This is a genomic window from Nonomuraea sp. NPDC048881 (assembly GCF_040649795.1).
Taxonomy (GTDB): domain Bacteria; phylum Actinomycetota; class Actinomycetes; order Streptosporangiales; family Streptosporangiaceae; genus Nonomuraea.
Genome location: NZ_JBEZGC010000034.1, coordinates 1 through 56,487 on the forward strand (window position 1 = coordinate 1; position 56,487 = coordinate 56,487).

45 protein-coding genes are annotated in these 56,487 nt (G+C 72.7%); 20 read left to right on the forward strand and 25 right to left on the reverse strand.

Going from position 1 to position 56,487, the window contains the following annotated elements:
• Positions 1-135: 135 nt before the first annotated feature.
• Genes mshC through AB0C33_RS49455 form a run of 5 tightly spaced genes read right to left on the reverse strand, consistent with a single transcriptional unit; the run spans position 136 to position 4,043 of the window.
• Positions 136-1,353: a cysteine--1-D-myo-inosityl 2-amino-2-deoxy-alpha-D-glucopyranoside ligase gene (gene mshC / locus AB0C33_RS49435; protein ID WP_358302267.1), complete on the reverse strand. Its 1,218-nt coding sequence runs from the start codon at positions 1,351-1,353 to the stop codon at positions 136-138.
• A complete protein-coding gene (locus AB0C33_RS49440) occupies positions 1,350-2,006 on the reverse strand; it encodes an NRDE family protein (RefSeq protein ID WP_358302270.1) in 657 nt (218 codons plus the stop codon). The genes mshC and AB0C33_RS49440 overlap by 4 nt, the downstream gene beginning before the upstream one ends.
• A gap of 31 nt (positions 2,007-2,037) precedes the next feature.
• Positions 2,038-2,802: an SCO1664 family protein gene (locus AB0C33_RS49445; protein ID WP_352327876.1), complete on the reverse strand. Its 765-nt coding sequence runs from the start codon at positions 2,800-2,802 to the stop codon at positions 2,038-2,040.
• The gene (locus AB0C33_RS49450) at positions 2,799-3,347 is read right to left on the reverse strand and encodes a DUF3090 domain-containing protein (RefSeq protein ID WP_352363409.1); all 549 of its coding nucleotides are present in this window, start codon (positions 3,345-3,347) and stop codon (positions 2,799-2,801) included. The genes AB0C33_RS49445 and AB0C33_RS49450 overlap by 4 nt, the downstream gene beginning before the upstream one ends.
• Before the next feature lie 9 nt (positions 3,348-3,356).
• Complete coding sequence (locus AB0C33_RS49455; protein ID WP_358302273.1) at positions 3,357-4,043, reverse strand: histidine phosphatase family protein; 687 nt, start codon at positions 4,041-4,043, stop codon at positions 3,357-3,359.
• A gap of 146 nt (positions 4,044-4,189) precedes the next feature.
• Here AB0C33_RS49455 and AB0C33_RS49460 point away from each other — a divergent pair, with 146 nt between their 5' ends.
• A complete protein-coding gene (locus AB0C33_RS49460) occupies positions 4,190-5,137 on the forward strand; it encodes an aldo/keto reductase (protein WP_358302276.1) in 948 nt (315 codons plus the stop codon).
• Between the two features lie 127 nt (positions 5,138-5,264).
• Complete coding sequence (locus tag AB0C33_RS49465; protein WP_358302279.1) at positions 5,265-6,140, forward strand: hypothetical protein; 876 nt, start codon at positions 5,265-5,267, stop codon at positions 6,138-6,140.
• Between the two features lie 7 nt (positions 6,141-6,147).
• Here the strand turns inward: AB0C33_RS49465 and fabI are convergent, their stop codons facing one another.
• A complete protein-coding gene (fabI, locus tag AB0C33_RS49470; protein WP_352327881.1) occupies positions 6,148-6,912 on the reverse strand; it encodes an enoyl-ACP reductase FabI in 765 nt (254 codons plus the stop codon).
• Between the two features lies 1 nt (position 6,913).
• Positions 6,914-7,609 carry a beta-ketoacyl-ACP reductase gene (locus AB0C33_RS49475; protein ID WP_358008091.1) on the reverse strand — a complete coding sequence of 232 codons (696 nt, stop codon included), beginning with the start codon at positions 7,607-7,609 and terminating at the stop codon, positions 6,914-6,916.
• A gap of 77 nt (positions 7,610-7,686) precedes the next feature.
• Between AB0C33_RS49475 and AB0C33_RS49480 the strand changes: the two genes are divergently transcribed.
• Together AB0C33_RS49480 and AB0C33_RS49485 are read left to right on the forward strand one after the other, a co-directional pair.
• Positions 7,687-9,180, forward strand: coding sequence for a TldD/PmbA family protein (locus tag AB0C33_RS49480; protein WP_352327883.1), 1,494 nt, complete (start codon positions 7,687-7,689; stop codon positions 9,178-9,180).
• 14 nt (positions 9,181-9,194) lie between these two features.
• The gene (locus AB0C33_RS49485; RefSeq protein ID WP_358302371.1) at positions 9,195-10,553 is read left to right on the forward strand and encodes a metallopeptidase TldD-related protein; all 1,359 of its coding nucleotides are present in this window, start codon (positions 9,195-9,197) and stop codon (positions 10,551-10,553) included.
• 191 nt (positions 10,554-10,744) lie between these two features.
• Here AB0C33_RS49485 and AB0C33_RS49490 read toward each other — a convergent pair whose 3' ends face one another.
• Positions 10,745-10,957, reverse strand: coding sequence for a dodecin (locus tag AB0C33_RS49490; RefSeq protein ID WP_125642491.1), 213 nt, complete (start codon positions 10,955-10,957; stop codon positions 10,745-10,747).
• 99 nt (positions 10,958-11,056) lie between these two features.
• On the opposite strand from AB0C33_RS49490, the gene AB0C33_RS49495 reads away from it, so the two are divergent.
• Positions 11,057-11,371 (forward strand): DUF3099 domain-containing protein, encoded by a 315-nt coding sequence (locus AB0C33_RS49495; RefSeq protein WP_357977208.1) that lies wholly within the window; start codon positions 11,057-11,059, stop codon positions 11,369-11,371.
• Between the two features lie 314 nt (positions 11,372-11,685).
• Here the strand turns inward: AB0C33_RS49495 and AB0C33_RS49500 are convergent, their stop codons facing one another.
• The 3 genes from AB0C33_RS49500 to AB0C33_RS49510 form a co-directional block, all read right to left on the reverse strand.
• Positions 11,686-12,477, reverse strand: a complete 792-nt coding sequence (locus AB0C33_RS49500) for an NTP transferase domain-containing protein (protein WP_358302282.1) — start codon at positions 12,475-12,477, stop codon at positions 11,686-11,688.
• 2 nt (positions 12,478-12,479) lie between these two features.
• Positions 12,480-13,469 carry a GTP 3',8-cyclase MoaA gene (moaA, locus tag AB0C33_RS49505; RefSeq protein ID WP_358302285.1) on the reverse strand — a complete coding sequence of 330 codons (990 nt, stop codon included), beginning with the start codon at positions 13,467-13,469 and terminating at the stop codon, positions 12,480-12,482.
• A 139-nt stretch (positions 13,470-13,608) separates the two neighbouring features.
• Positions 13,609-13,974, reverse strand: coding sequence for a helix-turn-helix domain-containing protein (locus tag AB0C33_RS49510; RefSeq protein WP_358302288.1), 366 nt, complete (start codon positions 13,972-13,974; stop codon positions 13,609-13,611).
• Between the two features lie 112 nt (positions 13,975-14,086).
• Here AB0C33_RS49510 and AB0C33_RS49515 point away from each other — a divergent pair, with 112 nt between their 5' ends.
• On the forward strand, positions 14,087-14,740 hold the full coding sequence (locus AB0C33_RS49515; RefSeq protein ID WP_358302291.1) for an NAD(P)H-binding protein: 654 nt from the start codon (positions 14,087-14,089) through the stop codon (positions 14,738-14,740).
• Between the two features lie 96 nt (positions 14,741-14,836).
• Here the strand turns inward: AB0C33_RS49515 and AB0C33_RS49520 are convergent, their stop codons facing one another.
• The 3 genes from AB0C33_RS49520 to AB0C33_RS49530 all read right to left on the reverse strand — a co-directional run bounded on the left by AB0C33_RS49520 (position 14,837) and on the right by AB0C33_RS49530 (position 18,601).
• On the reverse strand, positions 14,837-15,337 hold the full coding sequence (locus tag AB0C33_RS49520; RefSeq protein WP_358302293.1) for a hypothetical protein: 501 nt from the start codon (positions 15,335-15,337) through the stop codon (positions 14,837-14,839).
• 153 nt (positions 15,338-15,490) lie between these two features.
• Positions 15,491-16,675 carry a hypothetical protein gene (locus AB0C33_RS49525; protein WP_358302295.1) on the reverse strand — a complete coding sequence of 395 codons (1,185 nt, stop codon included), beginning with the start codon at positions 16,673-16,675 and terminating at the stop codon, positions 15,491-15,493.
• Positions 16,676-16,756: 81 nt separating this feature from the next.
• A complete protein-coding gene (locus AB0C33_RS49530) occupies positions 16,757-18,601 on the reverse strand; it encodes a long-chain fatty acid--CoA ligase (RefSeq protein ID WP_358302298.1) in 1,845 nt (614 codons plus the stop codon).
• Between the two features lie 148 nt (positions 18,602-18,749).
• Between AB0C33_RS49530 and AB0C33_RS49535 the strand changes: the two genes are divergently transcribed.
• Positions 18,750-20,240 carry an oligopeptide:H+ symporter gene (locus AB0C33_RS49535; protein ID WP_358302301.1) on the forward strand — a complete coding sequence of 497 codons (1,491 nt, stop codon included), beginning with the start codon at positions 18,750-18,752 and terminating at the stop codon, positions 20,238-20,240.
• A gap of 11 nt (positions 20,241-20,251) precedes the next feature.
• Positions 20,252-20,866, forward strand: a complete 615-nt coding sequence (locus AB0C33_RS49540; protein WP_352363435.1) for a trimeric intracellular cation channel family protein — start codon at positions 20,252-20,254, stop codon at positions 20,864-20,866.
• A gap of 49 nt (positions 20,867-20,915) precedes the next feature.
• On the opposite strand, the gene AB0C33_RS49545 is transcribed toward AB0C33_RS49540, so the two are convergent.
• Positions 20,916-22,346, reverse strand: coding sequence for a PLP-dependent aminotransferase family protein (locus AB0C33_RS49545; protein ID WP_358302305.1), 1,431 nt, complete (start codon positions 22,344-22,346; stop codon positions 20,916-20,918).
• 63 nt (positions 22,347-22,409) lie between these two features.
• Here AB0C33_RS49545 and AB0C33_RS49550 point away from each other — a divergent pair, with 63 nt between their 5' ends.
• From AB0C33_RS49550 to AB0C33_RS49560, 3 genes are all read left to right on the forward strand, one after another.
• Positions 22,410-23,012, forward strand: a complete 603-nt coding sequence (locus AB0C33_RS49550; RefSeq protein ID WP_358302308.1) for a hypothetical protein — start codon at positions 22,410-22,412, stop codon at positions 23,010-23,012.
• Positions 23,013-23,088: 76 nt separating this feature from the next.
• Complete coding sequence (locus AB0C33_RS49555; RefSeq protein WP_358302311.1) at positions 23,089-24,849, forward strand: glycoside hydrolase family 15 protein; 1,761 nt, start codon at positions 23,089-23,091, stop codon at positions 24,847-24,849.
• A gap of 90 nt (positions 24,850-24,939) precedes the next feature.
• A complete protein-coding gene (locus tag AB0C33_RS49560) occupies positions 24,940-26,121 on the forward strand; it encodes an NAD(P)/FAD-dependent oxidoreductase (protein WP_358302314.1) in 1,182 nt (393 codons plus the stop codon).
• An 88-nt stretch (positions 26,122-26,209) separates the two neighbouring features.
• Here AB0C33_RS49560 and AB0C33_RS49565 read toward each other — a convergent pair whose 3' ends face one another.
• Positions 26,210-27,082 (reverse strand): UbiA family prenyltransferase, encoded by an 873-nt coding sequence (locus tag AB0C33_RS49565; RefSeq protein ID WP_358302317.1) that lies wholly within the window; start codon positions 27,080-27,082, stop codon positions 26,210-26,212.
• 126 nt (positions 27,083-27,208) lie between these two features.
• Between AB0C33_RS49565 and AB0C33_RS49570 the strand changes: the two genes are divergently transcribed.
• From AB0C33_RS49570 to AB0C33_RS49585, 4 genes are all read left to right on the forward strand, one after another.
• On the forward strand, positions 27,209-28,273 hold the full coding sequence (locus AB0C33_RS49570) for a type III polyketide synthase (protein ID WP_358302319.1): 1,065 nt from the start codon (positions 27,209-27,211) through the stop codon (positions 28,271-28,273).
• Positions 28,274-28,309: 36 nt separating this feature from the next.
• The gene (locus AB0C33_RS49575) at positions 28,310-28,831 is read left to right on the forward strand and encodes an isoprenylcysteine carboxylmethyltransferase family protein (RefSeq protein WP_358302322.1); all 522 of its coding nucleotides are present in this window, start codon (positions 28,310-28,312) and stop codon (positions 28,829-28,831) included.
• Between the two features lie 4 nt (positions 28,832-28,835).
• On the forward strand, positions 28,836-29,849 hold the full coding sequence (locus AB0C33_RS49580) for an NAD(P)/FAD-dependent oxidoreductase (RefSeq protein ID WP_358302325.1): 1,014 nt from the start codon (positions 28,836-28,838) through the stop codon (positions 29,847-29,849).
• 66 nt (positions 29,850-29,915) lie between these two features.
• Complete coding sequence (locus AB0C33_RS49585; RefSeq protein WP_358302328.1) at positions 29,916-30,770, forward strand: dioxygenase; 855 nt, start codon at positions 29,916-29,918, stop codon at positions 30,768-30,770.
• On the opposite strand, the gene AB0C33_RS49590 is transcribed toward AB0C33_RS49585, so the two are convergent.
• Positions 30,733-31,344: a helix-turn-helix domain-containing protein gene (locus AB0C33_RS49590; RefSeq protein ID WP_358302331.1), complete on the reverse strand. Its 612-nt coding sequence runs from the start codon at positions 31,342-31,344 to the stop codon at positions 30,733-30,735. The genes AB0C33_RS49585 and AB0C33_RS49590 overlap by 38 nt on opposite strands.
• 99 nt (positions 31,345-31,443) lie before the next feature.
• On the opposite strand from AB0C33_RS49590, the gene AB0C33_RS49595 reads away from it, so the two are divergent.
• Positions 31,444-32,406, forward strand: a complete 963-nt coding sequence (locus AB0C33_RS49595; protein ID WP_358302334.1) for an NADP-dependent oxidoreductase — start codon at positions 31,444-31,446, stop codon at positions 32,404-32,406.
• Between the two features lie 61 nt (positions 32,407-32,467).
• Here the strand turns inward: AB0C33_RS49595 and AB0C33_RS49600 are convergent, their stop codons facing one another.
• Positions 32,468-34,057, reverse strand: a complete 1,590-nt coding sequence (locus tag AB0C33_RS49600; RefSeq protein ID WP_358302336.1) for a lectin — start codon at positions 34,055-34,057, stop codon at positions 32,468-32,470.
• A 236-nt stretch (positions 34,058-34,293) separates the two neighbouring features.
• On the opposite strand from AB0C33_RS49600, the gene AB0C33_RS49605 reads away from it, so the two are divergent.
• Positions 34,294-34,989: a hypothetical protein gene (locus AB0C33_RS49605; protein WP_358302339.1), complete on the forward strand. Its 696-nt coding sequence runs from the start codon at positions 34,294-34,296 to the stop codon at positions 34,987-34,989.
• Positions 34,990-35,049: 60 nt separating this feature from the next.
• Here the strand turns inward: AB0C33_RS49605 and AB0C33_RS49610 are convergent, their stop codons facing one another.
• The gene (locus AB0C33_RS49610) at positions 35,050-36,651 is read right to left on the reverse strand and encodes a protein kinase (RefSeq protein ID WP_358302342.1); all 1,602 of its coding nucleotides are present in this window, start codon (positions 36,649-36,651) and stop codon (positions 35,050-35,052) included.
• A gap of 202 nt (positions 36,652-36,853) precedes the next feature.
• Between AB0C33_RS49610 and AB0C33_RS49615 the strand changes: the two genes are divergently transcribed.
• On the forward strand, positions 36,854-37,846 hold the full coding sequence (locus AB0C33_RS49615; RefSeq protein ID WP_358302345.1) for an NAD(P)-dependent oxidoreductase: 993 nt from the start codon (positions 36,854-36,856) through the stop codon (positions 37,844-37,846).
• A gap of 55 nt (positions 37,847-37,901) precedes the next feature.
• On the opposite strand, the gene AB0C33_RS49620 is transcribed toward AB0C33_RS49615, so the two are convergent.
• The 6 genes from AB0C33_RS49620 to AB0C33_RS49645 all read right to left on the reverse strand — a co-directional run bounded on the left by AB0C33_RS49620 (position 37,902) and on the right by AB0C33_RS49645 (position 55,318).
• Positions 37,902-39,074, reverse strand: a complete 1,173-nt coding sequence (locus AB0C33_RS49620) for a helix-turn-helix transcriptional regulator (RefSeq protein ID WP_358302347.1) — start codon at positions 39,072-39,074, stop codon at positions 37,902-37,904.
• A gap of 55 nt (positions 39,075-39,129) precedes the next feature.
• Positions 39,130-41,565, reverse strand: a complete 2,436-nt coding sequence (locus AB0C33_RS49625) for a S8 family serine peptidase (protein ID WP_358302350.1) — start codon at positions 41,563-41,565, stop codon at positions 39,130-39,132.
• A gap of 77 nt (positions 41,566-41,642) precedes the next feature.
• A complete protein-coding gene (locus tag AB0C33_RS49630) occupies positions 41,643-43,316 on the reverse strand; it encodes an AfsR/SARP family transcriptional regulator (RefSeq protein ID WP_358302353.1) in 1,674 nt (557 codons plus the stop codon).
• Between the two features lie 233 nt (positions 43,317-43,549).
• Positions 43,550-43,975, reverse strand: coding sequence for a hypothetical protein (locus tag AB0C33_RS49635; protein WP_358302356.1), 426 nt, complete (start codon positions 43,973-43,975; stop codon positions 43,550-43,552).
• Positions 43,962-50,810 carry an RHS repeat-associated core domain-containing protein gene (locus tag AB0C33_RS49640; RefSeq protein WP_358302359.1) on the reverse strand — a complete coding sequence of 2,283 codons (6,849 nt, stop codon included), beginning with the start codon at positions 50,808-50,810 and terminating at the stop codon, positions 43,962-43,964. Before AB0C33_RS49640 ends, AB0C33_RS49635 begins: the two co-directional genes overlap by 14 nt.
• Before the next feature lie 77 nt (positions 50,811-50,887).
• The gene (locus AB0C33_RS49645; protein ID WP_358302362.1) at positions 50,888-55,318 is read right to left on the reverse strand and encodes a LamG-like jellyroll fold domain-containing protein; all 4,431 of its coding nucleotides are present in this window, start codon (positions 55,316-55,318) and stop codon (positions 50,888-50,890) included.
• A gap of 189 nt (positions 55,319-55,507) precedes the next feature.
• On the opposite strand from AB0C33_RS49645, the gene rraA reads away from it, so the two are divergent.
• Entirely contained in the window at positions 55,508-55,978 is a 471-nt protein-coding gene (gene rraA / locus AB0C33_RS49650) for a ribonuclease E activity regulator RraA (protein WP_358302365.1), read from the forward strand.
• Positions 55,979-56,055: 77 nt separating this feature from the next.
• Positions 56,056-56,367 carry an EthD family reductase gene (locus AB0C33_RS49655; protein ID WP_358302368.1) on the forward strand — a complete coding sequence of 104 codons (312 nt, stop codon included), beginning with the start codon at positions 56,056-56,058 and terminating at the stop codon, positions 56,365-56,367.
• Positions 56,368-56,487 lie beyond the last annotated feature (120 nt).

Sequence of the window (56,487 nt, forward strand, 5' to 3'; positions counted from 1 at the left end):
CACCCCCCCGCCAAACACCTGTACCGCGGGGCGCCTGGGCCCCCGACCCCCCCCCCCCCCCCCCCGCCCCCGGGGGGGGGGGGCGGGGCCCCCCCCCCCCCCCCCCCACGACCATGTCACCCGTCGGTCGGTTTGTCAGAGGGCGATGCCGAGGAGGGCGTCGGTCAGGTCCTTGACCAGGCCGGGCTGCTGCGGGCCGCCCTCGGCCAGCGCCCGCTCGGCCCAGGCGTCGATCGCGGCCAGCGCGCCCGGCGAGTCGAGGTCGTCGGTCATCCGCTCGCGGACCGCGGCCAGCAGCTCCTCCGCGTGCGGCGCGCCCGGCAGGGCGACGGCCGAGCGCCACAGCGCGAGCCGGCGCTCGGCGGCGGCGAGCTGGCCGGGCGTGTACTCCCAGTCCTCCCGGTAGTGGTGGGCCAGCAGGACGAGCCGCACGGCCATCGGGTCGTGCTGCTGCCGCAGCCGGCTGACGAACACCAGGTTGCCCTTGGACTTCGACATCTTCTCGCCGTCGAGCGCCACCATGCCCGCGTGCGTGTAGAACTTGGCGAACGGCCACTCCCCCGTCGCCGCGTGCCCCTCGGAGGCGCCGCACTCGTGGTGCGGGAAGATCAGGTCGGAGCCGCCGCCCGCCACGTCGTAGCCGGGGCCCAGGTTGCGCAGCGCGATCGCGGTGCACTCGATGTGCCAGCCGGGACGCCCCCGGCCCAGGCTCGTCTCCCAGGCCGGCTCGCCGGGCCGCTCGGCCCGCCACAGCAGCCAGTCGAGCGGGTGCCGCTTGCCCGGCCGGTCGGGGTCGCCGCCGCGCTCGGCGGACAGGGCCAGCATCTCGGCCTCGTCGTAGCCGGACACCTGGCCGAACTTGGGGGCGTCGGCCACCTTGAAGTAGACGTCGCCGTCGAGGTCGTAGGTGCAGCCCTTGGCGGCGAGCTCGGTGATCAGGTCGGCGACGTGGCCCACGACCTCGGTGACGCCGACGTACTCGCGCGGCGGCAGGATGCGCAGGGCCTCCATGTCGGTGCGGAACAGCTCGATCTCGCGCTCGGCCAGTTCCTGCCAGTCGATGCCGGTCTGGGCGGCCCGCTCCAGCAGCGGGTCGTCCACGTCGGTGGCGTTCTGGGTGTAGTGGACCTCGTGCCCGGCGTCCCGCCACATCCGGCCCACCAGGTCGAAGGCGTGGTAGGTGTTGGCGTGGCCGAGGTGGGTGGCGTCGTAGGGGGTGATGCCGCAGACGTACATCCGGGCGGTGGGGCCGGGATCGGTCTGCCGCACCTGCCTCGTCGTCGTGTCGTAGAGACGCAGCGGAATGCTCTCACCTGGGAGCTTGGGGATGTTCTGGGCAGACCACGATCTCATGCCTTTGAGCCTATCCGTGCCGTAAGGTCCGTGAACTCGTAGGCGGTGTCGTCCTGAGCCAGGGTGACCCGCATCACCGACAGCGAGGCGTAGACGCGGCCGTCGGGCAGGGTGTTGCGCACCAGGAGGGCGTCCGGCCGGTCGGAGTGCGCGCCGGTGATCAGCTCCGCCCAGTCGGGCGCGCTCGCGAAGCGTGGCAGGTGGGCCCGGACGCGGCCGGCGTCCGGGTCGAGGCCGGTGTTGACGACCATGCTGGTGCCGTCGGGCAGGGCGGAGGCGGTGAGGCGGTCGCCGTCCCAGCTGAACAGCCGCACGCCGGACAGGTCGGCGAGCACGAGGTGGAAGGGGTCGTAGCGGGTCAGGTCGACGTCCGGGACGTCGCCCGTGGACACCGCGATCAGGGCCAGGTCGCCGCGGGAGACCCTGGTGGTCTCGGGGGCCATCGTGCCGTGGCCGTTGAGGAGGGCGGCGGCGCGGCAGGCGGACGGGGAGACGGCCATCCAGGTGCCGCCGCCCTTGAGGTCACGGCCGCCGATCACCCCGGGATGCTCGGGCCAGTGCTCCCCGGGCGCCTCCCAGGGGCGGTCGGTGAGCTCGTCCCGCACGCCCATGAGGGTCAGCGGCTCCCCGGTTCTCACGATCAGCGTGCACATGCGGCAAAGGGTATAAAACCCCCGCCAGTCCTCAGATAGGGGGCCAGGGAACCGCCGGCCACCCTTCCGACGGGTACGGATGCACGCCGGTGTCCAGCAGCCGCCTGACCCGCCGCCAGGTGGCCTCCACCTCGGCCAGCGTGAGCAGCTCGCGCAGCCGCCGCCCCAGCGAGCCCGACTCCAGGTCGCGCTCCAGCTTGGCCAGCACCGCCACCGCCTCGCGCGCCAGCGGCTTGCCCCGCCACTGCCACAGCACGGTACGGAGTTTGTCCTCGACCGAGAAGCAGACGCCGTGGTCGACGCCGTAGACGTGCCCGGTCGGCAGCGGAAGCAGGTGACCGCCCTTGCGGTCGGCGTTGTTGACCACCGCGTCGAACACCGCCATCCGGCGCACCACCGGGTTACGGCTCTTGACCAGCCGCATCAGGTCGATCTCGCGCTCGGTGTCGATCCACAGCTGGCACATGCCGGGCCCGAACGGGCCCTCGCGGTAGACGGTCGGCGGCACGATGCGCCAGCCGGTCGCCTGGGAGACCTCGTAGGCGGCCACCTCGCGGGCGGCGAGAGTGCCGTCGGGGAAGTCCCACAGGGGGCGCTCGCCGCGGACGGGCTTGTAGACGCAGGCGGCGCTGCGGCCGCCCAGCTTGATCGAGCAATAGAGAGTCATGTTGGTGGCCTCGACCAGGCGGCCGGCCACCTCCAGGCGCCCGTCGCGCAGCAGCGTGAGCGCCTCCTCCTCCTGCATGATCGGCCCTTGTGGCGGCTTGACGGCCGGTTCGCTCTCAGGAGCGGTCATGAAGCCGCCTCACCCCCGCGGTAGCCGTTGAGTCGGACGCAGACATGGCCTTCGGCGTCGAGCGGCTGCCCGCACAGGGGGCAGGGAGGACGGCCCGCCGCCACGATCTGGAGCGCCCTGCGGGTGAAGGCACGGGCGGCCCCGGCGCTGATCCGCACCCGCAGCACGGCGGGGTCGGGGCCGTCGAGGTCCTCCTCGTCGATGACCTCCTGCGCCTCGATCACCACCTGGGACTTGTCGTCGTCCCAGGCGAGCGCCATGGTGCCGACCCGGAAGTCCTCCGCGACCGGCACGTCGAGGGGGGCGTCGTCGGCCAGGTCGGCCGGAGCCAGCGCGGGCACGTGCGCGGTGCCGCCGCTGAGCCGCAGAACCTCGTCGAGCAGCTCGTCGAGCCTGCCCGCGAGCGCAGCCACCTGCAGCTTCTCCAGCGCCACGGTGGTCAGTCTGCCCTCGGCCCTGGCCTGCAGAAAAAAGACCCGCGCGCCCGGCTGCCCCAGGGCGCCGGCGACGAACCTCTCCGGTGGGTCGTAGTCGAAGACCGGCATAGCCTGACCTTACGTGGTCCCGGGTCCACCGCCGACGGCGGCATCGCTCCCGGTGATGTTTTCTCCCCCGTCTTTCTCCTCCGAATCCTCGGGCAACCGCAATTCCCCCATATCGTTAATCCTGAGAACAAAGGGACGCAAGGGGGCATAGCGAATCACGGTGAGGGCCGCAGGATCGGCTGTTATCCGCTGAAAATGATCGAGGTGCAGCCCCAGAGCGTCCGCCACGATCGCCTTGATGACGTCTCCGTGCGTGCACGCCAGGTAGACACCCTTCAACCCGAGGCGTCGATTCCACTCCCGGACCGCGGCGACCGCCCGATGTTGCATATCGGCCAGCGACTCCCCTTCCGGAAATGTCACCGCACTGGGATGCGCCTGCACGGTCTGCCAGAGCGGCTCCTGCGCGAGCTCCTTGAGCGGGCGGCCCGTCCAGGCGCCGTAGCCGCACTCGATCAGCCGCTCGTCGAGGACCACGTCCGCCCCGCGGCCCTTGGCGACGGCCTCGGCGGTCTCGCGGCAGCGTTCGAGCGGGCTGGAGACGACGGCGTCGAGCCGGACCCCGGCGATGCGGCCGGCCAGCGCCTCGGCCTGCGCCCGCCCGGCCTCGCTCAGGTGCACCCCCGGGGTGCGCCCGGCCAGCACCGGCCCGGTGAGGTCGGTCAGCCCGTGGCGGGCCAGCAGAAGGGTGGTCACACCAGCAAGTGTCGCAGGCGCGGATCACCATGTTTCACGCACCTGCGAGAAAACTTCGCATCCACCCGCCGCCACGCTCCTCACCAGGCAGGACATTGGAGCGGCGGACTGGCGGGCGAGCCCGTTCTTGGTAACCTGGCGGGATCATGGAGCAGCGCTATGTCGGCCGCAGCGGCCTGTCGGTGTCCCGGCTGGGGCTCGGCACGATGACCTGGGGCCGTGACACCGACCCGGAGGAGGCGGCCGCCCAGCTCCGTTCGTTCCTCGACGCGGGCGGCACCCTCGTCGACACCGCCGACGTCTACACCGGGGGCGACTCCGAGCGGCTGCTCGGCCGCATGCTGCGCGACTCCGTGCCGCGCTCGGAGCTGGTGATCTCCACCAAGGCCGTGGTCACCCCGACCGGCCGCCGGCCGCGCGACGCCTCCAGGCGCCACCTGATCGCCGCCGTCGACGAGTCGCTCAACCGGCTCGGCCTCGACTACGTCGACCTGTGGCAGCTGCACACCTACGACTCCGAGGTGCCGCTGGAGGAGACCCTGGCCGCCCTCGACGCGATCGTCTCCTCCGGCCGGGCCGTCTACGCCGGCGTCTGCGACTACGCGGGCTGGCAGCTCGCCGCCGCCGCGGTCACCCAGAGGTCGGTCCCCGGCCGCATCCCGATCACCTCGGCCCAGGTCGAGTACTCGCTGCTGGCCCGCGAGCCCGAGCGCGAGCTGCTGCCCGCCGCCGCCCACCTCGACGTCGGCGTGCTGGCCTGGTCGCCGCTGGGCCGGGGCGTGCTGACCGGCAAGTACCGCACCGGCATCCCGGCCGACTCCCGCGCCGCGACGCCGCACTTCGCCGACTTCGTCCGCCCCTATCTCGACGAGCGCGGCCGCAGCGTGGTCGAGTCGGTCACCACCGCCGCCGACGGGCTCGGCGTCTCGCCGCTGGCGGTGGCCTTGTCGTGGGTGCGCGACCAGCCCGGGGTGGCCTCGGCGATCGTCGGCGCCCGCACCCACACGCAGCTCAAAGGGATTCTGTCAGCCGAGGACGTCGTGCTCCCGATCGAGATCCGGGAGGCGCTGGATGACGTGTCCTCGCTCGACTGACGACGAACGAGAATCCATCTCGCGTATCACTAGTCGATACCGAATCGCAACTTTACCGGGAAAAAGCCTGCGTCTGACGGGCCTTGTCCATAAGGATTTCCTCCTGAAGCGACACAGGAGGGGACGGATGGGGAGCAGGACCGCGATCTCGGCCGGGGTGCTCGCGGTGGCGCTGGCGGCGATCCCGGCGGGGGCGCCGGCCGCTTCCGCCGCCGCCGTCCAGGGCTGCCCGGGCGAGGGTGGGCTGCTCTCGGGCGTCACCGACACGCTGTGCGACGTCGTCGGCGCGCTCACGGGCACGGTCGACGACGTGACCGGCGGCAAGGCCGACCCGGTGACCAAGGGCGTCGACAAGGCCACCGGCGAGGTGCTGGGCACCGTCGGCGACGCCGTGCCGACCGGCAGGCCCGCCGAACCGTCCCACTCGGACCGCCCCTCCCCCAGCCCCAGCCACAGCGACCTGGTGCCCGAGACGCTGAAGGACGTGTGCCTGCCGGTGCTGGCCTGCGACGACCAGGGCGTGCTCCCGTCGCTGACGGCCTACCCCACCCCGACGGCCTCGCCCGGGACCGAGACCGGGCCCGAGACCGGGACCGGGCGCCGCCGGAGCGACCGGCCGCACGAGCGCGAGACCGACGAGGCCACCGCGCCGCTGCCGACGCAACCGCCCACGCCGCCGCAGCACCAGCCGTACACGCTGGACGACGAGCGGCCGGTCACCGCCGAGGAGCCGACCGCCGATCCCGACGACTCGCGGGTGGAGCTGCTGTGGCCCAACCCGTTCGGGCGCGAGCTGGCCGTGCCGCTGCGCGACCAGCGAGTGGTGCGGCCCAGCCCGCCGGCTCACGACGTGCTGGGCACCGTGCTGACGATCGTGCTGCTGGGGTCGGCGGTGCTGGCCACCCGGATCGTGCAGCAGCGGCGGCACCGGGCCGAGCCGAGCGAGTCGATCCCGTTCGAGCCGGCCCCGGCGGGCAGCAGCGGCAGGCACCGCCTGGCGTGAGGCGCGCTCAGCCGCCGATCGCGTGCGCGCCGCCGTCGACGTGCACGATCTCGCCGGTGGTGGCGGGGAACCAGTCGGACATGAGCGCCACGCACGCCTTGGCGGCCGGGACGGTGTCGGTGAGGTCCCAGCCCAGCGGCGAGCGCTCGGGCCAGCTCTCCTCGAACTCCTTGAAGCCCGGGATCGACTTGGCGGCCATCGTGCGCAGCGGCCCGGCCGAGACCAGGTTGACCCGGATGTTGTGCTTGCCCAGGTCGCGGGCGAGGTAGCGGCTGCACGACTCGAGGCCGGCCTTGGCCACGCCCATCCAGTCGTAGACCGGCCAGGCCTTGGAGGCGTCGAAGTCGAGGCCGACGACCGCGCCGCCCTCCTTCATCAGCGGCAGGCAGGCCACGGCCAGCGACTTGAACGAGTACGTGGAGACCTGCAGGGCGGTGGCGACGTCCTCCCACGGCGTGTTGAGGAAGTTGCCGCCGAGGGCGCTCTGCGGCGCGAAGCCGATGGAGTGCACGACGCCGTCGAGCCCGTCGACGTGCTCGCCCACGCGGGCGGCCAGCGTGTCGAGCTGGTCGGTGTCCTGGACGTCGAGCTCCAGCACCGGCGGGGTCTGGGGCAGCCGCTTGGCGATGCGCTCGACCAGGCTCAGCCGGCCGAACCCGGTGAGCACCACCGTGGCGCCCTCCTCCTGGGCCAGCTTGGCCACCGAGAAGGCGATGGAGGCGTCGGTGAGCACGCCGGTCACGAGGATTCGCTTGCCTTCGAGAATTCCCACGTCAGTGCCCCATTCCGAGTCCGCCGTCGACCGGGATCACGGCCCCGGTGATGTACGAGGCGTCGTCGCCGGCCAGGAAGCGGACGACGCGCGCGATCTCCGCTGGGGCGGCCTGCCGCCCGAGCGGGATGTTCTTGACGATGGCCTCCTGGTCGAGGCCGGACGTCATGTCGGTGGCCACGAAGCCGGGCGCGACCACGTTGACGGTGATGTTGCGCGAGCCGTACTCGCGGGCCAGGGAGCGGGCGAAGCCGACCAGGCCGGCCTTGGAGGCGGCGTAGTTGGCCTGGCCCGCCTGGCCGGACAGGCCGACCACGGAGGAGATGAGGATGATGCGGCCGCGCTTGATCTTCATCATGGGCCTGATGGCGCGCTTGGCCACACGGTAGGCCCCGGTCAGGTTGGCGTCGATGACGTCGGTGAAGGTCTCCTCCTTCATCATCGCCAGCAGGGTGTCCTTGGTGATGCCCGCGTTGGAGACGAGGACCTCGACCGGCCCCTGCTCGGCCTCGACCTTGTCGAAGGCGGCCTCGACCTCGGCCGTGCTGGTGACGTCGCAGCGGACGCCGAACAGACCCTCCGGCGGCTCCCCCGATCGGTAGGTGACCGCGACGGCGTCGCCGGCCGCGGCGAGTTCACGGGCGATCGCGAGGCCGATGCCGCGATTGCCTCCGGTGACGAGTACAGAGCGTGCCATGGCATCTGACGCTATCTCTTACTTGCGGGTATCCGCTTGTCCGGGTGGCACAAGATCACAGGGTTAGGATCGTGGACATGCGCCAGATCGATCCCGATTTCCTGGAACTGCCGCTGCGGCAGCTCGCGGACGCGGCCCTGCAACGCGCCCGCGACCTCGGCGCCGAGCACGCCGACTTCCGGCTCGAACGCGTCAGGGCCGAGACGCTGCGCCTGTACGACGCCCGCCTCGAAGGCGCGCTCGACGCCGACGACCTCGGCTACGCGGTCCGTGTCGTCAAGGGTGGCACATGGGGGTTCGCGGCCGGCATCCACCTGACCCCGCAGGCCGCCGCGGCGGTGGCCGAGCAGGCGGTGCGGGTGGCCGAGGTGAGCGCGCCGGTCAACCGGGAGCCCATCGAGCTGGCGCCCGAGCCGGTGCACGCCGACGCGGTGTGGGTCTCCGACTACGACGTCGACCCGTTCGAGGTGCCCTCCGCCGACAAGGTGGGGCTGCTGGCCGACTGGTCGGCCGGGCTGCTCAAGGGCGCCGACCACGTCTCGGCGCGGCTGCTGCAGGTCAAGGAGCAGAAGTTCTACGCCGACACCGCGGGCACGGTGACGACGCAGCAGCGCGTGCGGGTGCATCCGTCGCTCAACGCGATGAAGGCGCACGAGGGCGGCTTCGACGACATGTCCACGATCGCGCCGCCGGTCGGCCGCGGCTACGAGTACCTGACCGGCACGGGCTGGGACTGGCCGGCCGAGCTGGGCCGGCTGCCCGAGCTGCTGGCCGAGAAGCTGGCCGCGCCCTCGGTCGAGGCGGGCGACTACGACCTGGTGATCGACCCGTCCAACCTGTGGCTGACGATCCACGAGTCGATCGGCCACGCCACCGAGCTCGACCGCGCGCTGGGCTACGAGGCCGCCTACGCCGGCACCAGCTTCGCCACCTTCGACCAGCTCGGCGAGCTGGTCTACGGCTCGCCGCTGATGAACGTCACCGGCGACCGCACGGTCACCCACGGCCTGGCCACGGTCGGCTACGACGACGAGGGCGTGCGGGGGCAGAGCTTCGACATCGTCAAGGACGGCGTGCTGGTGGGCTACCAGCTCGACCGGCGGATGGCGCTGATGAAGGGGTTCGGGCGCTCCAACGGGTGCGCGTTCGCCGACTCCCCCGGCCACATGCCGATCCAGCGCATGGCGAACGTGTCGCTGGCCGCCGCCCCCGGCGGGCCCTCCACCGAGGAGCTGATCGCGGGCGTGGAGCGCGGCCTGTACATCGTGGGCGACAAGAGCTGGTCGATCGACATGCAGCGCTACAACTTCCAGTTCACCGGGCAGCGGGCGTACCGGATCTCGCACGGGAAGCTGGCCGGGCAGGTCAGAGACTTCGCCTACCAGGCCACCACGACCGATTTCTGGCAGTCGATGGACGGCGTCGGCGGGCCGGGCACGTACGTGCTGGGCGGCGCCTTCAACTGCGGCAAGGGCCAGCCGGGGCAGGTCGCGCCGGTCAGCCACGGATGCCCGTCGGCGCTGTTCAGGGGCGTGCGCGTGCTCAACACGGTGCAGGAGGGCGGCAAGTGACTACTCCGCAGGAGATGGTGGAGAGGGCTCTGGAGCTCTCCGCGAACGACGGCTGCGTGGTGCTGGTGGACGAGGGCTCCACGGCCAACCTGCGCTTCGCGGGCAACACGCTGACGACCAACGGCGTGGCCCGCTCGTCCCGGCTGACCGTGATCTCGGTGGCCGGGCACGGCGTGGGCGTGGTCTCGCGCTCGGCCGTGCGCGCCGACCAGCTCCCCGACGTGGTCGCGGCGGCCGACCGGGCGGCCCGCGAGGCCCGGCCGGCCGAGGACGCCCGCCCGCTGGTCGAGGGCGGCCCGGCCGCGCCCGGCTGGGACGACGAGGTGCGGCCGACCGACATCGGGGTGTTCGAGCGGTTCGCGCCCGCGCTCGGCGAGGCGTTCTCGGCCGCCGAGTCCGGCGACAGGAAGCTCTACGGCTTCGCCGAGCACTCCCTCACCTCGACCTTCCTCGGCACCTCCACCGGCGTGCGGCTGCGGCACGACCAGCCGACCGGCCGCCTGGAGCTCAACGCCAAGTCCGGCGACCTGAAGCGGTCGGCCTGGACCGGCGTGTTCACCGAGGACTTCGCCGACGTCGACGTGGCCGCGCTCGGCGCCTCGCTGGCCCAGCGCCTGGAGTGGGCCAAGACCCGGGTCGACCTGCCCGCGGGCCGCTACGAGACGCTGCTGCCGCCGAGCGCGGTGGCCGACCTGATGATCTACCTGTACTGGTCCTCGGGCGCCAGGGACGCGCTCGACGGCCGCTCGGTGTTCTCCGGGCCGGGCGGCGGCACGCGGGTGGGCGAGCAGCTCGCCACGCTGCCGATCACGCTGTCCAGCGATCCCCGGGCCGCGGGCATCGCGTGCGCGCCGTTCGTCACCGCGCACGCCTCCAGCCGCGACGGCTCGGTGTTCGACAACGGCCTGCCGCTGGCCCCCACCGACTGGATCAGGGACGGCCGGCTGGAGTCGCTGCTCCAGACGCGCTACTCGGCCGAGCTGAGCGGGCTGCCGGTGACGCCCGGCATCGACAACCTGGTCATGTCCGGCCCGGCGGAGGGCGCCCGGTCGCTGGAGGAGATGATCGCCTCCACCCGGCGCGGGCTGCTCGTCACCTGCCTGTGGTACATCCGCGCGGTCGATCCCCAGACGCTGCTGGTCACGGGCCTCACCCGCGACGGCGTCTACCTGGTGGAGCACGGCGAGGTCGTCGGCGAGGTGAACAACTTCCGGTTCAACGAGAGCCCGGTCGACCTGCTCGGGCGCGTCACGGAGGTGGGGGCGGCCGAGCGCACGCTGCCCCGCGAATGGAACGACTACTTCCAGCGCACGGTGATGCCGCCGCTGCGGGTGCCGGACTTCAACATGTCGACGGTCAGCCAGGCGAGCTGACCCCGCCGTACGTCAGGGCCGTACGTCACGGCCGTACGGCTGCCGGGCGCGCCCGCCGTCCCGCGATCGAGCGGGGCGGCGGGCGTCGTCGTGCCGGCCGCCGTCCGGGCCTCCAGCGGGCCGCAGGGCGGGCCGGGGCCGGGACGGGGGTCGGTGTGCCGGGGCGCCGGCCCCGGGCCGTCGGGGGACGGTCAGGAGTCCTCCAGGCGGAAGCCCACCTTCATGCCCACCTGGTAGTGCGCGATCTCGCCTCCGTCGAGGTGGCCGCGGATCTCGGTGACCTCGAACCAGTCCAGGTGGCGCAGGGTCTGCGAGGCCCGCTGGAGGCCGTTGCGGATGGCCTGGTCAAGGCTCTCCCCCGACGTGCCGACTATCTCAGTGACCCGATACGTTCGATCCGTCATCTCCCCATCCTCCTTACTCGAAGGCCATGATCGCATGACCCTCCTCATCGCCCGGCCGCGCCGTCGCGCCCTGCCCGTACGAGGTCTACCGTGGAAGGTATGAAGGGGTGGCGCAAGAAGCCGGACGTCCACCAGGTCACCGACGCCAGACCCTCGCTCACGGCGGACATCCGCAAGCGTGAGGTCGCCTACCTGATCAAGATGGGCATCCGGACGATCTGCCTGATCCTGGCGGTCGTGGTGCCGGTGCCGTGGCCCTACCGGCTGCTGTTCATCGCCGGGGCAGTGTTTTTGCCATACATTGCCGTAATCGGGGCCAATGAGCGCAGCGAGGGCGCGCCGCCGCCCCACTTTCAGTCCCCCGAGGCTAACCAAACCGAGATACCGCTGCATCGACGCGAGATCGGGTCGTGACTAAGTCTTGACGCATCCCATGGGTTGTAGGTGTACGCTTTAGGCAAGCGCTCCGGTCCCCCGTCGGAGTGCTGGTGCCGGCGTTCCGGGCCCCCGTCGGAACGCCGATGAAGCGACGCCGGGTGGTTTGCCCCCGTAACCACCCGGCGTCGCCCTTTTCCTGGCCAGCCCTTTGCATTGGACGATCAGTCCCCCGCGCCGGCCGGAGTCCGATAGGACCGCTTTCCCGAAATCGTTTACACCGGCCTCCTCCTCGTAATTCTCAGGAAATCTTCAGGAAGCGGCCGGCTTGACTTCAAGAGTTCGTTCGAGTGTCAGCCGTCAGTCAGCGTCTCGGTGGTCGCCTGCTCCCAGTTCTTCGCCAATGTGACCAGTCTGGCCACGGCGTCCTCAGGGGCGCTGCCCGCGCCCTGGGCCAGCCCGAGCAGGTAGGCGGTGAGCGGCGCGGCGGGCCTGGCCACCCCGTGGGCGACCTCCTTGGTCAGGTCGAGGACCAGGTCGCGGTCCACCCGGGCGGGGTCGACGCCCAGCTCCTTGCACACCAGCGCCGTCCACTCGGCGAGTACGTTCATGCGAGCCTCCTTCAGGTCGTCCATCGTGTCGCAGTCGAACCACGGCCGGCCCGGCGAGGCCAGCCGCGTTCCGGTCAGAGGGCCGAGCAGGCCCTTGAGGGAACGCCCTGGGTAGGCGGCGAGCGCCGCCCGCAGCTGCGGCACCGGCCAGGCGCCGACGAGCCACTGCTCGCGGCCGTCGTCGTCGACCATGACCGCCCCCGCGCCGGGACGGGCCGCCGCCAGCAGCTCCCGCACGTGCGCGGCCCTCAGGAACGGCAGGTCGCCGGCGAGCAGCACCAGCCACGGCGCCTCGACCTCGCGCAACCCGGCGGCCAGCGCGGGGACGGGCCCGCCGCCCGGCGGGTCCTCCCGCGTGAACACGACCCCGGGCAGCTCCCGGGTCGGCCCGACGACGACCGTGCGGCGCGCGCCGGACGCCGCCGCGACCACCCGCTCGACCAGCGGACGGCCGCCGACGGCCAGGCCGGGCTTGTCGGCGCCGCCCAGGCGGCGGGCCGCTCCCCCGGCCAGGACGACCGCGTCGAAGAGCATCGTCAGCCGCCGATGGCCGACATCGGCCTGGACGGCTGGAGGAAGGACGGGTCGTCGATGCCGTGCCCGGCGCGCTTGCGGGCGACCGCGGCGACCCAGCGGGCGGCCAGGTCGTCGTCGGAGGCGCCCGCGCGCATGGCGGTCTTGAGGTCGGACTCCTCGGTGGCGAACAGGCAGTTGCGCACCTGGCCGTCGGCGGTGAGCCGGACCCGGTCGCAGGCGCCGCAGAACGGGCGCGTCACCGAGCCGATCACGCCGACCCGGGCCGGGCCGCCGCCGACCAGGAACCGCTCGGCCGGGGCGCTGCCGCGCTGCTCCAGGTCGTCGGGGGTCAGGTCGAAGGCGGCCGAGAGGCGTTCGAGGATCTCGTCGGCGGTGATCATGCCTTCGCGGGTCCAGCCGTGCTGGGCGTCGAGCGGCATCTGCTCGATGAAGCGCAGCTCGTAGCCGCGCTCCAGGCAGAAGCGCAGCAGCGGCACGGCCTCGTGGTCGTTGACGCCGCGCATGAGCACCGCGTTGACCTTGACCGGGCGCAGGCCCGCCGCGTCGGCGGCGGCCAACCCGGCGATGACGTCGGCGTGCCGGTCGCGGTGGGCGAGCTGCTTGAACGTGGCCGGGTCGAGCGTGTCGAGTGAGACGTTGACCCGGTCGAGGCCGGCCCGCGCCAGCGGCTCGGCCAGCCGGGCCAGGCCGATGCCGTTGGTGGTCAGCAGCACCTGGGGACGCGGGTCGAGGGCGGTGGTGCGGGCGACGATGTCGACCAGCTCGCGCCGCAGCAGCGGCTCGCCGCCGGTGTAGCGCACCTCGGTGACGCCCAGCCGCTCGACGCCTATGCGCACCAGCCGGACGATCTCGTCGGCCGTCAGCAACTGGGCCTTGGGCAGCCAGTCGAGCCCTTCGGGCGGCATGCAGTACGTGCAGCGCAGATTGCACTTGTCCGTGAGGGACACCCGCAGATCCGTCGCCACCCGTCCGAACGAGTCTCGCAACATGGGGCGTCACCTCCTGTCCGTTTCGCCAGAGAGCCAGACTACGACGGGTGTCGCGCGGCGCTCAAAACCGCCTGCCTCTCCCTGGCAGGCAACGCGCCGCGCCGGTGATCGATTCCGTGGGGCCGCCGGGACGGGATCGTCAGGGGTGGGCGGCCTGCCAGGACTCGCGGGCGTCGATGAGCTCCGACAGGTGCCGTCTGGACCACTCGCAGCCGGCCGCCATGGGCGCGAGCAGGCTGCGGCCGAGGGGGGTCAGCGCGTACTCGACGCGGGGCGGGATCTCGGCGTAGGCCGTGCGGGTGAGCAGGCCGTCGCGTTCCATGGCGCGCAGGGACTCGGTGAGGACCTTCGGGGTGATGCCGCGCAGCGGGACCTGCAGCTCGGTGAAGCGTCTCGGGCCCTGCTCCAGACAACGGATGATCTTGGCGGTCCACTTGTCGCCGACGCGGACGGGGGCGACGTGGACACAGGCGGCGAACATGTCGGGGTCAAGGGGTTCGGCCATGACGTCCATGCTAGGCGGCGGGAGCTCACTATCGTTGCGGGAAGTGACCATCGGGCGTCTACCGTCTGCCGGGCGCGGCCGGGTGTGCCGGCCGCTGGACGGAGTGTTGACGATGAGCAGGATCGTGGTTTTCGGCGCGGGCGGACGGGCCGGCGCGCGGGTGGTCGGGCAGGCCGTGGAGCGGGGGCACGAGGTGACGGCCGTGGTGCGCGACCCGGGCCGGTACGCGGGGCCGTCCGGTGACGGCGTGCGCGTGGTCGCCGGTGACGTGACCGACCGGGAGAGCGTGGCGGCGGTCGCGGCGGGGCACGACGTGGCGGTGCAGGCGAGCGTCCGGCTGGACGTGCCGTCCGCGGAGTTCTACACGGCGGCGGCGCGGGCGCTGACCGGCGGGCTGGCGGCGGCGGGCGTGCCCCGGCTGGTGGCGCTGGGCATCGGCACCCTGCTGGAGGTCGCGCCGGGGACGCGGCTGGTGGACACCCCCGGCTTCCCCGAGGACGCCCGGACGTTCTCCCTCGGGCACGCCGCCGAGCTGGAGGTCTTCCGCGCGGAGGGCGGGGCGCTGGACTGGGTGGTGATCGCGCCGCCGCCGGTGGTGCTGGACGACCGGGCGGAGCGCAGCGGGCGGCACCGGTTCGGCGGGGAGCAGGTCATGGCCGCCGAGGAGGGCGGGCCGGTGTTCTCCTACGCCGATCTGGCGGCGGCGGTGGTGGCCGAGATCGAGGACCCGCGGCACCACCGGGCGCATGTCGCCGTGGGCTACTGACGGCGACGACCGGCCCGGGAACGGCTCGGGAGCGGCTCCGGACGGGGCCGGACATGCCGGAAGCCCGGCCGTGAGGCCGGGCTTCCGCCGGTGCCGCTAGTGGCGGTGGCCGCCGCCGTAGACCTTCACCCAGTCCTTGCCCTCGGAGGGGGCCAGGTACCTGGAGCCCTCGAAGACGGCGCGCCAGGTGCCCGAGGTGTAGGCCCGCTCGCTGGTGCGGAAGGAGCCGTCCCGGTTCGTGCGCACCGACTCGACGTAGTCCCACTTGTCGCTGCCGTCGGCCTGGAAGAGGATCACGACCCGCTTCCACGCCAGACGGTGCCAGCGCTCGCTGTCCTTGCAGTAGTCGGCGTGGTGCACCGCGACGAACCCGCTGATGTAGTCCTCGTCGCAGGACACCGACAGCTTGCCCTGGATGTCGAGGGCCCTGCCGCGCCGCGCCGGCTCGGGGTTGACGTCGAGCTGGAGGCTCGTGCTCCCGCCCGCGAAGTCGGGATCGGGGTCCGTGTCCGCCAGGGCGGGCGCGGCGGCGGCGGTGGCCACCATCGTGGCGCCCAGAGCGGCCGCGGCCAGTCCGGCGGCTAGACGTCGCATCATCAAAAACAAATCCTTCCCCGTCTCGGACGCGCCCCAGGGACGGGACACGTCAACGCCTAATGACGCGTAAGGGTAAAGAAAAGTTGCGATACGACAGATCACGATTAGATAACGACAAATGCCCCGACGGATTTTTGTGCGTGCTTTATTACCTTAACTGGCGATTTGTCGGGGTTTAGTGGTGTATGGCGCGTAGTGGGGGTTTCCTGGGAAGTGCACGCGCCACAGGCCGCCTCTCCTGGGCGGCACCGTCTGCACGAAGGCCCCGGCCGCGTCGGTCGTCGTCTCGGCCACGTCCTCCCAGGCCGGCGAGCCCTCCCCGCGCCACTGGAGCCGCAGCCGCTGCTTGGCGTACGGCCCGAAGTCGGTGAAGCCGCGCGGGTCGATCCTGGTCAGCGAGCCGCGCAGGCGCACGCCGCCGGCGGACTTCGGCGACCTCTCCACCCGGACGGACGACAACCTGGTCGCCCTCCTGAGCTCGAAGGAGGCGTATTCGGTGACCGTGGCGCCGTCGGCGTCCCTGGCGGTGGCGCTGATCGTCCAGGTGCCGGTCGGGTAGAAGCGGTTCAGCTTCTTGTCGGGCAGGAAACGCCAGGTCTGCCAGTCGGCCGCCATCCGGGCCGGCGGGGTCGCCCCCTGCCGCCACACCAGCCGGGGCGGCAGCGTGCCGGTGGACGGGGCCTTCTGCAGGTCGACCCTCGGCTCGGCGGCACCTGGCCCGGCGGCAGCTGGATCGGCGACGACCGTCAGGGGCAGCGGCATCAGGGCCCGCAGCCCCTCGACCGGGCCGCCGGAAGCCGGATGCGCGTACGCGCTCCCCGGCGCGGCGCCGGCCGGGCCGACCGGCGACGCCGAAGATCCGGAGGGCCCCGCGGACCCGGCGGACCCGGCGGACTCGGTGGACTCGGCGGACTCGGTGGACTCGGCGGACTCGGCGGGCCCAGAGGACTCGCCGGGCGCCGAGGACGTCCCGGGCGTCCAGGACGAGGAGGACGACGGCGGCCCGGAAACGGCCGGAGGCTGGAGGCCGGGTTCGGCGGCGGGCGGGAGGTCGGAGGCGGGCGGGAGGTCGGCGGCGTCCTCGACCGGGGGCTTGGCCGACAGCAGCGGGCCGGGCGGGGCGCCGGGCTCCACCTTGACGGTGACGCCGTTCTTGCCGCGCGCGCCCCGCGCGATCACGTCGATCACCAGGCTCACCGAGTCGTGGGCACCCACGACCGGGTTCGCGGGCCGTACGGTGATGGCGCGGATGGCGAGCTCGGTCGCGGCGGGATACGCAGGCACGGGCGCCGTGAGCGACCCCGCCGCGAGCGAGACGAGAAGGAGGCTTCTGGTCATGAGCGAGACGCTAGGAACCGCCCGGTCATGACCAGGACCGCGACACGCACCCCTTATGGCAAAGCCGACGGGGGCGCGAGATCAGCGCGCCTCGTCGTAGAGGGACTCGATGATGTCGGCGTACTTGGCGTGGATGACGCGCCGCTTCAGCTTCAGGCTCGGGGTGAGCTCCTCGGTCTCGGCGGTCCACTCGGTGCCGAGCAGCGCCCACCGCTTGACCTGCTGCACCCTGGCCAGCCTGGCGTTGGCGGCCTCGACGGCGGCCGCGACCTCCTTGAGGACGTCGGGGTGCTCGGCCAGCTCGGCCAGGGAGGTGAAGCCGATGCCGCGGGCCTGCGCCCAGCCCGGCGCGGTCTCGCCGTCGAGGGTCAGGACGGCCACCGGGTGCGGGCGGTTGTCGCCGTAGGCGAGGGCCTGGCCGATGAGCAGGTGCTCCTTGAGGTGGTTCTCGATCTCGGCGGGCGAGACGTTCTCGCCGCCGGCGGTGATGATGAGCTCCTTCTTGCGGTCGACGACGCGGTAGAAGCCGTCGTCGTCGACCGTGCCGATGTCGCCGGTGTGCAGCCAGCCGTCGGCGTCGAGCAGCTCGGCGGTGGCCTCGGGGCGGTTGAGGTAGCCGCCGGTGTTGAGCGGGCTGCGGGTAAGGATCTCGCCGTCCTCGGCGATGCGCACCTCGACGCCGGGCTCGGCCCTGCCGACGGTGCCCAGGCGGTAGCAGGAGGGGCTGTTGCCGGTGAAGGCGCCGGTGGTCTCGGTCATGCCGTAGACGTCGATGACCTTGAGGCCGAGCCCGGCGTAGAAGTGCTGGACCTCGGCGGGCAGAGGGGCGGCGCCGGTCGCGGTCCACTCGGCGCGGTCGAAGCCGATCATGCCGCGGACGACCGACAGCAGGGCCGCGTCGGCCTTGTCGTAGGCGGCCTGGATCTCGGGGGTGATCGTGCCGCCGTACTGGCCGGCCTCGACGTAGGCGGCGCCGGCCGCCATGGCCTCGCGTACGGCGGCCTGCTGCTCGGGCGGCTGCGTGGCGAGCACGGCCAGCAGCCGGGCCATCATCTTCTCCCACACGCGCGGCACGCCGAAGAACATCATCGGCCTGACCTGGCCGAGCGTGGCGCCGAGATTGGCCAGGTCGGTGCAGAAGTGCACGTGCGACATCTTGACCAGCGGGAGGTAGAGGCTGAGGATGCGCTCGGCGATGTGGGCGTAGGTGAGGTAGGAGATCTGGGTGCCGTGCGTCGGCAGCGAGGTGATGCGGTCGGTGGCGGCGGCCTCGTAGAAGACGTTGGTGTGGGTGAGCGGCACGCCCTTGGGCATGCCGGTGGTGCCCGAGGTGTAGAGCACGGTGACGACGTCGCCGGCGGCCACCTCGCGGGCGCGGGCCTCGACGGCGGCCTCGTCCTCGGCCAGGCGGGCGCGGCCCAGGTCGAGGAAGTCGGCCCAGGACAGGAAGCGCTCGTCGTCGGGGGCGCCGTCGAGCATGATGATCCGGCGCAGGCCGTCGAGCCGGTCGAGCACCGGCTGCCAGCGGGCCAGCTCGGCGGGGCCGCCCAGCACGGCGAAGCGGGCGCCCACGTCGCCGGCCACGAACGCGATCTGGTCGGGCGCGAAGGTGGAGTAGACCGTGCAGCCCACGCCGCCGGCGTGCACGGCGCCGAGGTCGGCCAGCACGTGCTCGCTGCGGTTGACCATCATGATCGCGACTGATTCGCCGCGCCGCAGGCCGAGGGCGGCGAAGGCGGCCGCGATCTCCAGGATGCGCCGCCGCGCCTGCCCGTAGGTCAACGTCGTCCAGCCGCCGGAGCCTTCGGGGTCGGAGTACGCGGGTGCGTCGGGGTGCCGGGCGGCCACCTGCCTGAGCTGTTCGCAGACCGTGCGACCGGCGATCTCCCGCTCGATGTCGGCCCGTACGTCGAGGACTTCGGCCATGGCACCCGCCTCCAGTCAGTAATCACTTGCACAGGTGGCATGCATCGCACCACACCCTCTGGACAGCGGCAAGACCCAGGCGGGAAACAGTCGGGGCGGTCACGTAGAGTGATCGTCCAGGTGCCGTACGTGTCTCGGGGGGGCGGGCATGAGCAAGGGCGGAAGGACCTTCTTCGGGCATCCGTGGGGGCTGGCGACCCTGTTCTCCACGGAGATGTGGGAGCGCTTCAGCTGGTACGGCCTGCGGGCGATCCTGGCCACGTTCATGGCGGCCTCGCCGGCCCACAAGGGCCTCGGCATGTCGCAGGAGACCGCGCAGGCGGTGGTCGGCGTCTACGGGGCGCTGATCTACCTGGTGGCGCTGCCCGGCGGCTGGATCGCCGACCGCGTGCTGGGGGCGCGCAGGTCGGTGTTCTGGGGCGGGTTCGTCATCATGCTGGGCCACATCAGCATGGCGATCCCGGTGACGACGTCGTTCTTCGTCTGGCTGGGGCTGCTGCTCATCATCAGCGGCACGGGCCTGCTCAAGCCGAACATCTCGGTCATGGTCGGCCGCCTGTACGGCGAGGACGAGGACGGCCGCCGCGACGCCGGCTTCTCCCTGTTCTACCTGGGCATCAACCTGGGCGCCTTCTTCGCGCCCCTCGTCGTCGGCTGGCTGGCCGACGGCGACCGCTGGCACCTGGGCTTCAGCGCCGCCGCCGTCGGCATGGCCCTCGGCCTGCTGCAGTACGTCTGGGGCGGCCGGAACCTGCGCGGCGTCGGGGAGCGTCCCGGCGTCCGGCTGACGCCGCCCGAGCGCCGCCGGTTCGGCCGGATGGCCGGGGCGGGCGTGGCGGTGACCGCGCTCGCGCTCGGCGCGTGGGCGGCCACGGGCACGCTCACCATCGACCGTCTGGCGCTGGCGATCACGATCGTCATCCTGATCGTGCCGGTGGTCTACTTCGCCTACATCCTGCTGGGCAGCCACAGCCTCACCGACGAGGAGCGCAGCCGGATGAAGGCCTACATCTGGCTGTTCGTCGCGGCGGCGATCTTCTGGATGATCTACGACCTGGCGCCGAGCAAGCTGCTGTTCTTCGCCGCCGACCACACCCGGCTGGAGCTGTTCGGGGTGCCGATCCAGGCGGCGACGACGCAGTCGTTCAACCCGCTGTTCATCATGATCTTCGTGCCGGTGTTCGCGGCGTTGTGGGTGAAGCTCGGGGTGCGGGTGAGCACGCCGCAGAAGTTCGGGTTCGCGCTGGTCATGGTGGGGCTGAGCTTCGTGGTGATGGCGATCGCCGCCGGGCTGGCGACCGGCGGGCGGGTGTCGGTGTGGTGGCTGGTGCTGGTCTACCTGATCCAGGTGTTCGGCGAGCTGTCGCTGAGCCCGGTCGGGCTGTCGGTGACGACGAAGCTGGCGCCGGAGGCGTTCAAGGGGCAGATGCTGGGGATCTGGTTCATCGCGGTGTCGGTGGGCGACGCGGTGGGCGGCCAGACGGGGCGGCTCACCCGGTACCTGTCCGACCCGATGTACTACCTGGTCCTGGCGATCATGGCGATCGCGGCCGGGGTGGCGATGTTCCTGTTCACGCGGAAACTGCGGGTTCTCATGGCCGAGCACTACCATGCGGCGGCCATGCCGCCGATCCGGTAAAAACATCCAACGTGTCTGAAATTCTCGACCTTGTCGGTATTTTTGTCTTCGCACTGACCGGTGCGCTCATGGGTGTGCGCAAGCGGCTCGACGTGGTCGGGATGGGCGTCCTGGCCGAGATGACCGCGCTCGGCGGCGGCCTGGTCCGCGATCTCATTCTCAACGTGCGGCCGGCCGCCTTCCAGAGCCTGGGTTACGTGCTGGTGCCGGTGGCCGCCACGGTGATCGTCTTCTTCTGGCATCCGCACGTGGCCCGCGTGATGCCGGTCATCCTCGTGCTCGACGCGGCCGGCCTCGGCCTGTTCGCGGCCGTCGGCACCGAGAAGGCCCTGGAGTACGGCCTCAGCCCGTTGCACGCCACCATCCTCGGCGTCACGACGGCCGTCGGCGGCGGCGTGATCCGCGACGTGCTGGCCGGCGAGATCCCCACGCTGCTGTACGACCGCCAGCTCTACGCGGTGCCCGCCCTGCTGGGCTCGGCCGTGATGGCGGGCCTGTCCACGGCCGGGCTGCACGGCTGGCCGGCCACGCTGGCCGCCGCGCTGCTGGCCTTCGGCCTGCGCATCACCGCGATGCGCCGCAACTGGCGGGCGCCCCTGGCCAAGGGCGCCGAGGAGCACTCCTGACCCCCACACCACGCGCGAGCAGCCCCCGCACCACGCACGGGCGAGCCGCTCACACCATCGGCACGAGCGAGTCGGGGTGGCGGCGGGCGCCGGTGGGGCCCTGGACGCGGGCGCGGGCGATGCGCGCGACGGCGTCTGCCACCGTCTCGGGCGGCAGGGTGAACGGCAGCCGCAGGTAACCCTCCAGGGTGCCTTCCAGGCCGAACCAGGGCCCGGGGGCCAGGCGCACGCCGTGGGAGACGGCGGCGTCGGCGAGCGTGGTGGAGGTGTCGCCGTTGAGCCGCACCCACAGCGTGCCGCCGCCGCGCGGCAGCGTGTACGTCCACTCCGGCAGGTGCCGGGCCAGCGCGGCGGTCAGCGCGTCCCGCGAGGCGCGCAGGCCGCGCAGGCGTTCTGCGCGGGTCTGCGCCATCCGCTCGAACAGGCTGGCGGTGACCAGCTGCTCCATGACCGGGCTGGAGATGTCGACGACCGCGCGGTGCCGGGCCAACCGGCGGGCCAGGGCGGCCGTGGTGCGGATCCAGCCGATGCGCAGGCCGCCCCACCACAGCTTGGACGCCGACCCGATGCTGATCACCCGGCTGTCGGTGTCGAAGGCGGCCATCGGCGCGGTGCGCGGCACGTCGTCCAGGGCCAGCTCGCTCCAGGTCTCGTCGACCAGCAGGATGACGTCGTTGCGGCGGGCCGCGCCGGCGACGGCGGCGCGGGTGGCGTCGTCCATGAGGGCGCCGGTGGGGTTGTGGAAGTCGGGCATCAGGTAGGCCAGGCGGGCGGCCGACTGCCGCATCGTGGCGGCCATCAGGTCGGGCTGCCAGCCCTCGTGCGAGATGCCGAAGGGCACGATCCGGGCGCCGTGCTGGCGGGCCACGTCGATGGCGTGCGGGTAGGTCGGCGACTCGACCATGACGGGGTCGCCGGGGCCGACCAGCAGCCCGGCCACGAGCTGGATGGCGTGCTGGGAGCCGGTGGTGACGACGATCTGGTCCGGCCGGGTGGCCAGGCCGCGCTCGGTGTAGCGGGCGGCGACGCGCTCGCGCAGGACCGGCAGGCCCATGGGGTCGTAGCCGTTGCCCATGCCGTACCTGGGCAGGTCGTCCAGGGCCTCGGCCATGGCCTCGCGCAGCGCGGACGGCGCGGGCGGGGCGGCGCAGTGGAGCTGGATCAGGCCGTCGTCGCCGGTGGACAGCCAGGGGTTCTCGCGGGTGGTGGCCGGGTCCGGCAGGGTCGTCCAGCTTCCCGAGCCCTGCCTGCTGTCCAGGTAGCCGCGCTCGCGCAGCAGGTCGTAGGCGGAGGTGACGGTGGTTCGGCTGACGCCCAGGGTCTCGGCCAGGTGGCGCTCTGCGGGCATGCGCACGCGTACGGGGATCTGGCCGTCCATGATGAGCGCGCGCACGCCGTCGGCCAGGGCGCGGTAGTACGGCCGCGCGGCCGGATCGACGTCGACCAGCCGGGCCACCTGCGCAGCCGACAAATGCCTCATAAGGCCACTTTCCACGATTGGCCCTGTTTTGGCAACCAGTTGGCCTGCCACCATAGGGCCATCATGAGCGAAGCAACCGTCCCCCGCCTGAGTTCCCTCCCCTCCCGCCTGCTGCGCCTCTACGGCGGCCTGGCCCTGTACGGCGCCGGCATCGGGCTGCAGGTGGAGTCGGGCCTCGGCAACGACCCCTGGGACGTCTTCCACCAGGGCCTGGCCCTGCGGCTGGACGTGTCCATCGGCACCGTCATCATCGGCGTCGGCGCCCTGGTGATGCTGCTGTGGATCCCGCTGCGCCAGCGGCCCGGCCTCGGCACGATCAGCAACGTGGTGTTCCTCGGCCTGTTCGCCGACGCGGCGATCCTGCTGCTGCCCACGCCGTCCCACCTGGCCGTCCAGGCGTTGTACGTGGCGCTCGGCGTGGTCGCGATCGCGCTGGCCACCGTGCTCTACATCGGGGCGGGCATGGGCCCGGGGCCGCGCGACGGCGTCATGACCGGCCTGATGCGGCTCGGCCTGTCCGTCCGGCTGGCCCGCTTCCTCATCGAGCTCACCGTGCTGGCCGTGGGCTGGCTGCTCGGCGGCAGCGTCGGCGTCGGGACGCTGGTCTTCGCCCTCGCCATCGGCCCGCTGACCCAGCTGTTCACCCGCTGGTTCCCCTTGTCGTGATCCCGCGCCGGGCCCGTCCTGACGCGACAGGCCGGGCCCGGCGCGGGATCGCCCGCGCGCGAGTAGCGTCTTGCGCATGCGGATTGAGGACTACGCGCTGATCGGAGACATGCAGTCGGCCGCACTGGTGGCGAGGGACGGTTCCATCGACTGGCTCTGCCTGCCCAGGTTCGACTCCCCCTCGTGCTTCGCGGCCCTGCTCGGCAGCGAGCGCAACGGCCACTGGTGGCTGGGCCCGGCGGCCCGGCGGCCGGCCACCCGGCGCCGGTACCGGCCCGACACGCTCATCCTGGAGAGCGAGTGGGACACCCCGACCGGCACGGTCCGGGTGATCGACTTCATGCCCCCGCGCGACCGGAACCCCGACGTCGTGCGCATCGTCGAGGGGGTCTCGGGCAGCGTCGAGGTCTCCACCCAGCTGCGCGTGCGCTTCGACTACGGGCGCATCGTGCCGTGGGTGCGCCGGACGAACGGCCACCTGCAGGCCGTCGGCGGCCCCGACTCGGTGTGGCTGCACTCCCCCGTCCCGCTCAAGGGCGGCGACTACGCCCACCGGGCGACGTTCACCGTCAACGCGGGCGACCGGCTGCCGTTCGTGTTCACCTGGCACCCCTCCCACGAGCCGATGCCGCCGCGCATCGACGCCGAGGAGCAGCTCGCCGAGACCGAGACGATGTGGACCGAGTGGGTCGGCAAGTGCGCCTACCAGGGCCCCTACCGGGAGGCGGTGACCCGGTCGCTGATCACGCTGAAGGGGCTGACGTACGCGCCGACCGGCGGCATCGTGGCCGCGCCGACCACGTCCCTGCCCGAGGACATCGGCGGCGTGCGCAACTGGGACTACCGGTTCTGCTGGCTGCGCGACGCCACGATGACCCTCGACGCGCTGATCAGCTCGGGCTACCTCGACGAGGCCGCCGACTGGCGGTCCTGGCTGCTGCGCACCATCGCCGGGCGTCCCCAGGACCTGCAGATCATGTACGGCGTCGCCGGCGAGCGCCGCCTGCCCGAGCTGCGCCTGGACTGGCTGGACGGCTACGAGGGCTCCCGCCCGGTCCGCATCGGCAACGAGGCGGTCCAGCAGCTCCAGCTCGACGTCTACGGCGAGGTGATGAACTGCCTGTACGTCTCCCGCGCCCGCGGCCTGGCCCCCGACGAGCGCGCCTGGTCGATCCAGCGCCAGCTCCTCGACTACGTGGAGGAGCACTGGGACGAGCCCGACGAGGGCCTGTGGGAGGTGCGCGGCCCGCGCCGGCACTTCGTGCACTCCAAGGTGATGTGCTGGGTCGCCCTCGACCGGGCCGTCAAGTACGTCGAGAGCTTCGGCCGCACCGGCCCGGTCGACAGGTGGCGCGTGCTGCGCGACACGATCCACGCCGAGATCTGCGACAAGGGCTTCGACCCCCACCGCAACACCTTCACCCAGTCGTACGGGTCGTCGGAGCTGGACGCGGCGCTGCTGATGATCCCGGTCGTGGGCTTCCTGCCGCCCGACGACCCCCGTGTGACCGGCACGGTGGCGGCGATCGAGAAGGAGCTCATGTCCGACGGGTTCGTCCTGCGTTATCCGCTGGCCGCCGACAACGACGTCGACGGCCTGCCCGGCGGTGAGGGCGCGTTCCTGGCGTGCAGCTTCTGGCTGGTGGAGGTGATGGCGATGCAGGGCCGCAAGGAGGAGGCCAGGGAGCTGTTCGAACGCCTGCTGGAGCTGCGCAACGACGTCGGGCTGCTGGCCGAGGAGTACGACCCGCGCTACGGGCGCCTGGTGGGCAACTTCCCGCAGGCGTTCAGCCACGTGCCCCTGATCCACGCCGCCCGCGCGCTGTCGCGGGCCTGACCCGGCGGGAACGGGCTTCCCCCACCGCGCCGGGTGGGACACCGGCGGGAACGGGTTTCCCCCACCGCGCCGGGTGGGACAAGACCTCGCATGGGTGAGGAATGGGACCTGGCGGTCGTGGGCGCGGGACCGGCGGGGTCGGCGGCGGCGCTGCGGGCCGTCCAGCTGCGGCCGGACCTGCGCGTGGTCCTGCTCGACCGGGCCGGCTTCCCCCGCGACAAGCCGTGCGGCGACGGCATCGCCGCGCACGGCCGCGACGAGCTGGCCCGGCTGGGCCTGCCGGACCTCATCGACGACTACCGGCCCACGCCCCGGCTGACCGTGGTCTCGCCGGGCGGGCTGCGCGTCTCGGCCGAGGCGGCCCGGCCCAACCACGTGGTGCCGCGCCGGGTGTTCGACGCGCGGCTGGTGGCGGCGGCCGGGGCCCGGGGCGTCGAGGTGCGCCGCCACCGCGTCAGGGAGCTGGCCCACGACGGGTCCTGGGTCGTCCTGGACGGGCGGCTGCGGGCCCGCGCGGTGGTGGCGGCCGACGGGGCCTACTCGGCGGTGCGCCGGCTGATCGGGCTGCCCGCGGCGGGCGAGCGGCACACCGCCCTGGCCGTGCGCGGCTACGCCGACGTGCCCGAGGCCGACGACGTGCAGCTCATCGCGATGCAGCGGGCGGGCTGGCCGGCCTACGCGTGGTCGTTCCCGATCGGCGACGGCACCGCGAACGTCGGGTTCGGCATGCTGCTGCCCCGGCTGCGGGCGGCGGGGGCGCCGGGCCGCCAGGTGCTGCACGGCAGGCTGGCCGAGCTGCTGCCCGACCGGCCCGCGCGCGACCTGCGCGCCCATCACCTGCCGCTGTCGACCGGGCGGCCCGCGCCGGGCGCCGGGCGGGTGCTGCTCGCCGGGGACGCGGCGGGGCTGATCAACCCGCTGACCGGCGAGGGCATCTACTACGCGCTGCTGTCGGGACGGCTGGCGGCCGAGGCGGTGGTCGAAGCGCTGGTCGAAGCGGCAGGTGCGGCGGCGGGCGACCCGCTGGCGCGGTACCGGGCCAAGCTTCGCGGCGCGCTGGGGCGGCACCTGCGCACGACCGACGTGCTGGCCCGGCTGGCGCAGTCGCCGGGGTTCATCGACGCGGCCATCGCGACCGCCGCGCGCCGCAAGGAGGTGTTCGACCTGCTGGTGGAGGTCGGGCTCGGGGCCGGGACGGTGCCCGCGCCGCTGGCCCTGGCGGTGGGCCTGCGCTGGCTGCGCGGCGCGGCACGCCTGCCCCACCGCGGTTGACCGAGGCGCAGACCGTCAGGCCGGCAACGTTGGCTCAGACCCTCAGGGCGGCACCGTCGGCTCAGACCGTCAAGGCGGCACCGTCGGCTCAGGCCGTCAGGGCGGCGCCGTTGGCGAGCAGCAGGAGCACGTCCACGGCCGCAACGGCGACGGCGGTGCCGAACGGCGCCCGCGCGGACCGTCCGGCCAGCAGCGCTCCCCCGGCCGCGAGCAGCACCGCGGCCGCCATGGCCGCCCATCCCGCCACCCCGGGGCCGCCCGCGGGCCCGAGGACGAGCAGGCAGGTGGCGGCCACCAAGGGCACCGGCACCAGCAGCCGTACGCGCGCCGCCCCCAGCCGCTGCGGCCACCCGCGCACGCCGGTCGCCAGGTCGCCCTCGATGTCGGGCAGCACGTTGGCCAGGTGCGCGCCCACGCCCAGCAGCGCCGCCGCCGCGACCGCCCACCACGCCGGCCACGGCTCCCCGGGCAGCCCCAGCGTCACGAACGCCGGCAGCACCCCGAACCCGACGGCGTACGGCGCCCACGACAGGACGGTGGCCTTCAGGCCGAAGTCGTACCCCCAGGCCCCCAGCACGCCCGCCAGGTGCGCCAGCCCCGCCGTCCGGCCCGAGGCCAGCGAGAGCGGCACGCACAGGGCGAGGGCCGCCAGCGCGGCCACCCGCACGGCGGTCACGCTCACCGTGCCGTCGGCGGCCGGTTTGCCCGTGCGCCCCGCGGCGGCGTCGCGTCCGGCGTCGAGCGCGTCGTTGCACCAGCCGATCGACAACTGCCCGGCCAGCACGGCGGCGGCCACCAGGACGCACCCGGCCGGGTCCCGGCCCGCCGCCACGGCCAGCGCGGTGACCAGGGCGGTCACGGCCACGGTCGGGCCCGGATGGCAGGCCAGCGCCAGCGCGACGGCCGTGCGGACCGGCCCGCCGCGCACGACGGCGGCGGCCGCGGGATCCGGGTCGGTCACACGGTGATCGTAGACCGGGAGATCCGGAACGAGAATTCCCACGCGCCGCGTATGGCTTAAATGACCATCCTTGCGGGAAGCGTGCGGGGAGTGGATGTTGTGGGCGACCTGTCGAGGGAGCACTGCATGACCCGAATCTCCGCAGTCCGTTGTGCGTTCCCTCCCCACCGCTACCCGCAGTCCGAGCTCACCGACATGGCCGCCCGCCTGTGCCTGCCCGACGGCGCCGACCGCCGCCTGCTGGACCGGCTGCACCGCAGCGCCCGCGTGGAGCACCGCAACCTCGCCCTGCCCATCGACCGCTACGAGAAGCTGAACGGCTTCGGCGCGGCCAACGACGCCTTCGTCTCCGTCGCGGTCGAGCTGGGGCTGGAGAGCGTGAAGGCCGCCCTGGACGCCGCCGAGCTGGAGCCGACCGACGTCGACCTGATCATGTTCACGTCGGTGACCGGCATCGCCGCGCCGTCCGTGGACGCCCGGCTGGCCGCCGCGCTCGGGCTGCGTCCCGACGTCAAGCGGGTGCCGGTGTTCGGCCTGGGCTGCGTGGCGGGCGCGGCGGGCATCGCCAGGCTGCACGACTACCTGCGCGGCTGGCCGGATCACGTGGCCGTGCTGCTGTCGGTGGAGCTGTGCTCGCTGACCCTGCAGCGCGGCGACTCCTCGCCCGCGAACCTGGTCGCCAGCGCGCTGTTCGGCGACGGCGCGGCGGCCGTGGTCGCCAGCGGCGGCGGGCGGGACGCGGCCGGGCCCGCCGCCGGGCCTGCGGTCGTCGCCACCCGCAGCCACCTGTATCCCGGCTCGGAGCACGTCATGGGCTGGCAGGTGGGCGACACCGGGTTCCGGGTCATGCTGGACGCCAGCGTCCCCGCCGTGGTGCGCCGCTACCTGGCCGACGACGTGCACGGGTTCCTGGCCGAGCACGGGATCACGCCCGGGGAGGTGACGGCGTGGGTGTGCCATCCGGGCGGGCCGAAGGTGCTGGAGGCGGTGTCGGAGGTGCTGGAGCTGCCGGTGGGCGCGCTCGACGTGACGTGGCGCTCGCTGGCGGCCAACGGCAACCTGTCGTCGTCCTCGGTCCTGCACGTGCTCGGCGACACCCTGGCCGGGGAGCCGCCCGCGCCGGGGAGCTGGGGGCTGGTCATCGCGATGGGCCCCGGTTTCTGCTCCGAGCTCGTGCTGCTGCGCTGGTAGTCTCCCCCGTCCCTGCGATCCGCTGGTGGTTGGCCTGTGACCTGGTATCTGGTGCTCATCGTGCTCGTCGGCCTGGAACGTCTGGCCGAGCTGGTCGTCGCCAGGCGGAACGCCGCGTGGAGCATGGCGCGCGGCGGCCTGGTGACCGGGCGGGGGCACTATCCGTGGATGGTGGCCCTGCACACCGGGCTGCTGGTGTGCGCGCCGCTGGAGGTGGCCCTGGCCGGGCGGCCGTTCGTGCCCGCGCTCGGCTGGCCGATGCTCGCGGTGGTCGTGGCGGCCCAGGCGCTGCGGTGGTGGTGCATCAGCGCGCTCGGGCCGCGGTGGAACACGCAGGTGATCGTGGTGCCGGGGCTGCCGCTGGTGCGGCGGGGGCCGTACCGGCTGGGGTGGTTGCGGCACCCCAACTACGTGGCGGTGGCGGCCGAGGGGCTGGCGCTGCCGCTGGTGCACACGGCGTGGCTGACGGCGCTGGCGTTCACGCTGCTCAACGCCGCGCTGATGGTGGTGCGCATCCGCTGCGAGAACGCCGCGCTCGCCCTCGCGACCAGGGGGTGAGCCGGTGATCGACGTGCTGGTGGCGGGTGGGGGGCCGGCGGGGCTGGCCACGGCGATTCACGCGGCGCTGGCCGGGATGGAGGCGGTGGTCGTCGAGCCGCGGGCCGCGCCGGTGGACAAGGCGTGCGGCGAGGGCGTCATGCCGGGCGGGGTGGCCGCGCTGGCGGCGATGGGCGCGCCGGTCGAGGGGCGGGGCTTCCGCGGCATCCACTACCTCGACGGGCGGCGGGAGGCGCGGGCCGCGTTCGCCGCCGGGCCGGGCCTCGGCGTCCGCCGCACGAGCCTGCACGCCGCGCTCTGGCAGCGGGCCGCCGAGCTGGGCGTCAAGACGGTCACCGGCCGGATCACCCGCGCCGACCAGGACCGCGACGGTGTGAGCGCGATCGGGCTGCGGGCCCGCTGGCTGGTGGCCGCCGACGGCCTGCACTCGCCGCTGCGCCGCTCGCTCGGCCTCGACCTGCCGGTACGCGGCCCCCGCCGGTACGGCCTGCGCAGGCACTACCGGATCGAGCCGTGGAGCGACTTCGTCGAGGTCCACTGGTCGGGGACGGGCGAGGCGTACGTCACGCCGGTCGGCGACGACCTGGTGGGCGTCGCGGTGCTCAGCTCGGCGCGGCGCGGCTTCGAGGAGCACCTGCGCGGCTTCCCCGGGCTGGCCCGCCGCCTGAGCGGCCCGGCCGTCACCCCGGTGCGCGGCGCGGGCCCGCTGCGCCAGGCGGTGCGCTCCCGCCGGGCCGGTCGCGTGCTGCTGGTCGGCGACGCCGCCGGTTACGTGGACGCGCTCACCGGCGAGGGCGTCTCGCTGGCCGTGCGCTCGGCGGAGCTGCTGGTCGGGTGCCTGGCGGCGGACCGTCCGCAGGACTACGACGGCGCGTGGCTGCGCCTGTCGCGCACGCACCGGCTGCTGACGGCGGCGCTGGTGCAGGCCGCCCGCCGTCCCGGCACGGCCCGCCTGGTGGTCCCGGCGGCGCGCCGGCTGCCCCGCCTGTTCGCCGGCGTGGTCCGCGTGCTGGCCTGAGCCTTCCCCGGCCCCTGGCCGGACGCCGATAATGAACCCCCACGGTCCCCGTCAAGGACGGTCGCCATGACAGACAAGCTCGTGCGGCAGGTGCTCGACCAGGTGGACGCCCCCGACCCGCGGGTCGGCGAGATCGTCTCCGCGCTGATCGCCCACCTGCACGCGTTCGTGGACGAGGTGCGTCCCACCGAGGCCGAGTGGCGGGCCGGGCTCGCCTTCCTCGCCGAGACCGGCAGGTGGTGCACGCCCGACCGCGACGAGTTCGTGCTGCTGTCGGACATGCTCGGCCTCACCTCCGCCGTGGACGACGTCAACCACGCCGGCCCGGACAACATGACGCCCTCCTCGGTCGAGGGCCCGTTCCACTCCCCCGCCCCCGTACGCGAGCCCGGCGCGTGGATCAGCGAGGGCCCCGAACGCGGTCGCGGAACGCCGATGGTCGTGCACGGACGGGTGCTGTCCTGCGACGGCACGCCGCTGCCCGGCGCGACCGTGGACCTGTGGCAGGCGGCCGACGACGGCCTCTACGACAGCCAGGACGACGCCCAGCGGCCCGGCAACCTGCGCGGCCTGTTCACCGCCGACGAGGAGGGCCGCTACTGGTTCCGCACGATCCGCCCGAGCAGCTACCCGGTGCCTGCCGACGGCACCGCCGGCCGGCTGCTGCGCGCGATCGGACGGCACCCGATGCGCCCCGCCCACCTGCACTACCAGGTCGCCGCGCCCGGCCACCGGCCGCTGACCACGCACGTGTTCCTGGCCGGCGACCCCTACCTGGGCTCCGACGCCGCGTTCGCGGTCAAGGAGGAGCTGGTGCGGCGGCCGGTCCCGCGTACCGGCGGCTGGGAGATGGACGGGCCCTACGAGGAGGTCGAGTTCGACCTCAGGCTGGTGCCGCTGGGGTGGGCGCCGGGCGGGTGAGCCGCTCCGGGGGGCGCAGGCCGTCCATGATCAGGCCGAAGAGGTGGTCGCCGCGGGCGGCCAGCGAGGGGGCCTGGTCGGCGATCCAGCTCACCGCGCTGGCCAGCGCGAACAGGTCGAGCCCGGTCACGTCGGCGCGCACCTCGCCGGCGGCCTGGGCGCGTTCCAGCAGCCGTCCGCCCGCCTGGCGCATGGCGTGGCAGGAGGCGTGCAGCGGCGAGCCCTCGTCGTTGATCGTGGCCATCATCGAGGCGGCCAGCCCCCGGTAGGCGCCCGCGCCCGCGACGAACGAGCGCAGCCACTCCACCAGCGCCTCGTGCGGCGCGGCGGCGCCGGCCAGCGTCCTGGCGCGCTCGGCGAGCAGGTCGAAGCGCTGCCGCAGCAGCGCCTCCAGCAGCGCCTCCCTGGTCGGGAAGTGCCGGTAGAGGGTGCCCAGGCCGACCTCGGCGCGGCGCGCGACGTCGCGCAGGGACGCCTCCGTGCCCTGCTCCTCGATGACGGCGGCGGCCACGGCCAGGATGCGCTCCCGGTTGCGCTGGGCGTCCGCGCGCTGGTTCCGGGGTGTTGAGGTCATCCGATACCTTCCGGCGATTGACAAGCGGAGCAGTGCTCCAGTTATGATCCGGAACACTGCTCCGCATCATAGCGGCGCCCGTCTCCCCGAGGAGAATCGATGATGAAGGCCATCCGCGTGCACGAGACCGGCGGCCCCGAGGTCCTGCGCCTGGAGGAGGTGCCCCGGCCCGCGCCGGGGCCGGGCGAGGTCCTGGTGCGGGTGCGCGCCGCCGCGCTCAACCCGCCCGACTGGTACGCCCGCCGGGGGTTCGCCAACATTCCGCCGTCGATGCGGCCGGAGATCCCGCTGCCCTTCACCCCCGGCTCGGACGTGTCGGGCGTCGTGACGGCCGTCGGCCCCGGCGTCACCGAGTGGCGGGCGGGCGACGAGGTGTACGGCCTCGTCCGCTTCCCGCGCGTCGGCGACGAGGGCGGCAGGGGGTACGCCGAGTACACCACCGCCCCGGCCGGCCACCTGGCCCGCAAGCCCGCCTCGGTGGACCACGTCACCGCCGCCGCCGTGCCGATGGCCGGGCTCACCGCCTACCAGTACGTCCACGACGTCATCGGGCTGCGGCCCGGCAGCCGGGTCCTGGTCAACGGCGCGGCCGGCGGCGTCGGCCACTTCGCCGTCCAGCTCGCCGCGGACCTCGGCGCGCACGTCATCGGCGTCGCCTCCGGCCGGCACGAGGCGTTCCTGAAGGACCTGGGCGTGGCCGAGTTCGTCGACTACACCCGGGTCCGGCCGCAGGACGCGGTGCGCGACGTGGACTGCCTGATCGACACCGTGGGCGGCCCCGACGGCCACACGCTGCTGCCCATGCTCAAGGACGGCGGCACGCTCAGCCCGGTCTTCTTCGGCGACTACCACGACGAGGAGCTCGCCCGGCGCGGCATCGTGCGCCGCGGCGGCCAGGTCCACTCCGACGGGGCCCAGATGGCCGCGCTGGCCGAGCTGATCGACGCCGGGCGGCTGCGCGTCGGCGTCGACAGCGTCTTCCCGCTGGAGGAGGCCCCGAAGGCGCACGAACGCGCCGAGCGGGGCCACATCCAGGGGAAGATCGTCCTGAGCGTGGCCTGAGCGCGGCCTGCGCGCGGCCCGCTCCGGCGGGTGGTTCGGGTCGCGTGCGGCCCGTGCGGGGTCAGGCCCGGGTCCACCGCTGGTTGGCGCCGCCGTTGCAGGTCCAGATGACGAGCCTGGTCCCGTTGGCGGTGGCGTTGCCCGGCACGTCGAGGCACTTGTTCGCGCCGACGGCCGTGAGCGTGCCGTCGGCGCCGAGCCGCCACTGCTGGTTGGTCTGGCCGTTGCAGTCCCAGATGATCACGCGGGTGCCGTCGGCGGTGCCGCGGTCGTACACGTCGAGGCACTTGCCGCCGTAGACGCGCAGCTCGCCCGCGGTGGTGGGGGTCCACTGCTGGTTGGCGCCGCCGTTGCAGTCCCAGATCTGGACCTGGGTGCCGCTGGTCTGGGACGCGCCGGGCACGTCCAGGCACCTGCCGGAGCCGGCGCCCTTGAGCGCGGTGGCCGCGGGGGGCGTGCCGCCGCCGGTGACGACGTACATGGCGGCTCCGTGGGCCGGGACGGAGGCGCTGATCGTGCCCGTCGAGGAGCCGGTCGTGTGGGCCCACAGGTCGCGTACGGAGTAGGTGGCGGCGGCGCCGAGGCCGAGCGCGGAGGCGGTGGTGGAGACGGTGGCCGCGGCGCCGCCCCGGTTGAGCAGCACGACGGCGGCCGACCCCGTGCCCGTGCCGGTCGCGGCCATCGGCTTGCGCCAGACCTCCAGGTCGCCGCTGTCGGCGATCTTCTGCCCCTGCCGGCCGCCCCAGTCCTGGTCGACGGCGATGACCTCGCCGTTGGTGAGGATCGTCCGGGTCTCGGCGCTCATCGAGCGCAGGTCGTTGCCCGCGACGAGCGGCGCGTTGAGCAGCGCCCAGAGGCTGAAGTGGGCCCGCGACTCGGTGGCGGTGAGCCCGGCGTTGCCGACCTCCAGCATGTCGGGGTCGTTCCAGCCGCCCGGCCCCGAGTACGCCGCGAGCCCCGCCTGGCTGTCCAGGATGCCCATGACCGAGCCCCAGTTCGCCTGGATGTCGCCCGTGGTGCGCCAGGAGTTGCCGACCGGCATGCCCCAGGTCCAGACGGCGTCCTGGCCCCAGTTGCACAGGCTGTAGAGGATGGGCCGGCCGGTGGCGGCCAGCGCGTCGCGCATGGCGGTGTAGCGCTGCTGCGCGCTCTGCCCGAGGTGGTCGCCGCAGTTGTCGTACTTGAGGTAGTCCACGCCCCAGGACGCCCACAGGGCCGCGTCCCTGCGCTCGTTGCCGAGGCTGGCCGGGTAGCCGGCGCAGGTCGTGGTGCCGGCCGAGGAGTAGATGCCGAGCTTGAGCCCCTTGGCGTGCACGTAGTCGGCGACGGCCTTGACGCCGCCGGGGAACTTCTGCGGGTCGGGGACGAGGTCGCCGGCCGCGTCGCGGGTCCTGGTGGACCAGCAGTCGTCGATGTTGACGTAGGTGTAGCCGGCCGCGGCCATGCCGGAGGCGACCATGGCGTCGGCCGTCTGCCTGACGAGGGCGTCGCTGACCGAGCAGCCGAAGCTGTTCCAGTCGTTCCACCCCATCTGGGGCGTTCTGGCCAGGCCGTTGTCCAGGGCGGCGGCGGGGGGCGCGAGGCCGGCGACGGCGGTCAGGCAGGTCGCGGTGAGGGCCAGGGCGAGGGTTGACCGAAGGATCGCACGCATGGGACTCCTTCAACACCGAGGGGTGAGGACCCAACATGATCCGACTAAATCAAACAGGATCGTCCGTCGGTTTGCGTGTGCAGTCAAGGGGTCTTGAGGGATTCTGTTGCCTGCCGTTCGGCGCGCAAAGGGCTTCCGAAGGGGCGTCCCGGAGCCCTCCGGGCCGCGTTTCAAGTCGCTGACCTGCGGTTACTATCTGTAGCGATTAGATCATCGACAGTGATTGGATCGGTGTGATGCGACGACTCATCGCAACACTTGTCTCTTGCGCCACCGCAGGCGCTCTTCCGCTCGTCACCGCCGGTCCGGCTGCCGCCGACCCGCGTCCGGAGCCGATCGAGTACGTGGCCCCGGACTACGACGTCAGGGGTCCGTACATCCTCGCCGACGACCCGTGGTGGCACCACCACCACAGGCACCACGGCGACCACCACTGGGACGGCGACCGTTCCTGGGACGGCGACCGCGACAAGGACGACCGGCACAAGGACGACGACCGCTGCAAGGACGACGACCACGGCAAGGAACACGCCTGGTACCAGGACGACGACCGGTACAAGGACGACGACGACCGGTGCAAGGACGACGACCACGGCAAGGAACACGCCTGGTACCAGGACGACGACCGCGACAAGGACGACGACCGGTACAAGGACGACGACCGCTACCGCGACGACGACCGCTACCGGGACGAGGAGCGCGACGACGACGACCGCTACCGCGACGACGACCGCTACCGGGACGAGGAGCGCGACGACGACGACCGCTACCGCGACGGCGACCGCGACTGGGGCTACAACTACCGGTACGTGACCTCGCTGCGCTGCCGCCTGGGCGGTGGCGTCGTCGTGCGTAGCTGGCACAGCCCGACCAGGCTGTCCTGCTACGGCGGACGGTACAACGGATACTGGGTGGTCAGCTACGGGCTGTGATCCCCGTGGGTGCCATCAGGGCGGGTCCGCACCACGCGGGCCCGCCCTTCTCGTGCCCGCCTACGGCGCGCACATGGTGAACCTGACCGACTTCGTCCTGGGCGAGGGGGTCAGGATCCGGTAGGTGACGGTGTGCCTGCCCTTCGCGGGGGTGATGAGCCTTCTGGAGCTGACGTAGCCGCTGCGGCTGTCGGCGGGGAAGCGGGACGAGCCGCGCTCGATGACCCTGCCGTCGTAGAGCCACTGGTAGGAGTAGGCGGCGCCGGGGCGGCTGGCGTTCACCCCGGCGGCGAAGTTCACCGCGCCGGTGTAGCAGGCGACCCCGGCCGAGTTGATCGTCGAGGAGCCCTGGACCCGCACGTACGCCAGGGCGAAGGAGGCCCTGCGGGTGGTGGCGGGCGGCGTCGTGGAGCGTTCCGACGGGCCCGTCGCGGAGGGGGTGGGGCGGGTCGCGCGGTGCTGCGGCGTCCTCGTGGGCCTCGACGCGGCCGTGCCGTGCCGGGACGGTCCCGCCGAGGCGGACGTGCGCACGGGCTCACGGGCGGACCGCACCTCGGCGTCCGCCTGGCGCTTGCCGGAGTTCCACACCACGACGCCGGCCGCCACCGACACGGCCACCGCCCCGGCCGCCAGCGCCAGCACCGGCGACCGCCGTCCCACCGCCCACCTGGACCGGCCCGCCGGTGAGGCGACCGGACCGTCGGCCGTCCCCGCGGGAGCGTGCCGATGATCGTCAGGAGGCTCCGCGGCCGTTCCCCCGGGAGCGTCCCGAGAGTCGTCGGGAGGCGCCGGGGTGGCGGGGTGGGGCTCGCCCAGGACGAGCGGCAGGACGGCCGTCATGGGCGGGCGGGCCTGCGGATCCTTGGCCAGGCAGGCGCGGACGATGTCGCGCAGCGGGTCCGGCAGGTCGCCGAGCTGGGGCTCGCCGCGCAGGATGCGTCCGGCGACCGCGGCCGGGGCGTCGTCGCCGAACGGCGGCCGGCCCGTGGCCGCGAACACCATCACCGACGCCCAGGCGAAGACATCCGCCGCCGCTCCCGCCGCCGCCCCCGACGTCGCACCCGACGTCGCCCCTGACGTTGCCCCTGACGTTGCGCTCGCCGTGCGCCCGGCCAGTTGCTCCGGCGCCATGTACGCCACCGCGCCGCCGTCGGAGCCGCGCCCTGGCCCGGTGCCCGCGCCGGCGCGGCCGGAGCCCGGGCCGGTTCCCGCGGTGCCGAAGCCGACCAGGCGTGCGCCGTCCCGGCCGAGCAGCACGCTGGACGGCTTGAGGTCGCCGTGCGTGAGCCCCGCCCGGTGCAGCGCGGCCAGCCCCGTGGCCGTGCCGACCGCCAGGTGCCGCAGGTTCCCGCCGCCGAGCCGGCCCACCTCGGCCAGCGACGGCCCCTCCACGTACTCGCTCACGATGTACGACAGCCGCCCCCAGGCCGCGTCGAGCACCCGCGCGACGCCCGGCGAGTCCACCCGGCGGGCCGCCTCCGTCAGGGCGGCGAACCGCTCACCGGCCACGATCCCGTGCAGGACCTTGACGGCCACGGGCCGCCCGTCCGGCCCCTGGCCGAGGTAGACGACCCCCTGCCCGCCGGAGGCCAGCCATCCGGTGATCCGGTGGGCCCCCAAGGACGTGGGATCTCCAGGACGTAAGGGCTCGGCGTTCGGCATGAGGCGGTGACTCCTGGGACAGCAGCGGTACCGAATCATGAACTTTAGCGGGATGAATCAGGATCCGCCGCCCGTGGGTTCACCTCGCCGTTCGGCGCGGGACCCGTCCTGCGCCCGTTGGACAGCAGCCGACTCCTCATACTACGGTAATCATCAGCGCTACTGACGATCAGCGGCGCTGATGAAAAAGGGAGTTGGGGCAATGATCCTCATCACGGGCGGGCTCGGTTTCATCGGCACGCACACCGCGCGAGCGCTGCTCGACCTCGGCGAATCCGTCGTGCTCGTCCAGCGCAGGGCCCCCGAGGTGCCCGCGCCGCTGGCCGGGGAGGGCGAGGGGCGGCTCGTCGTCGAGCGGGCCGACATCACCGACCGGGCGGCGCTGCTCGCCCTGGGCGACCGGCACAAGATCACCGGAATCGTGCACCTGGCGGGCTCGATGCCCTGGCCGGTCGGCGCGCACGAGCCGGTCGAGGGGGTCGAGAAGTCCGTCGCGAGCCTGCTCAACGTCTTCCACGCCGCCACCGAATGGCAGGTGTCCCGGCTCGGCCTGGCCAGCACCATCGGCGTCTACGGCGGCGTCGAGGCCCCGAGCCCGCTGGCCGAGGACCTGCCGCTGACGATGTCGGCCGGCCACCCGATCCCGACGTTCAAGAAGATCGGCGAGCTGATGGCCGGTCATCTGGCCGAGACCGCCGGGCTGGAGGTGGTCAACCTCCGCATCGGCGCGATCTGGGGGCCGCTCGGCCACGCGCGTTCGCCGTTCTTCCTCCTGCCGCAGCTCGTGCACGCCGCCGTGCAGGGCGCCGTGCAGGGCGCCGTGCAGGGCGCCGCGCCGGACCCGACGAGCCCCGCGTGGGGCGCGCACGCCGGGGACGGCGGCGACCTGTGCTACGTCAAGGACTGCGGCCGGGCCATCGCCCTGCTGCAGACGGCCGAGCGGCTGCGCCACCGCACGTACAACGTCGCCACCGGCCGGATGACCACCAACGGCGAGGTCGCCGCGGCGATCCGGCGGGCCGTGCCCGGCGCGGACGTCGAGCTGCGGGAGGGCCGCGACCCCGCCGGCCCCGGCCGCGACCTGTGCCTCGACGTCACCCGGCTGCGCGAGGACACCGGCTTCGAGCCCGCCTACGACACCGGCTCCGGGATCGCCGACTACGTCTCCTGGCTGCGCGCGGGAAACGCCCGCTGACCGGGCCGATCCGCCATGCCCGGCCGCCCGGCCGGGCGCGGCGCCCGAACCCCGCTCAGCGCCGGTCCAGGCACCCCTGCCTGCCCAGCAGCCGGAACGCCCGCGCGGCCGGCGGCGGCAGAGCGCGGTAGGACCTGGGGAACACCGCCCGTACGGCGGCGGGCCGGTCCGGGGCTCGCTGTTCGGCGGCGAGGTCACCGCCGAGGTCACCGCCGAGGTCACTGTCGAGGTCACTGTCGAGGTCACCGCCGAGGTCACTGTCGAGGTCACTGTCGAGGTCACCGACGAGGTCGGTCATGGTGAGCGACGGGTTCACCACCAGGTGCTCGGCCACGATGCGCAGCGCCAGCGGAAGATATCCGCACAGCCGCGTCATGCCGGCGACGGCCCCGGGCTCGGCGGCGATGCGTTCCGCGCCGGCGGCGGCGGCCAGCAGGTCGGCGGACTCGGCGGCGGTCAGGGCGCCCAGGGCGAGGTGGTGGGCGCCGTCCCGGGCGACCAGCCCGCCCAGCCGGTGGCGGCTGGTCACCAGCACCAGGCAGCCGGGGTTGCCGGGCAGCAGCGCGCGGACCTGGTCCGTGGAGACGGCGTCGTCCAGCAGGACGAGCATGCGCCGGCCGCCGATCAGACTGCGGAACAGGGCCGCCCGCTCCCCCGCGTCGCCGGGCAGGCGCCGCAGGTCCGGGGCGAGGGCCCGGACGAGCTGGGCCAGCGCCTCGGCGGGCGGCAGCGGCCCCCGTTCTGCGTCGGAGCCGCGCAGGTCGAGGTGGAGCTGGCCGTCCGGGAACCGGCCGGCCACGCGGTGCGCGAAGTGCACGGCGAGCGCGCTCTTGCCGACGCCGGCGACGCCGTCGATCACCGCGATCGCGATGGCGTTGCCGGAGTCCGGCATCAGTTCCGCCAGGCGGGCGAGCTCGGCGCAGCGGCCGGTGAAGCCCGGCACGTCGTGCGGGAGCTGCGCCGGACGCGGCCGCTCGGGAGGACCGGCCACGGCCAGCTCCCACAGCGCCACCAGGCGCGCGGTGTCGCCGCGGCACGCCTTGCTGATGGCCTCGACGGCCTGGCGGGGCGGCAGCAGTTTGCCGCTGAGGTAGCGCTGGAGCGAGGACTTGCTGCAGTGCGTGTGCCCGGCCAGCTGCACCAGTCCGAGACCGGAGGCGGCCTTGAGCAGGCTGAGTTCGGCCGCGAGCATGCGGGCGTGGATGCCGTTCACCACCGCGGGGCTCATTCGCCCGCCTCCTTTTCCGGGGTTCGCAGGACGTTCCAGGCGCGGGTGACCAAAGTCAGGCGTTCGCGAAGTAGGCGTACAGGTCGACGTCGACGCTCACCTGCCCGGCGCCCTCGTTCTTCAGCACCACCGACCCGTCGGCGCGGACGGCGGCGATGGTGGACCCGACGGCGTCCTTGCCCGCCGGGTAGGAGACGACGCGGGCGGTCGAGGGCCCGCTCTGCGGCAGCACCGAGACGGTACCGGCGGCCGAGCCCCGCGCGGCCACGGTCAGCGCGACCGCGGTGACGCCGGAGGCGGGCAGGCCGGTGAAGCGCACGGTCTTGGTGCCGCCCGCCGGAATCACCAGGGCCCGTCCCGCCGACGTGGGACGGACGGCCTTGACCAGCGCGCCGCGCCGCTCGCTGGAGAAGTAGCCGGTGACGTCCACGGAGATCTCGGCGTTGTCGTAGCCGAGGTTGTGCACGTTGATCTTGCCGTCCTGGCCCGGTTTGACGATCGTGTGGAACTGCGTGGTGACGTTCGCCGGGTAGTCGATGTTGGCGTCCACGGGGTAGGCGTCCCCGGCGGCGTACATCCGTACGGTGCCGGTCGACGGGCTCTTCAGGACCACGGTGAGGGCGACCTGGGCGACCCCGGTGGCGGGCAGGCCGTTCATGCCCGCGACGGACAGCTCGTGGTTGCCCAGCGCGGGGATGACGGTGTGGTCGGCCACCCGGGCGGGCGTGACGGGGAAGTAGGTGCCGCCCACGGCGGCGGCCGCCTTGTCGAGGGTGTGGCCGTGCGCGTCGAGCGTCACCTTGACGGGGCCCGTCCCGCGGTTGACCACCTTGACCTTCCCGTCGGCGCCGACCCTGGCGATGATCATGGTGGAGGCGTAGCGGGAGGCGTCGTAGGCGAGCACCTTGCCGTCCGGTTCCTGCTCGTCGGTGGCGTGCACGGTGATCGTCCCGGTGTTGAAGAAGTCGCCCTTGGCGCTGACGTTGAGCGCGACGGACCGCACGCCCTGCGCGGGCAGCCCCGCCACGCCCGCCACCTGCACGGCCATGGTGGAGTTGGCGCTGATCCGGACGTTGTCCAGGATCCTGCCCCGCGAGTGGAAGTACTGGTCGGGCCCCGGCCGGGGCGTCGCGTCCAGGGCGGCGGCGTCGAGCTGGACGCGGGGCGTGGTGGCGCCGGTGTAGGCGATCGGGCGCCCTGCCTCCTTGAGCTTGGCCTCCAGCGCCGCGGGCCCGAGCCCGGGGAACGCCTGGCTCAGCACCGCGAACGCCCCGGCGACGTGCGGCGCGGCCATCGACGTGCCGCTCATCGACGCCCAGCGGTCGCCGGGCACGGAGGAGACGATGTCGCTGCCGGGTGCCAGCAGATCCAGCAGCGGGCCGCGGTTGCTGAAGGAGGACAGGGCGTCGGCGTCGGTGGTGCTGCCCACGGCGACGGCCGACGAGACGCAGGCGGGGGCGGCCACCGCGTTCGGGGAGGCGTCGTTGCCGGCCGCCACGACGGTGGCGACCCCGGCCGCCAGCAGGGCGTCGATGAGAGCCTTGCGCTCGTCGATTTCGCAGGGCGCGGTGTACGTGCCGCCGCCCAGACTCATGTTGACCGCCACGATGGGCAGTGTCGCCTTCAGCGCCTGGACCTTCTCCAGCGCGGCCACCTGGGCGCTGACGAAGCTGAGCAGGCACGGCGTGCCGAGGGAGGCGCAATGGACGTCGGAGTCGAAGCGGCTGAAGACCTGGATGGCCACGAGGTCGGCGCCCGGCGCGACCCCGCTCCCGCCGTCGCCGTCGATCCCTTCGCCGTCACCGGCGATGATGCCGGCCACGTGCGTCCCGTGGGAGCAGTCCAGCAACTCGTCGGAGCAGCCGCCGCGCTCGGCGTCGGCCGAGCCGGGGCCGTCCTGCTCGGGGGTGCCGTCGGGGCACAGGCTGGTGGCGGAGTAGTCGGGGTCGGCGGGTGAGAAGCACGCCTCGGCCACGACGCGGCCGCCGAGGAAGGGGTGGCCGGTGGCGACGCCGGTGTCCAGCACGGCCACGGCGGTGCCCGCGCCGGTCAGCCCGGCCGCCCTGGTGCGGTCGCCGCCGATCAGCGGGACGCTCTGCCCGAGGGCCGGCGGCACCGGCCGGTCCTCGGACACGCTGAGCACGCCCGGCCTGGCGGCGAGCCGCTGGAGGCCCGCCCGGTCGGTCCGCAGGGTGACCATGGGCAGGCGGGACAGCGTCTGGAGCACCTGGCCGGCGCCCGAGCCGGAGACGGCGGCCAGCTCGTCGCGGTCCCTGGTCATGACGTTGACCCGGAGCCTGCCTCCGGCGTCGAGCTTGCGTGCCAGTCCGGGCTCCACCCACGGCACCGCGTCCGCCCGCTGCCCCGCCTCCGTCCGCTGCCCGGCCGCGGCGGCCGGCGAGCCGGTCGCGACGGCGAGCGAGGAGAGCAGGATCGCCGTCAGGACGAGCACGCGGTGGATGATCGCCGTGACGGTGGCTGATCGCCTCATGAGGCTCTCCTTCGGCGCGGGACGAAGATGCCCGCGCAATGTAAGCGCCCCCTGTTGCCACCCGTTTGCCAGCGACGTCAGCGCCCTTCGCGGCTGCCGATCCGGCTGAAGATGGCGGTCGACTCCTGGCGGGCGGCGCCGGCGTGCCCGGCCTCGCCGTTGCGCGACTCCAGGCGGGCCAGGACGGAGAGCGTGCGGGCGCGCCACAGCGGCAGCTCCAGCGTGTCCCACAGGTCGAGGGAGGCGGACAGCGCGGCCCTGGACTCGGCCGTCGCGTCCTGCTCCAGGCGCAGCTCGCCGAGCGTCCGCAGGCCGAGCGCGCGGCCGAAGCGGTCGTCCTGGCGGGTGAAGACGCGCAGGCTCGCCTGGAGCGCCCGCTCGGCCTGCGGCAGGTCGCCCACGCGGATCCGGATCTTGGCCAGGGACTGGTCGGCGTAGGCCGTCCCGTGCGGGTCGGACAGGGCGGCGAACAGGCGGCGGGACTCGCGCGTCCTGGTCGCGGCGTGCCCGTACTCGCCCCTCGCCCGGTGCACCAGGCCGATGCTGCGCTGGAGCAGGGCCTGGCAGCGCAGGTCACCGATCTTCTGGTACGTCTGCAGCGCCCGGCCGAGCAGCCACAGCGCCAGCTCGTCGTCGCCGCGTTCGCGTTCCACGAAGCCCAGCATGTAGATGGCGTGCGCGTGCCCGGCCTGGTCACCGAGGGCGGAGCAGAGCGAGGCCGCCTCCAGCAGGTCGGTCTCCCCCTCGGCGAACCAGCCGCCCTCGGCCCGCACGGTGCCCAGCCCGGACAGTGCGGCCGCCAGATGCCGCCGGTCGCCGAGCCGCTGGAAGGCCCGCCGGGCCTCCTCGTAGGCGGCGACGGACTCGGCGAAGCGGTCCTGGGCGAAGCGGATCCGGCCCAGGCCGAGCATCACCAGCCCCTCCCCCTCCAGGTCGCCGGACCGCCTGACGTTCTCGGGGCCGCCGACGCCGCCCTGCCCTGACCGGCCGCCGAGGCGGGGGTCGCCGCGCAGGATGTCCAGGCGCAGCCGTATCAGGGCGGGGCCGGGATCGAGCCCCAGCTCGTCGTTCAGGTGGGCGCGTGACCGTTCGAAGGCGTCGAGGGCCTCGGCGATGCGGCCGGAGCGGTAGAGCGCGAGCATCAGCAGGCCCACCAGCCGTTCACGGGTGGGTGCGGTCGCCACCTCCTCGGCCAGCGCGCCGAGGACCTGCCGGTGCCGGCCGAGCCGCAACGACGCCTCGGCGTGCTCCTCGATCGCCTCGCGCCGAGCCTCCTCCAGCCGGACGCAGAGCGTGTCGCGAGCGGCCCCTACGGCCGCCTCGTCGAGCACCGGGCCACGCCACAACTCCAGCGCCTGCCGCAGCAGCCCGGCCTTCTCCTCGTCGTCGTCACTGCCCCCGGCCCGCTCCCTCAGCACGGCGAACCGGTGGGCGTCCACGGCCATGGGGTCGATGCGCAGCCCGTAGCCGGAGCCGGTGGCGAACACCTCCACGTCGGTCCCGGCGGCGTCCGCGAGCAGGCCGCGCAGCCGGGAGACGAGCACCTGGACCTGCCTGCGCGCGCCCTGCGGCGCCCCCTCGGGCCAGAGCACCTCGGCCAGGCGCTGGAGCGGGACGACCCGGCCGGCCGACAGAGCCAGCACGCCGAGCAACAGCCGCTGCTGCCGCCTGCGCAACACCACCGGCGCCCCCGCCCACCTGAACTCGACCGCCCCCAGCACTCGGACGCCGTCGTTCGGTGAATTGATCACCTCCCCATGATTGACCGACTGTCGAAGCCCGCGGTCAACCGATATTCAACCGAGACAAATCAAGCTGTTCCACGAAAAAACCTTGGCGAGTCCGACGCCTGAGCGATGCGGGAACGATATGAATACCCTTCCCGTCGATACGGTAAGTCGCATTCCGTCACGGAGGTATTGCCCGCCCCTTCGGTCACAGGAATGCGACAATGACATCACTGCAGGATCCTGTCGTCCGGGAATCACTTCTCATCGGCGTAAAGAACGCCGATGAGAGCCTCGATGCCGGATGCCACCTTGATCCACCTCGCCTCCGGGGAAAACGTCAGGTAGAGCACCGGCGGAGGTCCAGCCGTGTCGCGGTAGTCCAAGGCGATCGGCATGTCGATACCCAGATCCGCGATCAGTATCGAGAGCGACGGTTCGATTCCGAGACTTTCTCCTTCGATCGGGACGCCGAACACCTCCTCCACATCGCGTCGCTGCCAGGAGGCGTTCTGGCGGGCCAGATCCGGAAGGTCGTAGAAGGACGGTTGTTCGGGCTCGTCACCGAAGACCTCCAGAAGAGTCTGCCGCCTCCGCGGCGGGACCCACCCGCCCGCCCTGATCAACGAGGTCAGGGCGGGCGGAACGAGCAGGCCGCCGATCGTCAGGTCATCCCGAAACATCGAGGCCGGTGATCCGTCGCAGGGTATCCAGAATCGGCTGGCGGTGTGCCATCGGCGCAGCCCTGTCTCCGAAGTTCGTGTAGTTGACGCTGACCGAGTTCCACTTGACTTCGAGGCCGCCGTTTCTCACCAGCGCCACGAAGCCGACGGTATTCCCGGAACCACCGAAATATGTGTCATTGGTATCGCCATGCCCTCCGTAGCGGTCAACCAGGGCATGCGGTCCGCTGCTGAGCCGTGCCACCAGGAGACCCGAGTCAGGATCGTACACTCCGCTGAATCCGTATCCCTCTTCTGCGATCGCGACGGAGGTGCGGTTGTGCCTGATGTCCTGGTCGGACGTGATGATCCGCAGGTCACAGTTGTGAACGAGGACCGGTGTCGCGTCGGCGAGCACGTAATAGGTGTGAATCCCGGCGACGGTGAGATTGTGGACGCGGGCCTGAGCGGTCCAGCGCTTGACTGCGGCGATCTGGACGTGGGTGCCGGCGGCAGTCCGCAGAAGCTGGCCCGGACGTAGGTCCTTGGCGTCCCGCCAGGCGTTCTCGCTCTCCACCCAGAAGGGATGGCCGTCGGTGGCGATGATGTCGCCGGTGGCTTTTCCAGAAGCGCCATCCGTGTCCACCGTGATGCCGACGAGGTTCTTGGAGCCTTGACCCACGATGGCGGCGAGGATGGCCTTGGGTTCGGTGGTTCCGGTCTGAGGGTCGGTGGCCAGAACTCTGTCGCCAGGTTTCAGCCGCTCGATGGGCTTGCTGGAGCCGTCGGCGAGCAGGACCTTGGTGTCGGGAGCGAAGCTGTTGGGACCACCGCAGGAGTCACCCGGGCCACGTGTCGCTGACGGATTCTTGCTGCGTTTACCCGCTCGGGCTATCAGGCCGTCCAGGGCGGCTATTTTCTTGTTGATGTCGTCGATCTTGGCGTCGATGGCTTCGATGGCGCGGCGGGCCGCCTTGACGGCGCCCTGGACCTTTTTGTAGATCTTGATGCCCATCCGGACCCTGGTGGCCAGTTTCCAGATCAGGCCGCCGATCTTCTTGGCCGGCACGAATTCCAGGATCAGGCTGACGCAACTGCCGACGCTGCCGCCTAAACAGCCTTTTATGTCATCTATTTTCAGAAAATCTTTGATGAACCCGATGCCTGCGGCCTTCAAGGCTTCGAGCACCGCGTTCCGCTTGGCGATCTGCTGCTGTTGCTGCCGCTCGTTCTGTTGCGAGTCGCGGGCGTTGTTGAGGCGTTTTCTGGCGCCGTCCCGATCGCAGGGGCCTTCGCAATCCGGGTTGTCGTGGTCCTCGCCCGGCCCGCAGGGCGGCGCGATGGAGTGGAAGCAGCCGACGCCGGTGCAGCAGGGTTTCTTGCCCGTCGGGTCGGCGAGCGTGGGGGGATTGTTGTTGGCGTAGTTGTAGCCGTTCATCTGCTGGGAGTCGCCCATCTGGATGAGGGGGTCGACGGAGATGAAGCGGCCGGTGAGCGGGTCGTAGCTGCGGGCGCCGAGCGTGGTCAGGTCGGTGCCGGCGTCGTTGATGCCGCCGACGAATCCGCGCTGGTGGTCCTGGGGCCAGGCGCCCTGGCTGCCGCGCAGGGCTCCGAAGGGGGTGTAGCGGCGCTGGCTGAGGGCGCCGGTCTCGGCGTTGACGGCCAGTTCGGCGGTGCCGTGGTGGTCGCCGAGGACGTAGGTGACCCCGGTGGTGGTCCGCATGGCGTTGCCGACGTAGCGGCTGGCCGTGGGGCTGGTGGCCCCCTTGACCAGGTGCACCTCCAGACCGGGCAGGTACAGGGTCGTGCCGTCCTTGTCGCGCCGGATGAGCCGCTCGCCGTCGGCGGTGTAGAGGAAGCGGGTCTCGCCCTTCTTGTCGTCGTCGACCTTGACGAGCTCGCCTTCGGCGTCCCAGGTCAGCGTCTGGTTGCTCGCCTGGGTGCGGCGCTCGACGGTGTTGCCGGAGGCGTCGTAGGCGAAGGAGGCGGCGCCGGGGACCGTGGTGAGGCGGTGGGCCTTGGCCGGGTCGTAGACGTAGGCGCGGTCCGACTGCTGGACGCCGCCCGCCGGGCCGGCGCCGTAGAGGGACTCGCTGCGGCGGTTGCCCGTGTCGTCGTAGGTGTAGGCGGCGCGGTAGGGGGCCGGGCCGCCGACGGTGGCGGTCGCGCCGGTGGCGGCGCAGGCCGCGTCGCCGTCCTGGGTCCAGGCCTCCGACAGGCGGGACAGCTCGTCGTAGCGGAAGCACTGGTTGTCGACGCCGTCGCGGGAGGTGTCCTTGATCTGGGTGATGTTGCCGGCGGGCTGGTAGGCGTACTGGGTGCTGCGGTCGGTGCCGGCCATGCCGAAGTGCCAGGTGGTGGCCTTGGCCAGGCGGCCGGTGCCGAACTCGTAGCTGAAGGTCTGGTCGATCTGCTTGCCGTCGCCGCCGGACTGCATGCGCAGGCCGATGACCCGGCCGGTCTTGGTGTAGTCGGTGCCGACGAGGTACGTCGACAGCTGGGACTTGGTGGAGACCAGGCGGCCGAGGTCGTCGTAGGTGTAGGCGATGTTCTCGGCGGGCAGCCCGCCGACGGCGGGGCTGCTGCTCGCGGCGACGCTGCCGTCGAGGTTGTAGCTGGTGTCGAAGACGTACCCCTGGGCGGGCGCCAGGCCGCCCTCGACGGCGGGCAGGACCACCCTGCTGCGCTGCGGGCGGTCCAGGTTGTCGTACGCCTCCACCTGCGTGGTGTACCGGTCGTTGCCGACGATGCGGGTGGAGCTGGTGAGCTGGCCCTTGCGGACGGTGTCGTACACCCACTCGGCGACCTTGGTGCCGGGCGACGACGTGGTGGCGTCGTACTTGGCGACCATGCGGTCGAGCCCGTCGTACTCGATGCCGATCTTCTGGTTGCGGGCGTCGGTCATCAGGACCGGCCGGTCGAGGTTGTCGTAGGCGGTCTTCTCGACGCCGCGGTCGGGGTCGTTCGACTGCACCAGGCGGCCGAGCAGGTCGTAGCTGTAGGACCAGACCTGGTTGCCGGGGCCGGTCACCGACTCCTGCTGGCCGCGGTGGTTGTAGGCGAACTTGGTGACGACCGGCCCGGCGGCCGTCTGCTGCTGGATCTCACGGGTACGCCCGTGCACGTCGGTGTAGGTGGTGACCGGGGTGCCGCCGGACGGGGGGACGACCTTGGTCCAGTCGCCGCCGTACTCGTAGCGGGTGTTCCACAGCTCGTTGACGTCGCCGTCGCTGTTGCCGGACAGCAGCCGTTCGGCCAGCAGCCGGCCGCGGCCGTCGTAGGTGTTCCACAGCTGAGACTCCACCGCGCCCACGGTGGCCACGCCGAACCGCTTGGGCTCGGGGTCGCCGTCGGCGTAGTAGGGCGCGAAGGTGTAGTGCACCTGGCCGGCCCCGTTGTAGACGCTGTCGGAGACGATCCGGCCCCTGGTGTCGCCGTTCTTGCCGGGCGCCTGCGACTGCCTGGGCCGCAGCCACCCGTCGAACAGCGTGTACGACGTCTGCTGGCCGCCTTCGCTGGTCAGCGTCTTCGCGCCCACGGCCACGATCGCGCCGGCGTCGACCAGGTACTGGTACTCGTTGTCGGGCGTCATGCTCGTCGTGCGGCCCGGCCCCCAGACCTTCGCGGTGCGGCCCAGCGCGTCCCGTTGCGCGATGGTCACCTTGCCGGCCGCGCTGGTCTCACGCGTCGCCAGGCCCCACGCCGGGTCGAGCACCCGGGTCGTGACCATGGCCGAGTCGGGGTCGTCGGCGCGGGCCCGCGGGGTGGTGGTGACCACCTGCGTGGTGACGCCGTGCGTCTCGGTGTAGTCGGTCGAGGTGGTCAGCCCGGCGGCGTCGGCGACGGTCTTGGGGCGTCCCAGGTCGTCGTAGGTCGACCGGGCCATCACCTGGTAGCCGGTGATCGCGGTCGCCGAGGCGGCGTTCCCGCGTTCGGTCCTGGTCACGTCGCCGTGCGCGGGCGCGGCCTTGAACGCCTTGTCGTCGTAGTAGGTGCGCGCGTCGGCGATCAGGTCGGTGAGCAGGTTCGGGGTGTCGGCGCAGCGGCGGGCCACCGTGGTCACCCGGGCCGGCAGGCGCAGCACCCGCGCCCCGTCGGCGGTCAGCTCGGTCCTGGTGCACTCCTCGTCGCCGGCGACGCCCACCTCGCCCTCGTCGTCGGTGGTCAGCGCGGCGCCGGTGGTCAGGTCGAACTCGGTCACGGTCGAGCGGGTCTGCTGCCAGGACAGGCCGACCAGGCCGAAGGTGCGAGTGGACCTGGTGCCGGTCACGTTGGCGGTGATCGTGCCCCACGGGCGGGACCTGGAGGCCGTCTGGTGGTACCACGGCGTGCTGATCGACTTGCTCACCGGCACGCCGCCGGCCTTGTCGTAGGTCACGGTGCGCAGGGTCGTGCCGTGCAGGGACTCGTGGTCGGTGTACGTGCCGCCCTCGCCGTCGTCCACGGTGACGGTCTTGGCGCCGCCGGAGACCGCCGCGCGGTCGCCGTTCATGCCCTGGAAGTACCAGTAGTCGGTCTGGGACGGGGTGCCGCCGTCGGCCGCGCTGGTGGCCCCGCCGATCACCCGGACCTTGTCGAAGCCGCGCCAGTTCGACCAGGTCTTGAACTTCTCCGGCGTGATGCCGTCGTCGTCGGCGTAGTGCCAGGCGGGCTTGCCGATGCTGTAGTCGTAGCGGGTGACCATGTCCGAGCCGCCGCCGGTCAGGTCGGTCTGGATCAGCTCGCGGACGACGTACTTGTGGAACCAGTCCAGGCTCGGGTCGGCGCCGCCGTTGGAGTTCTGCCAGAACGTCGGGAAGCACAGCCGCCGGTTGCTCGCCGGTTGCGGCAGGTCGGAGGGGCTGCAGTCCATCCCCGAGTAGGTGACGTCGAGCTTGCCACCGGTCTCGTTCTGGATCGAGGCCACCCGCTCCTTGACGAACGGGCCGACGTCGTCGCCGAGCTTGTCCACCCGGTTGGCCAGCTGCTGGTAGACGAAGCTCACCGGCGGCATGGTGACCGGCGCCGCGCCGGCGTGCCCGGTGTGGACGATGTCGGTGAGCTTGAGCTGCCGGTCCACGTCGGCGATGCCCCACAGGTGCTTGAACTCCCAGGAGTCCACGTCGCGGTGGCCGGTGCCGGCCGCGTTGACGACCTTGGTGGTGACCTTCGTCAGGCGCTTGCGGGTCCAGAAGCTCGGCGAGGCCGTCCCCTTGCCGTCCTTGCACTCGGTGCCCTCGTCGCAGTTCATGTCCCAGGGCACGTCCGGCCAGCGGGCCGGATGGGCGGAGATGTCGGCGCACTCGGCCGCGGTCAGCAGGCAGCGCTCGGCGTTGGTGAAGTCGACCCGCGCGGGCGGCGTGGCCGGGAACAGGTCGCCGGTGCGCAGGCCGTACTGGATGGAGGTCAGGTAGCCGCCGCGGTCGTAGGCGGTCTCGTCGGCGGCGCGCAGGTTGCGGCCGTAGCGGTTCTGCTCCTTGGCGTAGTGGAAGGTCACCGCGTTGCCGTGGGTGTCCTCGATGTAGTCGAGGTTCCACCGCCAGGTCTGACGGCACCAGGAGTCCTTGAAGGCGTCCTTGTGGCAGGGTTCGCCGGCGTCGTCGCCGAACACCGGGACGTCCCAGGCGGAGTTGGTCTGGGGTTTGCCGGCGGTCCAGCCCGGCAGGCGGTTCTTGCCGAAGTAGTACTGGGTGCCGTCGGCGGTGGTCACGCGCCAGTACTCGTTGTCGTCGTCGCCGTTGGCGGTGTCGGCGGCGGTGCCGGTGAGGCGCTGGACCCGGGTGCCGTCGTCCCTGGCCAGGACCCAGGTGTCGGGGCCGGTCGGGACCAGCTCGCCGCCCGATCCGCCGAGGGCGAGCGTGGCGTTGTCGTAGGCCCAGCACTGGTCCATCGGCTCGACCTGGTAGGTCGGGTCCTTGGGGACGCCGTCGTCCTTGCAGGACTTGTACTTGCGCTCGATGTACCCGGGCGACAGCTCGAAGCCGTCACCGAGCCAGGACGCCTGGTTGTTGGTGGTCGCGGTGCGCCCGTCGATGGCGGCCGCGGAGTAGTTGACCACCAGGTTCGGCACCAGCCCGCCCGGCACCGGCGGCACCCGCAGCGGATAGGACCAGGTGAAGTCGCCCGTCTGCGGGCTGACCTGCCAGGTCGCCGACGGCGACAGCGAGGTGACGCCGAAGTCGCCCTTGTCCCCCGACGTCCCGGAGGTCACGGCCAGCACCATCGGCTCGGCGGCGAGGTCGACGTCGGCGCTGAGCGTCCTGGTCGCGGTGTCGTTGCGGCCCTTCAGCGGCACGGCCCGGCGGCACTCGGCCTTGTCCGGGCTGGTCAGGGCACATGCGGGCAGGGCCGCCAGGCGCATCCGGGAACCGAAGCCGCCTCCGTAGGCTTCGGCGAAGGGGGCGTAGTCCACCTTCATCGTGACCTTGCCCGGCGGTCCCGACGTGCGGGCCGCGGTGAAGACCGGGCCGCCGACCCCCGCGCGTTGCGAGGCCTCGCGGTCGTGGGTCTGGATCCGCACCCGCCCGGCCGCGGAGGCGGCGTCGGCCGCCGTCGCGGACAGCGTGCCCGCCTTGCGGGCGGCGGCGGCGGACGCCGGGGCGGCCGCCAGGTCCACCTCGACCGTGCCGGGCGCGGGCCAGGCCGCCACGGGGTCGGGGGCCTTCGGTTCGGTGATCCGTGGTTTCACCGCGGCGGGCCGGCCGGGCACGACCCGTTCCCGGTCGACGGGTTTGGGCCGATCCCGCTCGGCGGCGGCGCTCGCGGAGGGGAGCGTCGCCGGCACCACCATCAGGCCGGCCGTGAGCAGCAACGTGAGGGCCGCGCGGAGCAGCCGGGACCAGGAAGAGCGACGTCGGCGTGCGGCATGGACGCGCATGCCGTACCTCCCAGGGAAGAGAGCGGAAGCGGCAGGAGGGACGGCGGGGGCGCCGGCGCGGCGCCCCCGCACCGGGGTCAGTCGGGGGTGTTGTCGTTGAGCGCGTCTTCGGAGACGGTCGTCATCTCCGACCACAGGGACAGCAGGTCGATCAGGCTGCCGTCCGCGGGGCCGCGCAGCACCCACACGTCGTCGACGTGGCCCGACCAGTTCAGGCCCGTCCCGCCGCGGCCGAGCTGGGCCGAGGTGATGGGGCCCGCCAGGGTGACGTCGTTGCGGTAGGACTTGACCTCGGCCTCCGGAGCCGCTTCGAGCGTGCCGTTCACCCAGAACTCCAGCGTCTTCTCCCGGGCCCGGTAGACGATCGCCAGGTGGTCCCAGTCGCCGAACCCGGTGTGGAAGGCGGGGTGTTCCACGACGGTGCCGCCGGGGATCTCCACGACGTACCGGCCGGTCTCGCCCATGTCCGGGTCGCCGCGGGCGGGGTCGAACTTCACCGTCAGCGCGCTGCCGGTGGCCATGGGCAGGTTCAGCAGGGTCATCGCCTTGCGCGCCTGGCCGCTGGTCTCCACCCAGGCCGAGAGGGTGAAGCTCTCCCGCGGATCGAGCACGGCCGACTCGACGGCCGCGTAGTCGCCGGTCGCGCCCGGCAGGCGCAGGGAGCCGGGCACGACGCTGTTGCTCATGGGGGTCTTGGCCACGAAGCGGGCCGCGCCGTACAGCTTGACGGGGGTTCTGGGCGCCTCGCCGCTGTCGTCGGGGACGTTGTTGAGGTGCCACTTGTGCGTCACCGTCAGCATCTCCTTGGACAGCGCCGCCGCCTCCTCGACGCTGACGATCCGGTCGTGGACGCGGACGTCGTCGATCTTGCCGGGGAAGTGGTCGAGCTGCTGGGCGCCCCACAGGACGCGGCCGATGGTGAGCGGGCCGTTGGCCGCCCAGGCGCCGGTGTAGTCCATCTCCGTGCCGGGCTCGCCGTTGACGTAGATGCGCACCTTCTTGGCCACCGAGTCGAAGACGCCCATCAGGTGCGTCCACTCGCCGGGTCTGGCCTGTCTCGCCGACCACGCGCTGGCCGAGCCCGCCGAGGTCGAGTCGGCGTTCATGCGCCAGAACACCCATTTGCGGTTCGGCGCGTCGTAGCGCAGGCAGAAGCCGGACACGTTGGCGCCGTCCTGGGCCAGCACGGTGGCGTAGGACGAGGGCAGGACGTCCGGCAGCTTCGCCCACGCCGTCACCGTGAAGCTCTTGGTGGTGTCGAGCACCGCGGCGTCGGTGCGGGCGTAGGCGTTGGTGCCGTTGCCGGCCATCGCCGTGCCGCGGGAACCGGCCACGCCGAGCTGCGGCGTGCCCGTGGTACGGGCCGGGTAGCGGCCGCCGGTCTCCGCCAGGGTGGTGGATCCGGCCGGGTCGTTGAGCTTCCAGTGGGCCTTCGGCCCGCGGCCGGGCGCGACCCGGAACCGGTAGACGGCCGACCCCTTGGAGTAGTTGCCCGCCTGGTCCTTGACGCGGACGTAGAGGCTGTTGCTGCCGACGACCTTGGGCAGGATCTGCACCGTCTCGGTGGCGCTGCCCGCGGTCCTCTTGCGGAACTGGGTGGGGTCGTCGTTGACCGCGTACGCCCACTCGGTCACCGACGGGTCGAAGGTGATGACGAACCGGCCGTAGCGGCCCATGCCGTCCTGCGGCGTCTGCGCCGGGTCGAGGGGGTTCTCCGCGACGTACCCGTCGGCGCCGGACGAGGTGATCACCGGCAGCGGCGGCGCCTTGGTGTCGAAGACGAAGTAGCAGGCGGTCGCCGCCCCGGCCGAGCTCCACGGCCCCTTGCCCTTGCGGCTGTCCTGGGCGCGGACCTGCCAGTTGACGACGGTGTTCTCCGGCAGCAGCCCGCGCGGCACCTGCGCCATGAAGCTGTTGCCCGCCTTGCCGGACCTGGCGCTCTTGGCCGGCGTGAGGTACCGCCATTCCTTGTTCTGGCCGGCGGCGTTCTTCCACGACACCAGGAACTCGGCCTGGACCTTGTCGGCCGTGCGGTTGTAGGTGTCGGGGTCGCGGAGGTTCTTGGCGATCAGCTTCGGCGTGGACCAGTTGAACACCGACGGGTCGCCCGGCCCCTTGCACGGGCCGCCCGGCTCCATCTCCAGCTGGCTCATCCTCGGCTGCAGCGGCGGCCGGTTGTAGTGCACGCGCAGGTAGGCGCGCGACTCGAACCGCTTCCAGCCGAGCTGGTCGCCCTCGTCGGCGGCGCGCAGGCCGAACGTGGTGTCCCGCCAGCCCTTCTGCGCCGCCTCCTTGACGCCCGAGGTCACGTTGAACAGCACGTCACCGGCCGGGCAGGACTTGGCGGCGCATCCCGACCACCCCTTGGCCACGTTGCGGCTGTCCAGCTTGCGCAGCCAGTTGTCGGAGGTGGAGTTCCAGGTGGAGTTCTTGCCGAACGCCTTGGCCAGGTGGATGTTGACCGGCCGCTTGCTGCCGGAGGCGGCCCACACCTCCCGGACGTGGAACTCGGCGGACAGCACCTGCTTGCCGGCCAGCCAGCCGGTGGGGATGCGGTAGAACAGCCGCTTCCTGTGCGGGGAGCCGCAGCTCTTGCCGCTGGAGGGCAGGCCGATCGGGCATCGGCCCATGCCCTGGTCCTTGGTGAAGTTGTAGATCTCGAACCCGCTGCTGGCCACCATGAGGTTCGCCGAGCTCATCGGCGTGCGGTACATCGGGTCGATGTAGACGGGGAACGTCGTGTCGGCCGCGGTCAGCATGGCCGGGTCGGGGGTCAGCGTGAGCTGTCCTTGGCCCAGTTCGGTGCCGATCGTGGCGATCTTCGACGCGTCGCCGGGGGTGCCGTCCGTGGCGTGCGTGGTCGGCGGGTCGACGGGGCCGTCCTCGCCCACGGCGCCCGTGCCCGCGGCGGGCGGCGCGGGCGCCGAGTCCCACATGACGGGCTTGGGCGCCTCGAAGATCACCGCGCCGTTGTCGGGGTCGACCGCCTCCTGCGTGCCGTCGGCGCCGGTGCTCACCGTCAACGTCGGCGCGGACAGGCCGAGGGTCAGGCTGGCCAGCCGGGGGTCCTGGGCGGCGGCAGGGGTCTTCACCACCAGCGTGTGCGCGAAGCCGTCCGCGGTGGCCCGCACGCGCAGGTCCACGTCCGGCCCGAGCACGCCGGCGTACACGGCGGTGTCGCCGTCCAGGCTCGGCGTGGGCAGCGCGGTCGGCCAGGTCAGCGACATGGTGTGGCCGGAGCGGGTGAGCGTGGCCATCGGCCCCGTCCCGCCGGCCGACAGCCCGAGGTCCACCAGCGAGGAGTACGGCCGGACCGTCCCGTCCTGGAACCGCAGGCCGTTGTACAGGGGGACCCACGTGTCGCCCTGCTTCTTCCTGATCGGGGCGAGCCGGTCGTTGACGTACATCGTGCCTTCGGGGGTGGCGTACACCTCGCGCGTCTCGCCCCGCTCGGCCAGCACCTCCACCAGTTGCCCCGTGGCCTCGGCGGAGGCCAGCGCCTCGGCCTCGGTCTGCCGGGGATCGGTGGAGACGGTCCACTTCTGCTCGGTCAGCGAGACGTTGTCCAGGAAGGCCGTCAGCGCGCCCTGGCCGCCGAACTGGAAGGTGAGCGCCCCGGTGGTGGTGTCGGCGGTGGAGTCGAAGGTGTAGGAGAAGTGTTGCGGCTGGTCCGGCAGCTCCACGTCCGTGGCGAAGATCTCCGGGCAGGTCTCGGCGTCCTCGCAGAGCACGGCCTTGACGGTCGCCGCGGCGCCGGCGTGGGCGTCGAAGGAGAGCGTGTACGTCTTCTTGGCCTGCAACGTGCGCCCGAGCTGGCGCAGCTGGGCCTGCCCCGGTTCGGTGGTGCCGTCGGCCACGGTGACCTTGAGCACGCCGTTCTCCACCGCCGTCGTGGTCGGCCCGGCGGCCTCCCATGACGCGGCGTCCGTGGTGAACTCGCCGTTGAGCAGCAGCTTCTTGCTGAACGAACCCCGTCCGTAGAAGGCGACCTTCTGGTACGTCCAGCCCTCGGCGAGTGCGCGCGCCTTCTCCGCCTCGCCGACCGCGTACCGGTGGGAGGGGCCCTTGACGAGCTGGTGGACCGGGAGCAGCCCGTCCCCTGCCGCGGCCTGGGCGTGGAAGCGCACTCCCTCGTTCACGTAGCCCTGCGCGACGGCCTGGTCGCGCTCGCTCTGGTCGAGGGTGAAGATGCGGTCGCCGCCCGGCTTGCGCAGGCCGGAGACCGGCGACAGCCCGGTCACCGCCTCGCGCGAGACGTGCAGCACCTGCCCCTCAGGGGTGTAACCCCATTTCGTCACCGCGTTGTCGTACTCCGTCTCCCAGGAGGTGAACAGCGTGTTGTCGGTGCCGGTGGTGCCCCGTAGCCGGAACAGGGGTTTGACCATCCACGCGGTGGCGGCGTCCACCGCTTCGGCGACCGCCTGCGGCGGCGTCCACACCGTGCCGGCCAGGCCGCCCACGGCCAGCGACGCCGCTGCCAGGACGGCCGTCCACCTTCGTAACCCCATGCGTACTCCCCTGGTACACGATCGCGTGGCATGCGTTCCGCCACAGCATCGATCGGCTCGGACCGCCGGGGTAGGCCGCGGCCGCCGGTTGGGAAAACGTGGGAAACGCTTCCCGCCCGGCCCCTCTGCGGCGGGCCCGGCGTGGCAGCATGAACGCGACCGCTGACACCCCCGCCGGGAAGGGCCCCCATGAACACCGCGGACCTGTACGACGAGCGCGGCGACGAGCTCGACTCCTGCGACCTGCAGCTGCGCCAGTACGGCGGCCGCCGCGCCTTTCACGGCACGATCGTCACCGTGCGCTGCCACCAGGACAACGCCCTGCTCAAGGCGGTCCTGTCGGAGCCCGGCGAGGGCCGGGTCCTGGTGGTGGACGGCGGCGGCTCGCTGCACGCCGCGCTGATGGGCGACATGATCGCGGGCGGGGCGGTGGCGGCCGGCTGGGCGGGCGTGGTGATCCACGGCGCCGTCCGGGACGTGACCGCGCTGCGCGAGCTCGACCTCGGCGTGAAGGCCCTGGGTTCCAACCCGCGTAAGAGCGGCAAGACGGGCACGGGCGAGCGGGACGTGCCGGTGACGTTCGGCGGCGTCACGTTCTCGCCGGGGGCCGAGCTGTTCAGCGACGACGACGGCATCCTGGTCACCCGCGTACCGGGCTGACCCCGCCGCCGCGCGGGCTTCCACGGGGCCGCCGGGGTGTGGTTTCGTGACAGGACATCACGATCCGGAGGCGGACCATGGCATTCCAGCTCATCGTTCTCTACCACCACCCCGAGGACGTCGCGGCCTTCGACCGGCACTACGACGAGATCCACGCGCCCCTGGCGGCCAAGCTTCCGGGCCTGCGGGGCTACACCGTCCAGCGGCCGGTGGCCGGCGGCGGTCAGCGGCCCGCCTACCACCTGGTCGCGGTGCTGACCTGGGACGACGAGCAGGCGTTCATCGCGGCGATGAGCAGCGAGGAGGGGCAGGCGGCGGTCGCCGACGTGGGCGAGTTCGCCGGGTCGGGGGTCACGATGACGACCGGGCCGTCGGGTTCGGTGCTCTGAACATGCGAGAAGGGCGTCCCCCCGTGGGGAACGCCCTTCTCGTCGTGCGCGCGTGCTACTTCTTGACCGACACCGGGGCCGTGCCGGTGTCCTGCTGACGCCAGGCACCCGTGTCGAACG

Excerpts from the sequence above, each read along its gene's own strand:
- mshC (WP_358302267.1), bottom strand. The coding sequence starts at position 1,353 with ATGAGATCGTGGTCTGCCCAGAACATCCCCAAGCTCCCAGGTGAGAGC.
- AB0C33_RS49440 (WP_358302270.1), bottom strand. The coding sequence starts at position 2,006 with ATGTGCACGCTGATCGTGAGAACCGGGGAGCCGCTGACCCTCATGGGC.
- AB0C33_RS49445 (WP_352327876.1), bottom strand. The coding sequence starts at position 2,802 with ATGACCGCTCCTGAGAGCGAACCGGCCGTCAAGCCGCCACAAGGGCCG.
- AB0C33_RS49450 (WP_352363409.1), bottom strand. The coding sequence starts at position 3,347 with ATGCCGGTCTTCGACTACGACCCACCGGAGAGGTTCGTCGCCGGCGCC.
- AB0C33_RS49460 (WP_358302276.1), top strand. The coding sequence starts at position 4,190 with ATGGAGCAGCGCTATGTCGGCCGCAGCGGCCTGTCGGTGTCCCGGCTG.
- AB0C33_RS49465 (WP_358302279.1), top strand. The coding sequence starts at position 5,265 with ATGGGGAGCAGGACCGCGATCTCGGCCGGGGTGCTCGCGGTGGCGCTG.
- AB0C33_RS49475 (WP_358008091.1), bottom strand. The coding sequence starts at position 7,609 with ATGGCACGCTCTGTACTCGTCACCGGAGGCAATCGCGGCATCGGCCTC.
- AB0C33_RS49480 (WP_352327883.1), top strand. The coding sequence starts at position 7,687 with ATGCGCCAGATCGATCCCGATTTCCTGGAACTGCCGCTGCGGCAGCTC.
- AB0C33_RS49485 (WP_358302371.1), top strand. The coding sequence starts at position 9,195 with ATGGTGGAGAGGGCTCTGGAGCTCTCCGCGAACGACGGCTGCGTGGTG.
- AB0C33_RS49490 (WP_125642491.1), bottom strand. The coding sequence starts at position 10,957 with ATGACGGATCGAACGTATCGGGTCACTGAGATAGTCGGCACGTCGGGG.
- AB0C33_RS49495 (WP_357977208.1), top strand. The coding sequence starts at position 11,057 with ATGAAGGGGTGGCGCAAGAAGCCGGACGTCCACCAGGTCACCGACGCC.
- AB0C33_RS49500 (WP_358302282.1), bottom strand. The coding sequence starts at position 12,477 with ATGCTCTTCGACGCGGTCGTCCTGGCCGGGGGAGCGGCCCGCCGCCTG.
- moaA (WP_358302285.1), bottom strand. The coding sequence starts at position 13,469 with ATGTTGCGAGACTCGTTCGGACGGGTGGCGACGGATCTGCGGGTGTCC.
- AB0C33_RS49510 (WP_358302288.1), bottom strand. The coding sequence starts at position 13,974 with ATGGCCGAACCCCTTGACCCCGACATGTTCGCCGCCTGTGTCCACGTC.
- AB0C33_RS49515 (WP_358302291.1), top strand. The coding sequence starts at position 14,087 with ATGAGCAGGATCGTGGTTTTCGGCGCGGGCGGACGGGCCGGCGCGCGG.
- AB0C33_RS49520 (WP_358302293.1), bottom strand. The coding sequence starts at position 15,337 with ATGATGCGACGTCTAGCCGCCGGACTGGCCGCGGCCGCTCTGGGCGCC.
- AB0C33_RS49525 (WP_358302295.1), bottom strand. The coding sequence starts at position 16,675 with ATGACCAGAAGCCTCCTTCTCGTCTCGCTCGCGGCGGGGTCGCTCACG.
- AB0C33_RS49530 (WP_358302298.1), bottom strand. The coding sequence starts at position 18,601 with ATGGCCGAAGTCCTCGACGTACGGGCCGACATCGAGCGGGAGATCGCC.
- AB0C33_RS49535 (WP_358302301.1), top strand. The coding sequence starts at position 18,750 with ATGAGCAAGGGCGGAAGGACCTTCTTCGGGCATCCGTGGGGGCTGGCG.
- AB0C33_RS49545 (WP_358302305.1), bottom strand. The coding sequence starts at position 22,346 with ATGAGGCATTTGTCGGCTGCGCAGGTGGCCCGGCTGGTCGACGTCGAT.
- AB0C33_RS49550 (WP_358302308.1), top strand. The coding sequence starts at position 22,410 with ATGAGCGAAGCAACCGTCCCCCGCCTGAGTTCCCTCCCCTCCCGCCTG.
- AB0C33_RS49555 (WP_358302311.1), top strand. The coding sequence starts at position 23,089 with ATGCGGATTGAGGACTACGCGCTGATCGGAGACATGCAGTCGGCCGCA.
- AB0C33_RS49560 (WP_358302314.1), top strand. The coding sequence starts at position 24,940 with ATGGGTGAGGAATGGGACCTGGCGGTCGTGGGCGCGGGACCGGCGGGG.
- AB0C33_RS49570 (WP_358302319.1), top strand. The coding sequence starts at position 27,209 with ATGACCCGAATCTCCGCAGTCCGTTGTGCGTTCCCTCCCCACCGCTAC.
- AB0C33_RS49585 (WP_358302328.1), top strand. The coding sequence starts at position 29,916 with ATGACAGACAAGCTCGTGCGGCAGGTGCTCGACCAGGTGGACGCCCCC.
- AB0C33_RS49590 (WP_358302331.1), bottom strand. The coding sequence starts at position 31,344 with ATGACCTCAACACCCCGGAACCAGCGCGCGGACGCCCAGCGCAACCGG.
- AB0C33_RS49595 (WP_358302334.1), top strand. The coding sequence starts at position 31,444 with ATGATGAAGGCCATCCGCGTGCACGAGACCGGCGGCCCCGAGGTCCTG.
- AB0C33_RS49600 (WP_358302336.1), bottom strand. The coding sequence starts at position 34,057 with ATGCGTGCGATCCTTCGGTCAACCCTCGCCCTGGCCCTCACCGCGACC.
- AB0C33_RS49605 (WP_358302339.1), top strand. The coding sequence starts at position 34,294 with ATGCGACGACTCATCGCAACACTTGTCTCTTGCGCCACCGCAGGCGCT.
- AB0C33_RS49610 (WP_358302342.1), bottom strand. The coding sequence starts at position 36,651 with ATGCCGAACGCCGAGCCCTTACGTCCTGGAGATCCCACGTCCTTGGGG.
- AB0C33_RS49615 (WP_358302345.1), top strand. The coding sequence starts at position 36,854 with ATGATCCTCATCACGGGCGGGCTCGGTTTCATCGGCACGCACACCGCG.
- AB0C33_RS49620 (WP_358302347.1), bottom strand. The coding sequence starts at position 39,074 with ATGAGCCCCGCGGTGGTGAACGGCATCCACGCCCGCATGCTCGCGGCC.
- AB0C33_RS49625 (WP_358302350.1), bottom strand. The coding sequence starts at position 41,565 with ATGAGGCGATCAGCCACCGTCACGGCGATCATCCACCGCGTGCTCGTC.
- AB0C33_RS49635 (WP_358302356.1), bottom strand. The coding sequence starts at position 43,975 with ATGTTTCGGGATGACCTGACGATCGGCGGCCTGCTCGTTCCGCCCGCC.
- AB0C33_RS49640 (WP_358302359.1), bottom strand. The coding sequence starts at position 50,810 with ATGCGCGTCCATGCCGCACGCCGACGTCGCTCTTCCTGGTCCCGGCTG.
- AB0C33_RS49645 (WP_358302362.1), bottom strand. The coding sequence starts at position 55,318 with ATGGGGTTACGAAGGTGGACGGCCGTCCTGGCAGCGGCGTCGCTGGCC.
- rraA (WP_358302365.1), top strand. The coding sequence starts at position 55,508 with ATGAACACCGCGGACCTGTACGACGAGCGCGGCGACGAGCTCGACTCC.
- AB0C33_RS49655 (WP_358302368.1), top strand. The coding sequence starts at position 56,056 with ATGGCATTCCAGCTCATCGTTCTCTACCACCACCCCGAGGACGTCGCG.